At 61.0% G+C, this 57,151-nt stretch carries 51 protein-coding genes and 5 pseudogenes; 20 read left to right on the top strand and 36 right to left on the bottom strand.

The features are described from left to right. Positions 1-401: 401 nt before the first annotated feature. Positions 402-1,772 carry an MFS transporter gene (locus G3N99_RS02695; RefSeq protein ID WP_206121567.1) on the bottom strand — a complete coding sequence of 457 codons (1,371 nt, stop codon included), beginning with the start codon at positions 1,770-1,772 and terminating at the stop codon, positions 402-404. A 466-nt stretch (positions 1,773-2,238) separates the two neighbouring features. Then, positions 2,239-2,553, bottom strand: a complete 315-nt coding sequence (locus tag G3N99_RS02690) for a helicase (RefSeq protein WP_174932958.1) — start codon at positions 2,551-2,553, stop codon at positions 2,239-2,241. A 390-nt stretch (positions 2,554-2,943) separates the two neighbouring features. On the opposite strand from G3N99_RS02690, the gene G3N99_RS02685 reads away from it, so the two are divergent. Beyond that, on the top strand, positions 2,944-3,837 hold the full coding sequence (locus G3N99_RS02685) for a hypothetical protein (RefSeq protein ID WP_206121566.1): 894 nt from the start codon (positions 2,944-2,946) through the stop codon (positions 3,835-3,837). A gap of 145 nt (positions 3,838-3,982) precedes the next feature. Here the strand turns inward: G3N99_RS02685 and G3N99_RS02680 are convergent, their stop codons facing one another. Then, on the bottom strand, positions 3,983-4,372 hold the full coding sequence (locus G3N99_RS02680; protein ID WP_174932953.1) for a hypothetical protein: 390 nt from the start codon (positions 4,370-4,372) through the stop codon (positions 3,983-3,985). A gap of 824 nt (positions 4,373-5,196) precedes the next feature. On the opposite strand from G3N99_RS02680, the gene G3N99_RS41720 reads away from it, so the two are divergent. Beyond that, positions 5,197-5,412, top strand: coding sequence for a hypothetical protein (locus G3N99_RS41720; protein WP_241011433.1), 216 nt, complete (start codon positions 5,197-5,199; stop codon positions 5,410-5,412). 13 nt (positions 5,413-5,425) lie between these two features. Here G3N99_RS41720 and G3N99_RS42350 read toward each other — a convergent pair whose 3' ends face one another. Beyond that, positions 5,426-5,551, bottom strand: coding sequence for a hypothetical protein (locus tag G3N99_RS42350; protein WP_277396319.1), 126 nt, complete (start codon positions 5,549-5,551; stop codon positions 5,426-5,428). 153 nt (positions 5,552-5,704) lie between these two features. Here G3N99_RS42350 and rpoD point away from each other — a divergent pair, with 153 nt between their 5' ends. Further along, positions 5,705-7,732: an RNA polymerase sigma factor RpoD gene (gene rpoD, locus G3N99_RS02670; RefSeq protein WP_241011432.1), complete on the top strand. Its 2,028-nt coding sequence runs from the start codon at positions 5,705-5,707 to the stop codon at positions 7,730-7,732. 216 nt (positions 7,733-7,948) lie between these two features. Here the strand turns inward: rpoD and G3N99_RS02665 are convergent, their stop codons facing one another. The 4 genes and pseudogenes from G3N99_RS02665 to G3N99_RS02650 all read right to left on the bottom strand — a co-directional run. After that, positions 7,949-8,236, bottom strand: coding sequence for a PAAR domain-containing protein (locus G3N99_RS02665; protein WP_174932950.1), 288 nt, complete (start codon positions 8,234-8,236; stop codon positions 7,949-7,951). 13 nt (positions 8,237-8,249) lie between these two features. Then, on the bottom strand, positions 8,250-9,308 hold the full coding sequence (locus tag G3N99_RS02660) for a T6SS immunity protein Tli4 family protein (RefSeq protein ID WP_241011431.1): 1,059 nt from the start codon (positions 9,306-9,308) through the stop codon (positions 8,250-8,252). 2 nt (positions 9,309-9,310) lie between these two features. Then, positions 9,311-9,691, bottom strand: a complete 381-nt coding sequence (locus tag G3N99_RS02655) for a hypothetical protein (RefSeq protein ID WP_206121565.1) — start codon at positions 9,689-9,691, stop codon at positions 9,311-9,313. A gap of 410 nt (positions 9,692-10,101) precedes the next feature. Continuing rightward, positions 10,102-10,275 (bottom strand): annotated as a pseudogene (locus tag G3N99_RS02650) (IS256 family transposase); the annotation flags it as partial. Between G3N99_RS02650 and G3N99_RS02645 the strand changes: the two are divergent. From G3N99_RS02645 to G3N99_RS02635, 3 genes and pseudogenes are all read left to right on the top strand, one after another. Beyond that, positions 10,274-10,600: pseudogene (locus G3N99_RS02645) on the top strand (transposase domain-containing protein); the annotation flags it as partial. The pseudogenes G3N99_RS02650 and G3N99_RS02645 overlap by 2 nt on opposite strands. 260 nt (positions 10,601-10,860) lie before the next feature. Further along, positions 10,861-11,433 carry a hypothetical protein gene (locus G3N99_RS02640; RefSeq protein ID WP_206121564.1) on the top strand — a complete coding sequence of 191 codons (573 nt, stop codon included), beginning with the start codon at positions 10,861-10,863 and terminating at the stop codon, positions 11,431-11,433. 161 nt (positions 11,434-11,594) lie between these two features. Further along, on the top strand, positions 11,595-12,239 hold the full coding sequence (locus G3N99_RS02635; protein ID WP_174940509.1) for an NUDIX hydrolase: 645 nt from the start codon (positions 11,595-11,597) through the stop codon (positions 12,237-12,239). A gap of 167 nt (positions 12,240-12,406) precedes the next feature. Here the strand turns inward: G3N99_RS02635 and G3N99_RS02630 are convergent. Continuing rightward, positions 12,407-12,649 (bottom strand): annotated as a pseudogene (locus tag G3N99_RS02630) (transposase domain-containing protein); the annotation flags it as partial. Between the two features lie 22 nt (positions 12,650-12,671). Here G3N99_RS02630 and G3N99_RS02625 point away from each other — a divergent pair. Next, positions 12,672-12,872, top strand: a pseudogene (locus G3N99_RS02625) (transposase domain-containing protein); the annotation flags it as partial. 214 nt (positions 12,873-13,086) lie between these two features. Here G3N99_RS02625 and G3N99_RS02620 read toward each other — a convergent pair. Further along, positions 13,087-14,730 (bottom strand): DUF2334 domain-containing protein, encoded by a 1,644-nt coding sequence (locus G3N99_RS02620; protein ID WP_206121563.1) that lies wholly within the window; start codon positions 14,728-14,730, stop codon positions 13,087-13,089. A gap of 17 nt (positions 14,731-14,747) precedes the next feature. Then, positions 14,748-15,014 carry a hypothetical protein gene (locus G3N99_RS02615; RefSeq protein ID WP_174932940.1) on the bottom strand — a complete coding sequence of 89 codons (267 nt, stop codon included), beginning with the start codon at positions 15,012-15,014 and terminating at the stop codon, positions 14,748-14,750. 1,752 nt (positions 15,015-16,766) lie between these two features. Here G3N99_RS02615 and G3N99_RS02610 point away from each other — a divergent pair. Beyond that, on the top strand, positions 16,767-17,702 hold the full coding sequence (locus G3N99_RS02610) for a LysR family transcriptional regulator (RefSeq protein ID WP_174988319.1): 936 nt from the start codon (positions 16,767-16,769) through the stop codon (positions 17,700-17,702). Between the two features lie 56 nt (positions 17,703-17,758). Here G3N99_RS02610 and G3N99_RS02605 read toward each other — a convergent pair whose 3' ends face one another. From G3N99_RS02605 to G3N99_RS02595, 3 genes are all read right to left on the bottom strand, one after another. After that, complete coding sequence (locus G3N99_RS02605) at positions 17,759-18,037, bottom strand: hypothetical protein (RefSeq protein WP_206121562.1); 279 nt, start codon at positions 18,035-18,037, stop codon at positions 17,759-17,761. 129 nt (positions 18,038-18,166) lie between these two features. Beyond that, entirely contained in the window at positions 18,167-18,721 is a 555-nt protein-coding gene (locus G3N99_RS02600; protein WP_241011430.1) for a tetratricopeptide repeat protein, read from the bottom strand. 120 nt (positions 18,722-18,841) lie between these two features. Then, entirely contained in the window at positions 18,842-22,618 is a 3,777-nt protein-coding gene (locus tag G3N99_RS02595) for a tetratricopeptide repeat protein (RefSeq protein ID WP_206121561.1), read from the bottom strand. A gap of 310 nt (positions 22,619-22,928) precedes the next feature. Here G3N99_RS02595 and G3N99_RS02590 point away from each other — a divergent pair, with 310 nt between their 5' ends. Next, complete coding sequence (locus G3N99_RS02590) at positions 22,929-23,348, top strand: hypothetical protein (RefSeq protein ID WP_241011429.1); 420 nt, start codon at positions 22,929-22,931, stop codon at positions 23,346-23,348. A 131-nt stretch (positions 23,349-23,479) separates the two neighbouring features. Here the strand turns inward: G3N99_RS02590 and G3N99_RS02585 are convergent, their stop codons facing one another. The 3 genes from G3N99_RS02585 to G3N99_RS02575 form a co-directional block, all read right to left on the bottom strand. After that, positions 23,480-24,478 carry an ABC transporter substrate-binding protein gene (locus tag G3N99_RS02585; RefSeq protein WP_206121560.1) on the bottom strand — a complete coding sequence of 333 codons (999 nt, stop codon included), beginning with the start codon at positions 24,476-24,478 and terminating at the stop codon, positions 23,480-23,482. A gap of 46 nt (positions 24,479-24,524) precedes the next feature. Then, on the bottom strand, positions 24,525-24,869 hold the full coding sequence (locus G3N99_RS02580) for a DUF3088 domain-containing protein (protein WP_174932930.1): 345 nt from the start codon (positions 24,867-24,869) through the stop codon (positions 24,525-24,527). A gap of 122 nt (positions 24,870-24,991) precedes the next feature. Beyond that, entirely contained in the window at positions 24,992-25,357 is a 366-nt protein-coding gene (locus G3N99_RS02575; protein ID WP_174940525.1) for a hypothetical protein, read from the bottom strand. On the opposite strand from G3N99_RS02575, the gene G3N99_RS02570 reads away from it, so the two are divergent. Together G3N99_RS02570 and G3N99_RS02565 are read left to right on the top strand one after the other, a co-directional pair. Continuing rightward, the gene (locus G3N99_RS02570; protein WP_174940527.1) at positions 25,356-26,540 is read left to right on the top strand and encodes a porin; all 1,185 of its coding nucleotides are present in this window, start codon (positions 25,356-25,358) and stop codon (positions 26,538-26,540) included. The genes G3N99_RS02575 and G3N99_RS02570 overlap by 2 nt on opposite strands. Positions 26,541-26,953: 413 nt before the next feature. Further along, a complete protein-coding gene (locus tag G3N99_RS02565) occupies positions 26,954-28,141 on the top strand; it encodes an LLM class flavin-dependent oxidoreductase (RefSeq protein ID WP_174988333.1) in 1,188 nt (395 codons plus the stop codon). 65 nt (positions 28,142-28,206) lie between these two features. Here G3N99_RS02565 and G3N99_RS02560 read toward each other — a convergent pair whose 3' ends face one another. Then, positions 28,207-29,424 (bottom strand): acyl-CoA dehydrogenase family protein, encoded by a 1,218-nt coding sequence (locus tag G3N99_RS02560; protein WP_174988336.1) that lies wholly within the window; start codon positions 29,422-29,424, stop codon positions 28,207-28,209. A gap of 393 nt (positions 29,425-29,817) precedes the next feature. Further along, entirely contained in the window at positions 29,818-30,783 is a 966-nt protein-coding gene (locus G3N99_RS02555; protein ID WP_206121559.1) for an SDR family NAD(P)-dependent oxidoreductase, read from the bottom strand. A 139-nt stretch (positions 30,784-30,922) separates the two neighbouring features. On the opposite strand from G3N99_RS02555, the gene G3N99_RS02550 reads away from it, so the two are divergent. Next, positions 30,923-31,843, top strand: a complete 921-nt coding sequence (locus G3N99_RS02550) for an AraC family transcriptional regulator (RefSeq protein ID WP_206121558.1) — start codon at positions 30,923-30,925, stop codon at positions 31,841-31,843. Between the two features lie 359 nt (positions 31,844-32,202). Here the strand turns inward: G3N99_RS02550 and G3N99_RS02545 are convergent, their stop codons facing one another. Then, positions 32,203-33,141, bottom strand: a complete 939-nt coding sequence (locus G3N99_RS02545; RefSeq protein WP_206121557.1) for a response regulator — start codon at positions 33,139-33,141, stop codon at positions 32,203-32,205. 231 nt (positions 33,142-33,372) lie between these two features. On the opposite strand from G3N99_RS02545, the gene G3N99_RS02540 reads away from it, so the two are divergent. After that, complete coding sequence (locus tag G3N99_RS02540; RefSeq protein ID WP_174932914.1) at positions 33,373-33,846, top strand: thioesterase family protein; 474 nt, start codon at positions 33,373-33,375, stop codon at positions 33,844-33,846. Positions 33,847-33,859: 13 nt separating this feature from the next. Here G3N99_RS02540 and G3N99_RS02535 read toward each other — a convergent pair whose 3' ends face one another. The 3 genes from G3N99_RS02535 to G3N99_RS02525 form a co-directional block, all read right to left on the bottom strand. After that, positions 33,860-35,302: a sensor histidine kinase gene (locus G3N99_RS02535; protein ID WP_206121556.1), complete on the bottom strand. Its 1,443-nt coding sequence runs from the start codon at positions 35,300-35,302 to the stop codon at positions 33,860-33,862. A gap of 484 nt (positions 35,303-35,786) precedes the next feature. Further along, the gene (locus G3N99_RS02530; RefSeq protein ID WP_006489184.1) at positions 35,787-35,999 is read right to left on the bottom strand and encodes a twin transmembrane helix small protein; all 213 of its coding nucleotides are present in this window, start codon (positions 35,997-35,999) and stop codon (positions 35,787-35,789) included. After that, entirely contained in the window at positions 35,996-36,346 is a 351-nt protein-coding gene (locus G3N99_RS02525; protein WP_174988407.1) for a hypothetical protein, read from the bottom strand. Before G3N99_RS02525 ends, G3N99_RS02530 begins: the two co-directional genes overlap by 4 nt. 258 nt (positions 36,347-36,604) lie before the next feature. On the opposite strand from G3N99_RS02525, the gene G3N99_RS02520 reads away from it, so the two are divergent. Together G3N99_RS02520 and G3N99_RS02515 are read left to right on the top strand one after the other, a co-directional pair. Continuing rightward, positions 36,605-37,369, top strand: a complete 765-nt coding sequence (locus G3N99_RS02520; protein WP_174932910.1) for a YoaK family protein — start codon at positions 36,605-36,607, stop codon at positions 37,367-37,369. An 87-nt stretch (positions 37,370-37,456) separates the two neighbouring features. Continuing rightward, a complete protein-coding gene (locus G3N99_RS02515) occupies positions 37,457-37,642 on the top strand; it encodes a CopG family transcriptional regulator (RefSeq protein ID WP_174940540.1) in 186 nt (61 codons plus the stop codon). A gap of 33 nt (positions 37,643-37,675) precedes the next feature. Here G3N99_RS02515 and G3N99_RS02510 read toward each other — a convergent pair whose 3' ends face one another. Both G3N99_RS02510 and G3N99_RS02505 read right to left on the bottom strand, forming a co-directional pair. Continuing rightward, positions 37,676-38,524, bottom strand: coding sequence for a spermidine synthase (locus G3N99_RS02510; protein WP_206121555.1), 849 nt, complete (start codon positions 38,522-38,524; stop codon positions 37,676-37,678). A 43-nt stretch (positions 38,525-38,567) separates the two neighbouring features. Continuing rightward, positions 38,568-38,912 (bottom strand): zinc ribbon domain-containing protein YjdM, encoded by a 345-nt coding sequence (locus G3N99_RS02505; RefSeq protein WP_206121554.1) that lies wholly within the window; start codon positions 38,910-38,912, stop codon positions 38,568-38,570. A 128-nt stretch (positions 38,913-39,040) separates the two neighbouring features. Between G3N99_RS02505 and G3N99_RS41715 the strand changes: the two genes are divergently transcribed. From G3N99_RS41715 to G3N99_RS02490, 3 genes are all read left to right on the top strand, one after another. Further along, positions 39,041-39,538, top strand: coding sequence for an HPr family phosphocarrier protein (locus G3N99_RS41715; protein ID WP_241011427.1), 498 nt, complete (start codon positions 39,041-39,043; stop codon positions 39,536-39,538). Positions 39,539-39,601: 63 nt separating this feature from the next. Continuing rightward, entirely contained in the window at positions 39,602-39,823 is a 222-nt protein-coding gene (locus G3N99_RS02495) for a hypothetical protein (RefSeq protein ID WP_011349748.1), read from the top strand. Positions 39,824-39,962: 139 nt separating this feature from the next. Further along, entirely contained in the window at positions 39,963-40,505 is a 543-nt protein-coding gene (locus tag G3N99_RS02490; RefSeq protein ID WP_174932905.1) for a carboxymuconolactone decarboxylase family protein, read from the top strand. Between the two features lie 282 nt (positions 40,506-40,787). Here the strand turns inward: G3N99_RS02490 and G3N99_RS02485 are convergent, their stop codons facing one another. From G3N99_RS02485 to G3N99_RS02450, 8 genes and pseudogenes are all read right to left on the bottom strand, one after another. Further along, positions 40,788-41,789, bottom strand: coding sequence for an AraC family transcriptional regulator (locus tag G3N99_RS02485; RefSeq protein ID WP_206121553.1), 1,002 nt, complete (start codon positions 41,787-41,789; stop codon positions 40,788-40,790). Positions 41,790-42,157: 368 nt separating this feature from the next. Then, complete coding sequence (locus tag G3N99_RS02480) at positions 42,158-43,612, bottom strand: TolC family protein (protein WP_174988356.1); 1,455 nt, start codon at positions 43,610-43,612, stop codon at positions 42,158-42,160. After that, entirely contained in the window at positions 43,602-45,020 is a 1,419-nt protein-coding gene (locus tag G3N99_RS02475) for an HlyD family type I secretion periplasmic adaptor subunit (RefSeq protein WP_174988360.1), read from the bottom strand. The genes G3N99_RS02480 and G3N99_RS02475 overlap by 11 nt, the downstream gene beginning before the upstream one ends. 8 nt (positions 45,021-45,028) lie before the next feature. Continuing rightward, complete coding sequence (locus G3N99_RS02470; RefSeq protein ID WP_174988364.1) at positions 45,029-47,158, bottom strand: type I secretion system permease/ATPase; 2,130 nt, start codon at positions 47,156-47,158, stop codon at positions 45,029-45,031. Positions 47,159-47,228: 70 nt separating this feature from the next. Then, positions 47,229-49,907, bottom strand: coding sequence for an RHS repeat protein (locus tag G3N99_RS02465; RefSeq protein WP_206121552.1), 2,679 nt, complete (start codon positions 49,905-49,907; stop codon positions 47,229-47,231). A gap of 16 nt (positions 49,908-49,923) precedes the next feature. Beyond that, entirely contained in the window at positions 49,924-50,550 is a 627-nt protein-coding gene (locus G3N99_RS02460; protein WP_206121551.1) for a hypothetical protein, read from the bottom strand. Between the two features lie 589 nt (positions 50,551-51,139). Continuing rightward, positions 51,140-52,681 (bottom strand): annotated as a pseudogene (locus G3N99_RS02455) (integrase); the annotation flags it as partial. Next, the gene (locus G3N99_RS02450) at positions 52,681-53,124 is read right to left on the bottom strand and encodes a hypothetical protein (RefSeq protein ID WP_346778461.1); all 444 of its coding nucleotides are present in this window, start codon (positions 53,122-53,124) and stop codon (positions 52,681-52,683) included. The gene G3N99_RS02450 and the pseudogene G3N99_RS02455, both read right to left, overlap by 1 nt. Positions 53,125-53,820: 696 nt before the next feature. Between G3N99_RS02450 and G3N99_RS02445 the strand changes: the two genes are divergently transcribed. Continuing rightward, a complete protein-coding gene (locus G3N99_RS02445; protein ID WP_174932900.1) occupies positions 53,821-54,375 on the top strand; it encodes a GNAT family N-acetyltransferase in 555 nt (184 codons plus the stop codon). Between the two features lie 55 nt (positions 54,376-54,430). On the opposite strand, the gene G3N99_RS02440 is transcribed toward G3N99_RS02445, so the two are convergent. Together G3N99_RS02440 and G3N99_RS02435 are read right to left on the bottom strand one after the other, a co-directional pair. Further along, positions 54,431-54,685 (bottom strand): hypothetical protein, encoded by a 255-nt coding sequence (locus G3N99_RS02440; RefSeq protein WP_254603367.1) that lies wholly within the window; start codon positions 54,683-54,685, stop codon positions 54,431-54,433. Between the two features lie 53 nt (positions 54,686-54,738). After that, a complete protein-coding gene (locus G3N99_RS02435; RefSeq protein ID WP_241011425.1) occupies positions 54,739-55,071 on the bottom strand; it encodes a hypothetical protein in 333 nt (110 codons plus the stop codon). 635 nt (positions 55,072-55,706) lie between these two features. On the opposite strand from G3N99_RS02435, the gene G3N99_RS02430 reads away from it, so the two are divergent. After that, complete coding sequence (locus G3N99_RS02430) at positions 55,707-56,417, top strand: response regulator (protein ID WP_206121572.1); 711 nt, start codon at positions 55,707-55,709, stop codon at positions 56,415-56,417. 132 nt (positions 56,418-56,549) lie between these two features. Here the strand turns inward: G3N99_RS02430 and G3N99_RS02425 are convergent, their stop codons facing one another. After that, positions 56,550-57,032 carry a DUF1641 domain-containing protein gene (locus G3N99_RS02425; protein WP_174940544.1) on the bottom strand — a complete coding sequence of 161 codons (483 nt, stop codon included), beginning with the start codon at positions 57,030-57,032 and terminating at the stop codon, positions 56,550-56,552. Positions 57,033-57,151 lie beyond the last annotated feature (119 nt).

Below are 57,151 nucleotides of genomic sequence, written 5' to 3'. Positions count from 1 at the left end.
CGATTTTGATCCAGGTGAAACGCGCCCGCCGGACGGCGAGCGCAGGAGCACGAACGTTGCGGCACGTGTATCGCGCCACGTCGTCAGTCCTGCTCCGGACGGCGCGGCCCGGTGTTCTGCGGCCCCCGGCGCCGTCTCGCGGTGCGGCCGAGCGTGTCGGCCGCCGACGATACAGCGTCTTCAAGGGACGCCGAACCCGCATTGACCACGGCGCCAGAAGTGCACCCGGCCGGATCGTATTGAACGCCAATACGCTGACATACCGGCGCGGGCCGTAGCCGGTCACGCATGTCAGCCGCCCAAGAAACCTCGATGCGCCGGCAAGCAACGTCCGTCTCACGCCCTTGACACTATGAGATCGCGGCTGCGGTCGCCATCGCCAGCCTGAGCTGGCCGATTCGTCAAGTCACCGGCGGCGCGTGCCCGTGATCCCCGAACCCCCGGGCGTCATCGTATTCCCGCGAAATATCCTTGTTCGTATAGTCCCCGAGCTTCGATGCGGCGACCACGCTCAGCACCGCACACACCAGCACGTACGCCGCGATCGCATACCCCGAGTGGTAGTAGGCAAACAGCGCCGTTGCGATCAGCGGTGCCGGGCCACCGGCAATGACCGACGCGAGCTGATAACCCATCGACGCGCCGCTATACCGCAACCGCCCGGTGAACGACTCGGCAATCAATGCCGCCTGCGGCCCATACATCATTGAATGCGGGACCAGCGACAACACGATCGCCGCGAAGATCCATACCGGATTCCGGCTATCGACCATCGCGAAGTAGACGAATCCGAACACGCCGACGGCAGCCGCGCCGATCATGTACATCCGCCGCCGCCCGATCAGGTCCGACACGTGACCGAACAGCGGAATGGTGAAGAACTCGACCACGGATGCGACCAGCACGGCCGTCAGCAGCAGTTCGCGCGTGACGCCCAGCGCGGTGATCCCGTAAGTGAACACGAACGCCGTATAGATATAGAACGGCGCCTGTTCGGCCATCCGCGCGAACGCCGACAGCACGATATCCCTCGGCTGCTTGCGCAGCACTTCGAGCATCGGCGTCTTCTCGATGCGACGCTCGGCCAGCAGCTTCGCGAAGATCGGCGTCTCGAGAATATTCAGGCGGATATAGAGCCCGATCGCGACCAGCACGATGCTGAGGAAAAACGGCACGCGCCAGCCCCACGTCAGGAAAGCGCTGCCGGAAAACCAGCTCATGGCCAGCACGGCAAGGTTGGCGAGGAACAGTCCCGCTGGCACGCCGAACTGCGGCCACGACGCGACGAAGCCGCGATGCGCATTGGTGCGCGCCCATTCCATCGACATCAGGACCGAGCCGCCCCATTCACCGCCCACGCCGACGCCCTGGATGAAGCGCAAAACCGTGAGGATGACGGCGCCCCAGATGCCGATCGCGGCGTAGGTCGGAACGAAGGCCACCGCGAACGTGGCGAGCCCCATCAGCAAAAGGGTCACGATCAGTGTGGCCTTGCGTCCGATGCGGTCACCGTAATGGCCGAAGATCGCTGCGCCGACCGGCCGCGCGACAAAGCCGACGGCGTAGATCAGGAACGCCTGCAGCGTACCGACGAGTGGGTGGGATTGCGGGAAATACAGCTTTGCGAAGACCAGGCCGGTGACCGTGCTGTAGAGGAAGAAGTCATACCATTCGATCGTGGTGCCAATCGTGCTGGCGATGACGGCGCGGCGTAACTGGCGCCGGGCTTCCTCGTCGGAGAGGGGCGTGGCCGCGGATTGCATGGCAGCCATTTTGATATCTCCCGAAAAAGGGCGATAGAGAAATCAACCATACGCCCTGCGACAGGTTCCGGCAAGCGGCCAGCTACGAATGGCTCCCTCGGCGCCCAGGCCTTTCGTTCAGCCATCCTTAAATATCATAATATGATGCTTAACTATCCTTCACCGCGGCAACGATGAGGTTGGCGTGATGTTCGAACGGGACACACGCAGATGCGCCGAACAGTGGATATCGCGGAAAATTCGACGACCGCACCTGACGCCGTTACGGCCCGCGCTGCGCGACCGTCAGCGCACGACGTCGAACCGGCCGATCTGCATGCGCGACACGCGCGAGGGTGACAGCCGCAGATATTCAGGCAATCGTCGCTAGCGTGCGTGAAGCCATCGCAGTGCTGGAAAAGCAAGTCGAAAAACAAGGGCAAGCGGCTACGCGCTACGAGGTGAGTAGCGGTGGACCCACCAGGAGGGACAGCTTTTATGCGTCTTTCAGCCAGGGCATTTCCACGGGCGACACGACCAGTTGCCGGAATTCGCGCTTCAGATCGAAGATGAACCCGACCAGGATCATCGAGTCGGCGTAAGGAATCGGAAAGACATGCGGATTTTCCGGCGTACGCAGCGGGCGCTCGGGGCTGTCCGCCGTCGCCGCGGCGTTCTCGCGAACGCTTTCCAGCTCGTCGGCCATGGCTACGCCGCTGAGTTTCAGCACACGGCTGCGCAGGTCGCTGAAGGGCTCGATGCGCGGAGCGTCTTCGTGGTATTCGGGCACTTCGTAAACGAACCAGGACATTTTCGTCTCCTGTGAGAGGGGGCGCTATTCTAACGCTGCGCGAGGATCCACCGAAAATCGGCCATGTCGTGCGATGGCCGCGGTCGCTGCGAGGCAGGCAGCATGTGCCGTCAGGTCGTCACCGACGCACGTGGCAGCCCACCGCAACCTGTATAGAATGGCGCGGAATGTCCGCCGTCGCGGATCGACGGCACCTCCCCACGCACCGGCATGCGACTGATCGTCCCCTTGCGTTTTTCCCTCTGGAAACGGGCAGCCGTGCTGTTTGCCGCCGACGCGTTGCTGATGACCGTCGCGCTATGGATCACCGGCCGTATCGACAATGTCGGCACGATCGAGCTGCAGACCGGCAATTTCGCGCTGTTCGTCGCGCGTCTGCTCGCGATGCTGTTGTACGCATCGCTCGTGTGGGTGTGGATCATGCGACCCGCCCGCCACAATCTCGAGTACTTCCCAAGCGTCGACCATCGCGACCGCGTGCTGGGCGCGTGGTTCGTCCTGCTCCTGTGCGGCACGCTGTTCGCGCTGACGCTGCTTTGCTTCGACACGTCAACCGTCAATCGCATGAAGGAGCGCTCGAGCCAGACGCGCAGCGTGCTGGCGCGCGAGTTCGACTGGCAGGCGGAAAGCGGCGGAGGGAAGGGCATTCCGCGACACCGCTATACCGCGACCGGTCTCCTGTTTCCGGACGCTGCAAACCGGGGCATCGAGCGCGTGCGTCGCCCCGGCGGCCGGTTCGACGGCGGCACGACCTGTTTCGTCGAACACGTCGGCTGGCTCGGTTATGGCTGGATCAGCGGCGTGCAACCTTGCGATCGCCCGGTCGAACACATCCGGCTAGCCCGCTTGAACGACGTCGAGTTCGATCGCGGCGAGAAACGCGGATCGCAATGCGTCGATGATCCGGCGGCGCCGGCAAGCGAACCGACGCACGATCCGTCTCAATGCCCGCCCGTCGTCGACGAGGGCGGACAGTGGCGCGTGACGGCCGGCGAATCGGTCGTTCTGCCGCTGCCTTCTGATTACTGGATTGCCCCGAGGGTCGTGTCGGTGTCACCCGACGGAAACCGGATCCTGGTCGGCGATGTCGAACTTCCGAGCCAGCTTTTTCTATGGACGCGCCGGTCGGGAACGTGGGTCGCATTGCAGCTACCGGAGGCCCGCCGGCCGGCGCCATCGGATACCTACATGCTCACCGACGACGCGCGAACGATTCTGGATTGCCCACGCGGTTCGGCCGGTGACTGCGCGCGATGGGTCATCGCGCAGCGGGACAGTCAGTGACGCCGGCGACCGAACGGCCTTGTTTCAACGTTTACCCCTCCCGCCCGGATGACGTCTGCGGGAGGTATTTCAACCGCCTGTCAATGTCGTGGTCGATCGATGCGGCAGCGATGATTTGCCGCCGCCAACGTCATGACAAATCCGCTTAGCCCAGCGTGAATTTCAACGTGCCCAGGCTGCCGACTTCGACCACGCCATCGCTATTGACGAAGGAACGCGTACCTTCGGCAACGATGGTGTTGTTGGTCAAATAGGCGCCGTTCCAGCTATCGACAATGTTGTAGGGACGTTGGTCGGGGCGCTGGCTGCCGCCGAAGCTGATGTTGAAGGGCGCGACGCCGTCCTTGCCTTGGGCCTTGCTGTACACCCAGCCATAGTGTCCGACGTTGCCTTCGGAAGTGAACGCACCGATCGGGCTATAGTTGGTGGTATAGACGCCAGCGATCACGCCATTGGATGGATCGGCGGACGTGATTTTGAATGTGAAATTCTTGTCCGACGAGGTATAGGTGCCGGTGAGAGGTACGTTTGCCATGGCGATCTCCATTTTTTATGGATTTGAAGGATGCAGTCGAGCGCGTCGGTCGCGCACCTGCCAAAGCAATATAGGCGTCGAATACCGTGGATACACCCTGTAAAGCTTGACAGGGGTGAAAATCAAAGACGCATATTTTCTGGGTAAATATCCATACGGGTGAATGCCGGTAGCATTTGCAGCGCTTCACGGCGCCACAGGCGTTGCATACAGCTGTATAAAAGTCCGCGAAATTTCATATTCTCAATCGTGCCTTCCGTGTCATTTCGAGAGCCGGGAGGTCTTTGTTTGCTGCGATTGCGGGGAGGTTTGGGGGCGGTATGCCGTCGAGAGCGGCTTCTGATAGCCCCCTGTCCGTGAACGCATCCAGGGACGGCATATCGTCCAGCGAATTCTGCTTGCCGACCCCAATTGCTCGCGCGACGCCAATACATCTACGAAATTTTATGATTTCGCAAAGCTTATAAAATTTCTCGTCTTTAAGTTTTCACGAATAATTAGAAGATTTTTAAAATTAATTAAATTCTTCATTCGAATTCTGAACATTTGGCGCCGATGGATTGACATTGATTCAATCCGAAACGTTTACATATGGTAAATGTCATGCCGGATTCAGATATCCACTTTCCAGCTATTTCAAAATGTCCGAGTTTAAGGTTGATTTTGCTACTTCTGTTTCCGCGTTTTGACCGTTAGGCAGTGTCGAAGGTCGGTACTTGAACGGGCAGGGTGCTCGTGGTTGGTTCCCCCGCTTTTGCAGACCGACGGCCAGGTTTGTCTGCCGGCTTTGCGGTTTGCCGACGTCGCGCCAGATCCAGGATCACATGCTCGACATCGGCCTGCGTGATCTCGCGTTGCTTCTTCTTGCCCGGCTCGGCCTCGTTTCGACTGGTTCGCGTCGAGTCACCTCGATGCGTTCGAGACGGGGCTTTGCGTATTCGACTGTCATCGCGCTGCGCCTGAAGGGCTTGCGCGACCTGCAGCACATGACTCAAGCGCTTGTGCTCAACAATGGCACCTTGAGGCCTCGACGTAGCTGACGGTCGATTCGGTCTACATGAAGTGCAGCAGCATCGATCGGCTCGTCGCGTCCTCCACATAAACCGGCAGCGTACGGGCCGGCGCCCGTTCCTCGAACCACCGATGGTCGCTGCCGTCGATCTGGGGATGGAAATCCAAGGGCCTCCGATGTTGTGCTGCACAATATATTCCGGTATCATTCTTGCCCCCCACAAGCTGCGCATGCGGATTTCGGGCGAGGCGTCCCGGCCTCGACTATCTGTGCGTATCACGATTCCGTTCGCATCCCGGCAGGCAACCTATTCTGGCGTCATGCTCGCGACGATCGTCGGCTCATCTGCTGAGGAGCATGTATTGGCAATTTCTGATCGGAACGATTCCACATCCCTGGAAATCACGGCCACGGCAAAAGCCGGCCGCCGTGCAACGAAGGGAAAGGCCCAGACCCTGACACCGACGGACATCGCGTCGTTGGCGCGCCAGAATGAGGAGCGCCAGCGCCAGATGCGCGCGTTGATCGCGCTCGGTCGCGAGCGCGGCTATCTCACCCACGCGGACATCAACGATCACCTGCCCGACAACTTCGCCCAAACGGCGGCGATGGACACCATCGTCAGCACGTTCAGCGACATGGGCGTGGCGGTGTACGAACAAGCGCCGGACGCCGAAGCGCTCCTGCTCACCGAAGCTGCGCCGGCCGTGGCATCCGACGATCAGGCGGACGAGGAGGCGGAAGCTGCGTTATCGACTGTCGATTCCGAATTCGGCCGCACCACGGATCCGGTTCGGATGTACATGCGTGAGATGGGGGCCAGCGAACTGCTGACCCGCGCCGGTGAAATCGAGGTCGCGAAACGGATCGAAGACGGTCTGCAGGACATGATTCAGGCGATTGCCGCGTGTCCGTCGATCGTGTCCACGATTCTCGCCGATGTCGACCGCATCGTTGCCGGCGAATTGCGCATAGACGAACTGGTCGATGGCGTCAGTGTCGACACCGATGAAAGCGAAATGACGCCGGAGTCGCAGGAAGAGGAGGCGGAAGTACTCGCCGCCGATGATGATTCGGACGAAGACGACGTCGAAACGGACGCCGGGGATTCGGAGAAGGTGAACGCTGCACGCCTCGAAGAACTCACGAAGGAAAGTCTCGTGATTTTCGCGCGCGTGCGTGCACTGTTCGAGCAGTTGCCGGATGTGCCTGTCACTGGCGAAGCCCGTTCCGCAGCCGCCGCGCAAGTGCGCACGGCGATCCAGCGCGAACTCGCGCCGATCCGCTTTACCGCCAAGACCATCGACCGCCTTTGCGACATCGTGCATGGGCAAGTGACTGAGGTTCGCGCGATCGAGCGCAGTATTCTGGCGATTGCCGTCGACCGTTGCGGCATGCCGCGCGACGCGTTTGTCGAGTCGTTCCCGGGCCACGAGACCGACCTCGAATGGACGAGCCGCACGGCGGCGACCTCGCAGCAGTTTGGCGCGGCGCTCGAGCGACATCAACCGGCGATTCAGGCGGCGCAGCAGAAACTCGTCGACATCGAGTCCCGGGTCTCGTTGCCGCTCCAGCAGCTCAAGCAGATCAACCGCCAGATGAGTGCCGCGGAACTGAAAATGCGGCAGGCCAAGCGCGAGATGATCGAGGCGAACCTTCGCCTTGTCATTTCAATCGCCAAGAAATACGTGAACCGCGGCATGCAGTTCCTGGATTTGATCCAGGAGGGCAATATCGGCCTGATGAAGGCCGTGGACAAGTTCGAATACCGGCGCGGCTGGAAGTTCTCGACCTACGCGACCTGGTGGGTCCGGCAGGCTGTCACGCGTGCGCTCGCCGATCAGGCGCGGACCATTCGCGTGCCGGTCCACATGATTGAGACGATCAACAAGCTGAACCGGATATCGCGCGAGATCTTGCAACAGACAGGGCAGGAAGCGCATCCCGCAGCGCTGGCAAAGCGCATGGAGATGTCCGAGGAGAAAGTGCGCAGCATCCTCAAGATCGCCAAGCAACCTGTCTCGCTCGAAACCCCGGTAGGCGACGACGCCGATGCAACGCTCGGCGACATGATCGAGGATGTCTCGGCGAGCTCACCGGCCGAGGCGGCGATTCACGCGAACATGCGCGCGGCGATCGACGAGGCACTCAGCGGGTTGTCGCCGCGCGAGGCCAAGGTTCTGCGGATGCGATTCGGGCTCGACACAAACTCCGATCACACGCTTGAAGAGGTTGGCAAGCAGTTCGACGTGACTCGCGAGCGAATCCGGCAGATCGAGAGCAAGGCGATGCGCAAGTTGATGCATCCCAGCCGTGCAGACAAGCTCAAGCCCTTTCTTGAGCGCTGAGACAAGCCGGGCGTGGTATCCGTTCGACGCCCGGCTCCAGACTTGACGCGATCAGGTGTCGGCCTGATCGTTGTCCTGACCGGGCGTATTCGCTGTAGGGAAAACTTACAGCGGCTTGATGCTGGCGGCCGCATGTGCTCGCTTGGCGACGGACAACCGAACCTCCCGAGACCCAGAGGACTGCTACGAAGGCCATAGTCGCAGTCCTCGCGCCGACTACGCTTCCGTGTATGAGGTCGACTGCGACGCAATGAGTTTCGGTGGCGGCACGCACTTGCAGATGCACAGGTCATCGCTTAGGGCCGCCTCGCGCCCATCAGGTCCAGTCATCGAGTGGCGTGGACCATCGCATTTGATTACCCCGACTGAGCCACAAGCGGGGCACATGACCGGATCGTTTTCGTAGGCCTGCTCTCGACCATTCAGGAGGTCGCCAGAGTCTCCCCCCTGTACGATACCGCCCGCAGTCGTGGTATCCCCCTTGACGATATCGAAGCGTTTCATGGTTGAGCCTTGATCACTTCGGACCGCGATAGCGGAAGCTCGCAAGCACCGAATCCCATGCTTGCATTGCCTCCGCCTGGTTGACGGGAGACGTTGCCTCTGAGGCAGGCGTGCCATCGTCAGGCGCTGCACCGAAAAGCAGTTGCACGTTCAGGTTTGGTTTCGACGGATCACCGGGTACGCCCGGCGAATACAGGTAGAAATGATAGGCTTGGATGCCATCGCCTTGGATATGCACCGCGACCTCTGCTGCTTTCATTCCGGCGACTTCGCGCGTCCCTTTGCGCAGTACATCCATATTTCCCGCGTATTGTCTGAGAGTGGCATCGTTTTTCGATAGGCTATCCAGGGGCGAGTTTTTCCTATCTCCCTCGACAGATTCCCGCAAAGTCACAACAAGGTTCGATGGCCGCCCCTGGACCAGGCGTGCGGCGATCGAAGCGTCGAACCCGGGCATCGGCTTTCCGCCGATCGCTCCGCCTCGGAAACAGAACGCGCCATCGGAAGGAACATCCCAATCCGATCTCGGTTTGATGTTCCGCAAAATCTCGGAGACATTCGAAATTGCCGACTGATCATACGTCGCGCCAAATCGGTTCTTCAAGGCGAAGAGCGTGCCGTTCGACTCCGCATAGCCCTCAACGTCATAGACGAGATCCTCGGGCTTGTCGTCGTAGCGACCGTAGACAAAGAGCCGTGAAGCGGCGCTCGGCTCGACGGTTTGATGGAGCCACGGTGTATTCGTCTGGGCGAAGGACTTGTGCGGATCTTCACGCATCAAAGTACGTAACTCCTGTTCCCGCTTGCTGACGCGGCTCACGAACTCAGACTCGCTGACGTTCGGGACGGGCTCAATGGTATAGCCCATGTACTTGTAGTCCTGGACGTACACGTCGGTCGCGTGAGGAAGATCAACCGCGAATCGACCAATACACCAAGGGCGAGCGTCGGTCATAACCGGCTGCGACATAGAGGACTCCGATGGTTTCTGCTGTGTACAGGCGATCGCGCCAAGCGCTGCAATCGCCAACGGAAGAATGTTCCGATGAACTTGACGAATCAAATTTCCCATGCTCAGGTTTGTATCGATTTCACGATCTTCACTACACTGTATAAGGTTGCCCATCGAGCCCAAGGGTGGGTGAAACAGCCTTGATGATCGAAACCACGTTGATCGAAGGCGACTTGCACACCCTCTGCGATACCACCTGGTACGCCCGGCTTGAGGCCACGGGCGACTGCTTCACCCGACCATGACGGGACAGTCCCATCGCCAGGAATGAAGCCGTGCTCTTTGGCATCCCGGTCGTTTTCAGTCTTCTTCATCGCGGTCAAGGTCACTGGCTGCCCCTTCACTGAGATTCGAATCGTACCAACACCGTCGTCACTCAAGAGCTTTGCGTTGATCACATCTGACTCGGTGACACCCTGGGGAAAATCGCCTACCCAGATCACGTTGCCAAACGTCTGAAGCTTGTAGGCGTTTTCGGTACGCTCGACTCTCTTGGGGCTCCCGCATGCTCATGGTGATCAGTCCAGATTGGCCCACGATGCGCTCCGGCAGCTCGAACTGCCGCAGCATGCGCCGAAACCTTCGAGCTACGACATTTCAACTTTGCCCAGATGCGACATTACTACTTTGCTCCTACACCAAAAATGTTGATCATACGCATTATGTAAAGTAGTAGAAGCGCCGTAAAACAATCGCGTCCGCAATTCCTGGTTGAAAGTTCTCCACCTCTCTTGGGTATGGGCTATTTGCAACATCTGCCGAGTGCAGCGCTGTACGAGCTCGTCCCGTCTGAATATGCCGTGTCCGTTCTCCGCCCGCCTTGTCTTGCGCTGGCTATCGACTGGAGCTAGCGCTACACGGACGGTCGAACGAATCGATCCTCGCAAAAGATAGCGACCTGATTCACAGCCGCCTTCCAGTCATGAGCCGCACGTCCTCAATCGGAAGTGATGTTGCGCAGTACCAGCCAACTGAGCTTCGCGGCTGTCTCGTCGGTCCGGAAGTGCCCTCGGGCCGCGATGATCCTGCTCGGCAAGGGTCTGACCTATCTGCGCTCGCAGTGGCCGACACTCATCCGCTACGTCGAAAATGGCGACTGGCCCATCTCGAATAACCCGTGCGAAAACGCGATCCAGCCGTTCTGTGTCGGGCGTCGTGGATGGTTGTTCAGCGATACGGTCGATGGTGTGAACGCGAGTGCCAATCTGTACTCGCTCGTCGAGACCTGCAAGGCCAACGGCATCGACCCGTATCGCTATCTCACCTGGCTGTTCCAACGCCTCCCGCTGGCGACCACCGTTGACGACTACGACGCGCTGCTACCCTGGAAAATGCCGGCCGACCTGCGCTGATCCACTTCCTTACCGCAGCTCAAGCGCTCCACCGATTTACTCTGAGGGACGTCGTTCGTGGATCGCAGTTTGGATCGCCGCATGCAACTCACTTATTACGTGTAATTGAGTGTAATCGATCTTCCGCGCGCGAGCTGCTATCTTTTTTTGTGCGCGAGCTTTCTTATTTTGCGCTTTGAATTCAAGCGAATTTGAGTTTTTTGCCAAAATCATGATGGCTAGACCGCATTCGTTGTCAAATTGAAAACCGGAGAATTAAAATGTCAAATTACGTACAATATGGCACCAATATCCGAATTAGCAATCTTTACGGAGGAGAAGGTAGTCCCAGCTATCTCGGCATCAATACCAAACAGACTACGAATATAACCAACGCCCTGGACCCCATTGGAACGTACAAGTCATTTAACGATTATGTAAATGAAACGCAATGGACAATAGGGCTGGTGGAATCATCTGGTGACGGTAACTCCGTTTATAGTGGCGATACGATTACCCTGGTAAATGCCAGTGATGGTGGTAATTTGGCATTATTCAACAGCTATCCTCCGAGCGATTCCGGCTACCCCGTGGCAACAACCACTGATACGGACGATCCTCTGGTTACTATCAACTGGAGCATCATTATTACCACCAAAAAAAGCGGCAAAGATGTCGGCTTAAATTACGAGGACAACATGATTTTGGTGGCTAATTTTAATACTTTGGCAGGCGTTCTGGACACCAATGGCGCGGGTAATAATAAGCCCTTCCAATATTTGGTCACGGGTTCGCGTCTCGCCAATCGTGACGGCGGCAGCGGCACATGGAAGGTACTCACAGTGCAGGGCTGAGCTTAAATTTCGTGAACCTCAATTGTTGGGGACACTGATGGCGGGCGTAGCTCGCCATCGGCAGAGCGGAAATAGATCGGTCAAATCTCGCAACATCGATTGTTCGGCAGCCGAATCAATGCCGAACGGCATCGTGCGTAAAATCAAATTGCGGAGGCATCATGGCTTCTGTTTATGCCGTCTTATACGATAAGAGCGGTACGTTTCTAATGGCTAAAAAACAGATAAAGTCATACTATACCCAAGCCGACGGGGGGAAGGTCAATGCGCTTGGGTGGACGATAAAAAGCGGCCCTGGAGAATATGCATTGCCTGGAGGCAAGTTGGAGGAATCTAATATCGAGGACGGTGCTAGGCGCGAGTTCCTGGAGGAAACTGGATTCAATTTGCCGCTCAGCCCCGATAATAATCCGCCGAAAACAGTGAAATTCAATGTGAAGGGTGAGGTGTTGCCGCCCAGTGCAACGAGCTTTGCTTTTTCGGCAGTATATTTTTGCGCAAGCGAAGAAGGCGTGGAAAATACGTGGAGCAATATATCAGAAATCGCCTTACCTAATTCCAGGGATATTGCCGGGGCGATTATGCGCAGGGATATTGAAACGTATTCAGAAATAACTTTATATGCACGGAAGCATGGCATAAAAGAGTGGCCGGCTGATAACGAGCTGAAATGGGTTTGGCGTTGGAGTTTTTCCAATAAAAATGACTGGGCCAAGATAGAATCAATGAAGAACGATGATAATGTAGGTTGGTATTACTGCATTTTGGAGTATTTGTGTTTTCACATTCTCAATCGCAAGGCGTGAGGTTTTTGGGTGAATATTACTTTCGTGATTTAAATGCAGATACAAGGGATTTGTGCGGATGTTCACGCCAAATGTCGCGAAATAACTCTCGTCGGTGGGATCGAGTTATGGCACTGCGCGCGGCATTGACGATCCTTACGTGCAACCATTCATTTCGTCGTTGAGATTCAATTCGCGGTGACCTGCTCCCCGCGTTTGGTCCGGTGACAGTGTAGAGTCCGTTCCAGAGTGTTCCAGGACAGGAGCGCCGCGTAGTCGTCGGCAGTATTCGCCAGAGGCAACTTCTGGAACAACGTGATCAGGTAACGATAGGGATCGATGACGTTGGCCTTGGCCGTCTCGACCAGCGAGTAGAGATTCGCACTCGCCTGCGCACCAGCAACCGTATCGGCGAACAGCCAGCCCCGGCGCTTATGGAAAGGCTTTCCTAAGCGTCGCGGCTGGCTGTTCTCGGACACCGTCGACGGCGCGAACGCGAGCGCCAACCTGTACTCTCTCGTCGAAACCTGCAAGGCCGGCGGTATCGATCCGTATCGCTATCTCACCTGGCTGTTCCAGCGTCTCCCGCTGGCGAAGACCGTCGACGACTGCACCGCGCTGCTTCCGTGGAAAATGCCGGCCAATCTCCGCTGACCCGCACCGCTACCACACCTCACGCGTTCTGCCACCTTCCGCTGACGGGCGTCGTTCGTGGATCGCTTACAGTTGATGCTCTCGACGGCGTTCGTCGTGGATACAGGTGTCGACCTCGCAAAATGAGGTCGACACCTATGCTCCTCGCTCAGAACATCATTGGATGGACGCCAATACTGCACCGCTTACGGTCAACTCCGGGTGAACATCAACACTACTTGGCGTCGTACGCAGCAACCCACTGGAAGCCGAGACCGGTTATCCCGCTCACGAGGCTCTGCAAATCCTGCAGGCCGGGCGTGCCGAGATCGGGCTCAAGCCAGAATGGATGGAAGAAGAAGGATGCGAAACCATCCCGGACCGTCAGTGCGTACTGCGCATTGGTATAGAGATCCTGCCACGTGTATGCCAGACACGAGGACGGATCAATGTTGCATATGTTGTATTCGATGTTCCCGAGGTTCTCGGGCAGCACCCGTTGCCCGTAATAGTCGCTATTGATGATATACGGGAAGAACTGACCGACCGAAAAGTCGTGATTCGGTGCGGTCGAATTCAGGTTCGGCTGATCTGACGTGTAGTAGACGGCCCGCTGGTAGGTTGTCTTGAATAGCGGCGGAACGGCCTTGATGGAAAGGGGCGAAGACTGGTAGTGCGGCGCCTCCCACGCAAAGGGAACGTATCCATTCGACGAAAATTCCTGCAGGCCGGCGCTCAGACGAGCCGAAGCCCACTGTGTCGAATCTTCGTCCACGGGGCGGTTCTGCGTGGCAAGCCAGAACTCGTAGTCATTGCCGCTCACCGCGTTGACAATATTCGGCGTTGAATTGTACTGATGCGTGTAGCCGTGCATCAGGACCTTGCCGCCGCGGGCCAGCGCGTAATTGAGGGATTGCTTCAGACCAGTCGCCTGGGCGAGGTGTACCGTCAGCGGCACGCCGTTGTTATAGGCGCCAAGCGGGTCTTCGTACCGCGGAATGGTCGCGATAGAAAACGGTATGCGCTTTGAATACATGTAGTCGGTCAGCGTCTTCATCGACGACGTGGTCGTGAACGCGTTGACGTCTTCAAGACGCACCATCGCGCGATGCAGCACCGGCTGGTTGGTCCCGAGAATGTCATGCAGCAGATCACAAATCACCAGGTAGCGGTCGCGTGGCCCGATGTACGAGAACGGCACGTCGGCGAAGTACCAGAAATTGCCCGCGCGCATGACGTACGGCGCCTGCGCACCTGTCTGACTGTTCTTGATGGTGACAAGGACATTGGCCTTTGTCGCATCGGACACCGCAGTGACGCCAATGTCCGGATCCGCGCTAACCACGCCGGTGCTGGCGTTGAACGCATAGTACTTGACCATGCTCATGTTCTTGTAAAGCACCGTGTCGAAGAAGTTCGGGTTCGGGTTGCTGCTCGTTGGCGTGTTGGCCAGTCCACTTATCCCGGTGAAAGTGAATCCATAGCGGGCCGTGAAGTTGTACGAGGGATCCCATGCGACTTCCCACAGGTTGTTCTTGAACCACACCACCGTCTTTGACGTCTTGACGACGTCAGCGAGAAAAGCGGACGGAATCGTGTTGTTGTAATAGTCCCCGAGATAGAAAGTCGCCTGATACTTTTCGACAGTTCCGGCCGTATAGCTGTCGACGGGCGCAAGCGTGACATTGGTGTTGAAATGGCCAAGCAGGTTGCGCAGCATGATCGCGTACGCCAGACCGAGCTTCGAGTACGCGTCGTTTGGTGGGGCATCATAGAGCACCAGGACTTTCGCCGTGGTGGTCTGCGCGAACATGGGCGACGGCATCTGGGCAAAGGCGAACCCGAGTACCAGCACCCACGCGAGAATGAGCTTCTTCATGGTGATCTCCTGCGCGCCTAGTCGCGCTGAAAGTTGCCGTTGCTCAGGCGATGTTTGCCTTCCTTGAAGTTCGGTCCCCTGCCATGCTCGCGCTCGGCATGGCGTTTCCCCTCCTCCGGCACGCCGGGCATAATCTCGGTCGCTACAACCGTGCGTGGTGGAGGCGTAACGCGCGCGTGCGGGACGGAAGCACTCGGGATTCCGGCGCTCCAGACGGTGCCCGTCAATGCAATCACGGACGAAATCGCGGCACACGCCGCAGTAACCTTGAGCGAGGCTTTCATTGGAGAACTCCTTTCACTGACCTCTGACTAAGAACCGGGGTGTGCGATTGGGAAAGACGCCTCGTGTGCACCTTGAGTGTCAGGCAGGCGCGCACCGCAGCGGTATGCGTGCCTGATACAACCTCATACGAATAGCTCCACGCATCGTCGCTCGCCTGACGAATGAACCGTCCGTGTCATCGGTCACATCGGCCCGAGTGTGAAGACCACCGCTACACCTCGAAACAGCCGACCACTGAGACGGATGTCGAAAGTGCAGCCGCAGGCTCGCTGATCGCTACGTCGGTCACGCATGCATTAACGGTGCCAGTCTCCGTTCCACCGAAGCGGCCCGGTAACAATGCAAACGGGAGAGCGTTGAAAGATATGAAAACGTTACGTCGACGAAACGTAAGGTGACGGTGCGCGGTGGCACCTGCTCCAAGGTTCATCAGTGCCAGCAGCGAAACGAGGGAATTCATCGACACCTGGCGTTCGTTACGCTGACAGGTGAAGTGAAAAATGATATGGATCACGAATTTTCAGCCAAGATTCGACTGCGTGCCCGAACGTTTCGAGCCTGAGACGTCGTGCTGCTGGACAACAACGCCTTGTCTAGCTGGCTTCGGCCACCTTGTCAGACTCCAATCGACAAGCGCTCGATAGAGGGCGAACTGATTCGAAAGGACAGGAATTTCGTCGAAGAATGATGTCGGATGATTAAAGCCGATCTTCTGGTTATCGTCGATCGAGTATCGGGATGGCTTTCATCCGAACAAACCAATGCAGGTCAGCCACGCTCCTTGCCCTCGACAAAACGTCTCGTCGCAAGCGTCGCGTTGTTTCAGCGGACTCAACCGAATATGTCTCAGGTACTGCCCAGACGTGTCGGTGACCGACCGTATGAACGGCGGTCGCGCATCCACTCGAGCCGCTCGACAGCCTCGGCAAAAACTCCCACGGGCGTCACACGCAGTTGATCGTCGTACCAGACGATCGGCGCTGCGACGAGCTCGTCCGTTTGCGGATCCAGTCCCCCTTCCCTGCCCGCCATGCCCGGGTCAAGCAGCAGGACAACTGCCAGTTGAAGTCGACGTTGTCGCGACACCGTCAGGCGGCGACATGCCTTAATTTCGAAGTACGGAAATGATGCACGTTAACCCTTGATCCGAATGGGGCGATCGCGGAGTATTCGTTCGCTGCAAAACAACCTGCAGCATACCCGCGAAGGCTGAATTCCCCTCGCATACGCAGGTCGGGTCGTCATTGCCGATCTGGAACGATGCCCTGGAAGAACGGTTGTCGATGGCACGTTGCGGCCGCCGTTTTGTCCACGCCCCGATGTGTGCTCGACCTTGCCGTCGCGCCGGCCAGCTTGATGCTCCAGTCGCATCTCGACATGCGCCGGCAATGGCTTCCGCTGGAACCCTGCGAATCCGCCGATCACAACTTCTGGCAGTGGTGTACCGCGCCTTCATGACAGCCGCCGCCGGACCCTTCGCTATGTGCCACCGCATCGCTGATCCGTTGGAGCCCATCGCGCCGTTCGAGATATCGTTCCGCCGGCGCTCGATCCCGAACGTCATCGGTCGAGTTCCAGATGATCATCGAACAACGATTGAGTGAGTCACTTGTAGAGGAATGCGTAATATTTGGCGGCGGATTCAATGACGACAATCCGATTGCATTTTTGGGCGCACGTGTCTGCGCCAGCGGGACTGATGTCGGTACCACCCGGATGCCCCAGCACGTCCAGTCGACTATAAGGGAAACGTGGATATTCTGCAGAACATGAAGATATTTGTGCGCGTCGCGGAGGCTGGTAGCTTCACGGGCGCGGCGTCGCACATGAAAGCGTCGACGTCATCCGTGTCGCGCTCGATCGGTGCGCTCGAAACGCATCTGCGTGCACGCCTCTTTAATCGTTCGACTCGTCATGTCGCGCTGACGGAAGTCGGTGAGCGCTATCTGCGGCGTTGCGAGCAGCTACTCGCATCGATCGACGAAGCAGAGGCCGAGGCGGCCGACGCGCAGGCGCGGCCGTCAGGTCGCCTGCGCGTTCACAGCCCGACGAGCTTTGGCCAGACATACATCGTGCCGGCCATCGTGGCGTTCCGGAAACAGTATCCGGCGGTGACGGTCGATCTCACGTTGTCGCAGCAGGTGCCGGACATGATCGACGAAGGTTACGACGTGTCGCTGCAGCTGAGCGCAACCATGCTCCCCAATTCGGCACTGATTTCACGCCCTCTCGGGGAGATGCACAGCGTGTTGTGCGCGTCTCCGTCGTACCTGGTGCAAAGCGGTACGCCGCGCGAAGTTGCCGACCTGGTCGGGCATCAGTGTGTGCCGATCGTGTCGTCGTTGTTTCCACCCGATGCGTGGCTATTCGATGGACCGCACGGCGACGAGAAGTTCCATCTGCCGCCAGCATCATTCCTGGTCAACGGCGCCGAACCTCTCGCGATCGCATTGCGCCACGGTGCGGGTATTGGTGCGGTCCCGATGTCGACGGCGTTGCCGGAGCTGCGCCGCGGCGCGCTTGTGCGCGTCCTGCCCGACTTTACGCTGCAGCCGCTGACCGTGCATGTGTTATATGCGTCGCGACAATACCTTGACGCGAAGATCAAGACCTTCGTCGAAGCACTGCGTGCGCAGATTCCGCGCGCGCTGGAATCAGACAAGGCAATGCTCGCAGCGCTTAGATGATGGCGATGAAAGTGCGCAAGATCTCCTGACCGGCGACGAGTCGTCCGCTATGTGCATCAATTGCTTGGCGGGGCCGCGGCACCCCCGCGCCGATCCGGATGCCGATCGTATGAACGGCCTTCGCGCATCCGTTCAAGATGCTCGACAGCCTCGGCAAAAACGCCCACGGGCGTCACGCGCAGCCGATCGTCGTACCGGGCGATCGGCGCCGCGACGAGCTCGTCCGTCTGCCGATCCAGTCCCCCTTCCCTGCCCGCCATGCCCTGGTCAAGCGAGGCGTTGACGCCGTACAGGCCCTCGGGACGCTGATCCTGCTTGTGTGTGTAACGCAGCATGCTCGAGCACTCAACCGGTTTTCTACACTGCCGGACGTTTGCCATTCATCGCCCGAATTGCTTCTCGATAGCGCGAAATCGAACGTCTCGAAGTGAATTGATTTCGGATGCTTGCGATTTCGAAGCCGGTCATGCCGCATTCATCCACACCAAAGAATCACAGGGGGGCTGGTATCTTTCCAGAATGGCGCGCGCGATGTGCACGGCACCTTCGTGATCCTCAATGAATCGATGGCGCGCTCGCAACGCGATGGTCAGATCGCCGAATTCAGCCGCCTTCAAACCGTACCGGCGTGACGTCTCGAAGTCGAGCATCTGGAAACTCGCGTCGGCAAGCATCAGATGCAACTCGGCATTGGACGGAAACGCAGCCAGTCCATCTTTCAAGCTGGCGATCGCGGTGGCGGGATCGTTCAGGTGATTGAAGCAGAGAAGCGCCGCCCTTTCGCGCCACGGAACGGTCGACTCGGGTGTCGCGGCAATGGCGCGGTCGCAAGCCTCGAGCGCTTTGCCTGCTTGGCCCTGACGCAACAGTGCGTCCAGATAGGGTTTTAGAACGACGTCGCGACGAGGATATTTTTCAAACAGGGCCTGGAAAAGATCGGCCGCCCGGTCGAACTGTCCGGCAGCCTCCGCCTCGCGCACCTGTGCCGCGACGCCATTGAAGTCCTCATCAAACGACATCCCATTCCCCGATCGTATGTGATGCACTGAGACAGTACCCATCTGTCCATCATCTTTGTTGCACGTTATCCAGCAGCTTCTTTTTCCCCGATATCCGTCGCGCCGGCGTCTTTGGCGTTGTCAATCCGCGACCGCCAGATCGATGGTGTCCGGCGGCAAACCGCTGGCATATCGCTGCAATACGAGGCGGTAAGCCTGCTCCAGATGCCGCACGAATCGACGCGTGTCGAAAAGCGGTGACTGGTCCCTCGCCTCGCGCAGCTTTTGCCTGATTGCGCCGAGCCTGCCGGGCGAGCGTGCAAGATCCACTGCGATGGCCTCATACGCATCGATATCCGGCGCAATCAACTCCGGCAAGCCAACCGCCGCCAGAAGACTCGCGCCATAGCGGCTGGCAAACGTATCGCCTGGAACCGTCAAGACCGGCAACCCGGACCAAAGCGCGCAGCTTGCGGTGGCCCCGGCGTTGAATGGAACGGTATCGAGGAAGAGATCGGCGCACGCTTGTCGCGCGAAGTGGTCCGCCAGCGGCACGCGTGGCGCAAAGACGATCCGTCCGGGATCGAGCCCGCGCGACGCGGCTTCGCGTCGCAAATTGCCTCGTGCGATTTCGCTGTTTCGACAGTGGAGCCACAGCACGCTGCCCTCGACAGCCTTGAGTATGTTGACCCAACGTTCGAACATGAACGGCAGCAGCTTCACGGGGTCGTTGAAGCAGCTATAGACGAATCCGTGCTCCGGCAACCCGTAGGCCGAACGATCCAGCAGCCTGCCGGGCGGCTCGCGGTGTCGATCGTTGGGCTGAAACGAGTCAGGCAGGTAGATGACCTTTTCTGAATAAAAGGGCTGGTGCGTGCGCGGAATCACGACCTCGTCGGCGAGGATGTAGTCGATATAGTCAGCACCGGTACTGGCGGGATATCCCAGGTAGGCGATCTGCACCGGCGCGATGCGCGTCGCGAACACCATCGGCCGCGCGCCCATCGTGTGTCCGTTCAAATCGATGGCGATATCCAGCGTCTCGTTCAGCGCGGTGGCGACGATCTCGTCGGACGTCATGCCGTCGACATCGTGGAAGCGATCGAACACCGCTCGCGCCCGCCTCTGCGCCGGATCATTCGGGTCGTCGAAGAACGAGAATGCATGGATCTCGAACTGCTCGCGGTCGTGCAGCTCGAACACGTCAGCCATCAGCTCCATCATCGGGTGCGTGCGGAAGTCCGATGAGAAATAGCCGATGCGGATCTTTCCGCGCGGCATGCCTGCCGACCGAAAGGCCGAAGGCGTTGCGGGCCTCGGGATGCGGTGGGCGACGTAGATTCGGGCCGCATCCAATTGCTGCTGCGGATCGGCACATACGGCCAGGTAGCGAAACGGCTCGATGGTCGGGCGCCCGTCGGCCACACGAGATGCGATGCGCTCCCGCAACCCGTCGAGACCGTCCCAGTCGAACGTGCGCAGCTGCGCGGTCAACAACGCGCCCAGTACCCAGGGCTCGTCCGGGTTGACCGCAACCGCGCGTTTGTAACGCTGAGCTGCCTCGTCGTAACGCGCCAATCGGTCGAGCATGACGGCACTGTTGTTGAGCGCCCGCGCATCGTGCGGATTCAGCGCCAGGATGCGTTCGCTCGTCTCCAGCGCCGCGTCATTGCACACGAGTCCTGCCAACGCGGCGGTACGATTGTGCAGCAGTTCGATCCGGTCGGGATGGAATGCGAGCCCTCGGTCGCAGCATTCGAGACACAACTGAAATTGTTGCTTCAGCAACAATGCGTACGCCCGGGTACATAGCGCGCTCAACTGCGCAGGATCGAGTTGCAACGCCAGATCGGTCTGTTCGAGTGCCTCGTCCACCCGGCCGAGGCCGTTGAGCGACTGCGCCCGATAGCCCAGCAGGTACGCTCGCACAAACGGATCCGTTTCCGTCGAGAGCGCTGCATCATAAAAGGCGACGGCCTCCGCCAGACGGCGCTGTGGAAACAACTGCAGGCCCGCCGAGAACCGCCGATCCAGGTCTTCCTGAGATACCGCCGTTACGCGCAATGCCTCCCGTTCGGCACAAAGATGCTCCAGGGCACCCGCAACGCGCTCGACGACATCGCTCCACCGCCCCGGCTCCGATTGGCGAAACAGCCGCGCCCGCGGATACCACGGCGAATCGTCCCGATCCGCCAACCAGCGCCAGCAGCCGTCGAAGCGCGACAGGATCCAGACCGGCTTGCCCAATGCCCCTGCCACATGCGCCACCGACGTATCGACGGTAATCACGAGATCCAGATGGGCGATGATCGCCGCCGTGTCCGCGAAGTCGCGCACGTGCTCCATCGGATCGACAGGTCGAAGCGACGGCGGAATCGCGTCGATCTGCCGGCGGGTCGTTTCGCCCTTCTGCAAGCTCACGAAACTCACGCCCGGAATCTGCAGCAGGGGCAGATACGCGCTGGCCGGAAGCGAGCGGCGGCGGTCCGTCGCGTGTGCCTGCGCCTGGTCGGGGCGCGGATCGCCTGCCCAGACCAGCCCGACCTTCAAGCCGGCCGCCGGCACGCTGCTCCGCCAGCGCTCGACGAGCGGTGCAGGAACGTGCAGATAGGGCACCGTCGCGGGTATCGTGTCGAGCGTCGTTCCGCAGTGCAACGGCAGGCTCATGATCGGGATCGCGTAATCGTGCGCCGGAAGCGCCGCCGCCTCGTCAAGCCCGACACAATGATCCACGCCGTCGACCGTCGCGATCAGGCTCGTCAACGCGGCCGGACACACCACCGTCAGCGTCGACAATCCGCGTTGCTTGAGCAGCGGCAGATAGCGCGCAAACTGCACGACATCGCCGAACCCCTGCTCGGGCCAGACGACCAGCGATTTTCCGTCGAGTGGTTCGCCCTGCCAGAGCGGCGCCGGCAAGCTTGCCAGCACGCGATACGCCGAAGTGTCGCCCCAGTGCGAGGAAGGCTGAAAGCGCGCTTCGTAGTGGCGCCATCCTTCTTCGTACTGCCCCATCGCCAGCAACACCAGGCTCAGGTTGAACAGGGTTGGCGCGCGATCGTGATCGAGCGTCAGCGCGTGTCTCAAGGCGGCTGCGGCCTCGTCCAGCCGGCCGGCGTCATGCAGCAGACGGCCCAGGTTGCTCCATACCTCCGCGAACGACGGATCGTGCGCAAGCACCTCGCGGTAACACGCCTCGGCTTCACCGTACCGCTGCTGTTCGAACAGCACGTTGCCGAGATTGCCTCGCGCTTCACGAGCGTCGGGTTGCAGCGACACCGCACGCCGAAAACACGTCTCGGCCTCCGGCAATCGTCCGCGCTTGTGAAGCAACGTGCCGAGAAGGTTGTGCGTCGCTACGCCGTTCGGCTCGTACGAGAGCGATTCCCGATAATGCCGCTCCGCTTCGTCGAGTTGCCCGAGTGCCTGGAGCAGCGTCGCCAGATCGGCATGAATCACGGCGTCGCCCGGACGGGCGATCACGGCATCGCGCAACGTGCGTTCGGCTTCGGCGTGACGGCCCATGAGCTGCAGGAGCAGGCCGAGCCTGCGCAGCACCGGACCATGGCCGGGACTGGATGCCAGGACGCGCCGGTAACAGGCTTCCGCTTCGGCGAAGCGTTGTCCGTCGTGAAGCAACAGGCCGAGATTGAAACAGGCGTCCACGTTACCGGCATGAATCTCGAGGGCCCGCCGGTAGCAATGTTCCGCCTCACCGGCATTCCCTTCCGCTTCGAGCAGGATGCCGAGATTGTTCAGCGCCTCGGTGTGATCGGGGTAAAGCGAAATCGCCGTCCGGTAATGCCGTGCGGCATCCGCCGCCTGCCCGGCGTGATGCGCGGCGACGCCGGCTGAAAATTCCGCGTTTGCCGCGCCGACGCGTGGTGCGTCACTGCCCGTAACGTTGTATTCGCTCATGTTCGACTGGAGGGGTGACGCTTCGCCATTGCCATCGGTTCATTCCACCCGTGCCCTGCTCCGGAACAAGCCCGGTCGATCCGGAAACCGGCCAGGGTCATATTTCGTGCCGGAACGGCAATGCGCTGCAGCCATGTCGGTCGCGCAGCCTCTACTCGCGCCAACAACGACCAGGTGCCCGATTTTTATCACGGCGCGATATCCCGATGCAGCATAAAAATGCGCTCCAACCCGGGACATTTGTTAAATAGCTTGAATGACCGTCAACGGGCCAATGATTTGCCGTACTATCCGGCCGTCATCCTGGCTCATGTCGAACGCGGTCGACCGACCGTGGGCAACGGCCATGGTTTTTTATCTTCGGGAGCTCGAGCCGGGCGCCGATTTCATTCGAACGCTAGGACCGATCATGTTTCAGTCCCCCGGAGATTCATTCGTCAACGGTTCGTTGCTGGGCCTGTGCGTCGAGGTTCCGCTTGCCGCGATCGTTTCGCTGGCGATGCATGGCGTCGACTGGAACGGACAGCGCATCGCGATGCTCATCGCCACGCCGGTCCTGCTCGCGTGTATCGCCCTGCTGACCCGCCCGGTGGCATTCAGCACGGTATGGAAGCACAAACGCTCGCCGTTCGTGCTCGACGACAATGTGCGCGCATCGATTTACGGCCGGCTCTGCGGAATTGCGATCGGCGTCGTGTTCGGCATCATGGTCGCGACGACGTTCGCCTGATCCGGTCACACAAGACCTTTCGACGAGGCCCACGCCGCGCGTGAAGCCTCGCTCACGCAGGGAACACCGCGCTTCCAACATGCGCGTGAACGCGGCCCTCTCTCACATGGGGATCTTCTCATTGCCCCCGATCACGTCGCCTCGACCAGCGCGTTGAACGACGTATCCCAGAGCGGCGCGACCCTGGCCGGCCCATCCAGCACACCGATCCGCGCGAACACATCCGCGACCTGCTGATGCTGCGCCACCACGTCGGGGGTCACCGGCAGCAGCGCGTAGTCTTCGCTGCGCTGGTCGAACATCGCGACGAGGTCGGCGACCGGCACGCGCGTCTCGCGGTTCTGCACGAGCGCATAGTCGCGGAAATGCCCGTTCGCCCACGCATACGCGCGCCGGAATCGCAGCAGCAGATCGCCCGTCGCCGCGCGACGGCGCACATCGTCGAGCGTGCGCGGGTTCGCATAGACCGGAAAGTTGCCCGACAGATAGCCCTTCCCCGTCTTCAGCACGCGCGCACCGTAGCGATTGCGCGCGAGCTGGCCGTTGTAGCCGTAGATCGCCCACGCGTCGATGTCGCCGCGATCGTAGGCAGACAAGCCATCGGTCGGCGACAGGTTGATCGGCTGGATGTCGTCGAAGCTCAGGCCCGCCTCCGCGAGCTGGCGATACAGGAAGTAGTGCGACGTCGTCGCACGCACGTACCCGACGCGCTTGCCCTTCAGGTCCGCGATGCTGCGGATCGGCGTGTCCTTGCGCGCAAGCGTGACCTGGTTGTTCAGGTCTTCGCGCACGCGGGTGATAAGCCGCACGTTGGCCTTCTGGCGCGCGGCGAACACGGCCGGAATTTCGCTGCCCGAGCCGATGTCGAGCGCATCCGCGTTGAGCGCCTCGATGTGCAGCACGCCGTTGTTCAGCTCGCGCCAGTCGATCCGGTACGGTGTGTCGGCCAGCCCGGCTGCCAGCAACAGCGCGCGCCAGCCGCCCTTGTAGGTCGCGACGCGCAATGTGGTGCCGGCGAGATCGGCGTTGACGTCCGGCGCCGCGAATGCAGCCTTCGCGGCCCATGGCGCCGCCACGACCGCGGCGCCGGCAAGCAGCAAACGGCGGCGCGCCGCCGAGATTGACGACATCGGGTGCCCCTGTCGGTCGATCAAACGGGAAGTGAACGCCGCCGCGTCAATGCAGCACCGGAAATCCGTGGCGCTCGGCCAGCAGTTCGAGGATGCGGCGCGCGTCGGTGACGAAGCGTACGTCGCCGAGCGTCTGTGCGTCGTCCGGCGCCGGCTGGTCACGGCCAAGCACGAGAACCGGCAGCCCCTGGTGCGCATCGTCGAGCGCGTCGATCACCGCGTGCCGCGGCCGCTCGAAGCCGATGCGTTTCACGTCGATTCGACCCGCACGATCGGGCGCGCTCGCCAGCAGCCCCTCGATCGACAGTCCATGCGGACAGACGAAGCGCTGGCCCGGATGCTTCGGATCGACAAAGCCCGGCTCCAGCAGAAACAGCACATCGCGACTCATGACTAACGGCTCCCGTGTTCGTTGTTCAGCCGGGGCGAACGCGCGCTTGCACGCCCTTCTGCTCCCGGAGCATGCCGGCCCAAGGCCGGATGCCCGACTCTACCGTCCTGCGCCGCACGGCCCTACCAACGTTTTGCGGAATCGATATGCGGGCGCACGTAGCGCATCGGCCGCTCGTCGCACAGCAGGCGTTGCGTAAAAACATCGCGCGCCGGGCCGCCTGTATTGCGCACATCGAACGATTTCATCGATCGATATGACGGCGCCCGCACGTATCCGGCGCGCGACGTTCGCCGTTCGCGCGATGCGGTCGCCGCAGCATGGGTCGCGGACGCGATCGCGGCGCACATGCCGGGCTTGCGGCAACACACATTGCAAATCGGCCGCGCAGCGATTTGCATACCACGGATCGACCGTTCGTCGGCACGATCGTCGTCAATAGCATCGTGATCCTCACTGAGGTACCCATAAAAACAGAGGATAGTCATGATCAAAAAAACGGTAGTCCTGGGTTTGGTTTCGATCGGTTCGGTCAGCGCGCATGCGCAGAGTTCGGTCACGTTGTACGGCGTCGTCGATGCCGGCTTCGCTTATACGAACAACCAGGGTGGCGGGAGCAACATCCAGCAGACGAGCGGCAAGCTGAGCGGCAGCCGCTGGGGCCTGAAAGGCGTGGAAGATCTCGGCGGCGGCCTGCAGGCGGTCTTCACGCTCGAAAGCGGGTTCCGGCCGAGCGACGGCGGGCTCGGCCAGGGCGGCCGCCTGTTCGGCCGCTCGGCGTACGTCGGCCTCGCGAGCAAGGGGCTCGGCACGCTGACCTTCGGCCGCCAGTACGAGCCGATCACCGACCTCGTCGCGCAGTACTCGGGGTCCGGCTTCTGGTCGCCGGCCACGCACGTGGGCGACAACGACAACATGAACCAGAGCTTCCGGCTGAACAACGCGGTGAAGTTCCGCAGTGACACGATCGCCGGCTTCACGGCCGACCTGCTCTATGCGTTCAGCAACCAGGCCAACGGTGGCGCAGGCACCGGGTTCTCGAACAACAACGCATGGGGCGCGTCGGCAAACTACGTGAACGGCCCGTTGTCGGTAGGCGCCGGCTACGTGCGCATCAATCATCCGAATTCGACGTCGAATACGAGCGGCGCGGTGGGCGGTGCGACCTCCACCACCGGCAACGACTACAGCGGCGGATTCTTCTACGGGCTGAACGGCGGCGTGCTCAAGCAGCAGATCGGCGTGGTGGGCGCGAACTACGCGCTCGGCCGCGCGACGCTCGGCTTCGCGTGGAGCCACACGCAACTCGACTATCTCGACGGCTCGTCGCGCAAGTTCAACAACTATGACGTGAACGCGCGTTACCAGATCACGCCGGCGGCCACGCTGATCGGCGTCTACACGTTCACCGACGGGCGCGCGAGCGGCCTGCCGGGCACCGGCGGCCAGACGCTGAAGCCGCGCTGGCATCAGTTCACGCTCGGTTTCGACTATGCGTTGTCGAAGCGCACCGATCTCTACCTGTCCGGCATCTACCAGCTCGCGGCCGGCGATCCGAGCACGGCAACCGCGGGCGGCTATCGCTCGATCGCGGCGATCTCGAACATCGGCAGCGCGTCGTCGACGAATCGGCAGGTCGCGTTCGTCAGCGGGCTGCGCGTGAAGTTCTGACGGCACGCGCATCGGGCGCGGCGCAGCGTGGTGCGATAAGCAAAGCGGGAATCGTTGTTTGTCGCGCCGGGCCCGGTTGCCGAGAATGGGCGTTTCCCTCGCGTGCGATATGCGTTCGACCGTGACCGACTCCCGTGTCCCTTCCCGCGCGCCGCGCAGCAGCCGGCGCGCGGCTTTGCACCAGCGCGGCAGCGGTTGGGCACGCACCGCATGATGTCGCCTGCCGGCGGCACGTTCGCGAGCCAGCCGCTCGACCCACGCTATCTACCCTCCGTGCGGCTGCGGACACGCCTGGCAGGCGCGCCGTTGCTGTCGCCGCCCTGCGGCGCACCGGGGTCGCTCGAACACGATGCGATCCACTGCAGCGCCCGGCGTCATCGTGCAGTGCGCGCCCAACCCGCAAGGAAACCATCATGAGCGACACCGCCCTCGCCACTCCGGTCACACCATCACCGTTCGTCGACGTTCGCTCACCGGCGGATTTCCCCGACAGCCCGGTGTCGCGCGTCCTCGCGCAACCGCTGATGCTCGGGCTGTTCCTGCCGATCCAGGCCGGCGGCTGGAGCGCATCGACGCTGCCGCGCACGACGGACTGGACGTTCGACTACAACGCCGACCTGGTTGCGCGCGCGGAGGCACTCGGCTTCGATCTCGTGTTCGCGCTGTCGCAGTGGCTGCCGAAAGGCGGCTACGGTGGGGTGTTCGACGGCCACGCGCTCGACTCGTTCATGACACTGGCCGCACTGACCGCGCGCACCGAACGGATCATCCTCGTCGCGACGAGCCACGTGCTCTACGGGCCATGGCATCCGCTGCATTTCGCGAAATTCACCGCGACGCTCGATCACATCTCGCGCGGGCGCTGGGGCATCAACGTCGTGACCGGCCATCGCGCAGTCGAGCACGAGATGTTCGGCTGGAACCGGATCGAACACGACCGGCGCTATGAAATGGCCGCCGAGTTCGTCGATGCGGTCCAGCAGTTGTGGGCGCAACCCGACAATTTCAGCTACACGCCCGAACTGTCGAGCTGGCGGCTGGGCGGCGCATTCGTGACACCCAAGCCCCGCTATGGCCGCCCGCTGCTGATCAACGCGACAGGCTCCGATGCGGGCATCGACTTCGCCGCACGCTATTCGGACATCGTGTTCGTCACCAGCCCGGCCGGCACGGACGCCGAACAGGCGATCGAAGCGCTGCCCGCGCATACCGCACGTGTGAAGGCAGCCGCCGCGGCGCGCGGCCGGGCGATCCGCACGCTGCTCAACCCGCTCGTGATCTGCCGCGAGACAGCGGCCGAAGCGCGTGCGTACCGCGACGCGATCGTCGCGCACGCGGACGAAGGCAGCTTCCACCGTTTCGACAGCGACGCACATGCGTGGCGAGGCGGCTTCGAACAGCGCTCGCAGGCTGCCTCGCGCGCGATCGGCGGCAATATCTCGATCACTGGCTCGCCGGAAGAAGTCGCAGATACGATCGTGCGGTTGCATCGCGCGGGCGTCGACGGCATCCAGTTGAGCTTCTACGACTTCAAGCCCGATCTCGACTTCTTCGGCGAGCACGTGCTGCCGCTGCTGCGCGACGCCGGTCTGCGGCGCTGATGCGAGGCAGTGAATGCGTCGTCGCGCGTCGTAACGCTCCTACCCGCCGGACCGGCGCGGCTGCGTCAGAACACGCGGCCTTCGGTCAGGTGCGTCGTCACACCGTTCAGCTCGTAGTCGCCGATCACGCGCGCCTTGTGCAGCAGCGGGTTGTGGCTGAAGATCGTGCGCAGGTTGCGCCAGTGCCGGTCGAGGTTGTGTTCGCGCGCCGTCGCCGACGCGCCGCCGACTTCGAACAGCCGCTCCGCCGCATGCAGCGCAAGCTTGCTGACGATGAGCTGCGTGCGTGCCGTTGCGAGCGCGCTGTCGAGCACAAGGGCATGCGCATCGGCGTCGCCGGCTTCGATCGCGTCGGCGGAACGGTCGAGCGCGCGTGCGTTTTCGCGCACGAGCCCGTCGATCGCGTGACTGTGCGCGGACAGCTCGCCGACGACCTGCTGGATGAAATGATCGTCGCGCGCGGTCGGCGCCGGGCTGTGCAGCACCGGGCGGCCGTGCGCGAGCACGTAGCGGCGCGCATCGGCAAGCACGTTGCGCACGATGCCCGCGCCTGTCGCGACGAGATGCAGCTGCCGCAGCGCACCGCAATGGCGGCCGACGAGCGTCGAACCGTCGCGCGCGGCCACTTCATCCGCGAACACCTGCACGTCGTTCAGCAACAGGCTGCCGCTCGCGGTCATGCGCTGGCCCATGCCGTCCCAGTCGTCGAGCACCTGCACGCCGTCCCGCGCGACGGGAATGATCACGGCGACTGCATCGCCCTGCTCGTTCTCCACGTTGATGCGCGCGAAATCGGCAAACGCGGTGCCGGTCGAATAGTATTTGCGGCCCGTCACGCGATAGTGGTCACCGTCCCGGCGCAGCACGGTGGTGTTCTCGCCGGGACGCGACGTGCCGCGCTCGGTCGATGCGCCGCCGAAGATCGCGCCGGCCAGCGCCCGCTCGAGCTGTACGTCGTTGAACGGCGTGCGCGGCGACAGCCGCAGCGTCTCGATCTGGTCGTAGTGGATCCGCAGCGCGTGCGCGAGATTCGAATCGGCGGCGGCCAGCGTCGCGATCGTGTCGAACAGATCGACCAGCGTGCCGCCGAGGCCGCCTCGCTCGACCGGAATCCGCAGCACGCCCAGTGCCGAGCGACGAAAGATCGCGAAACCCTCGAATGGCAGTTCGCGACGCGCCTCGCGTCGCGCGGCATCCTGCCCGATCGCATTCGCGAGATCGGGCAGCGCGGCAAGCGCGTCGCGCAACGCGTCGCGCGGATCGACGGCATCACGGGCAGTCATTCGGCAAGTCCTTGTTCGAGAAGATCGGGCGCTGCATCGTGCGATTGCGGCATGTGCGAATCGCTGCCTGCGCAGCCTCGCAAAGTATAGGGACGCACGCGTAGCGCGTGAAAAACCGATTTCAGCTTTTGTTATGCGTATGCAGGGAATGGTCGCGCACCGTCGCACCCTTGCAGAATGCCTCGGCGCTGCACGGCCGCGCGTGTCCAACATGAACCCGGTCGATCGCCGCCGTCACGATGCGGGCGGCAACCTCCGCCCCCCGGTGAATCCTGATTCGGGTCAAGCCCGATCGCGCGGCCCCCGGGATAAGCGGCCGCGCGGGGATCCCGCACCGGCCGTATGACCCTGTTGCTGCCACTGGCCGTGCATTCCGCCATGAGCGCTCAAACGTCAACGCCGCGCCGCAAAGGCATCGATCCCGGTCAACTCCGCGGACCACGCCCACAGACGCGCCGCCTCCTCCGGATCGATCGCATGCGGCCGCACGCCCGATTCCTCGTCTCCCTGCGTGACAACCGCGATGTCGCAATCCTCGCAATAGACACCACCGATCCCGGCAAGGCGCGGCGACGTTGCCGCCCAGACCTGGGTTGCCGCACCCTGGGCCGGCGTCTTGAAGGTCGGATCGATTGGCTCGCCGTGCTCGTCCACCCAGCCCTGCGCCATCATCTCTTCGCGCGTCAGATGGCGCTGCAGCGGTGTCGCGATCTTGCCCGGATGCAACGAATAGGCGCGCACGCCAAACGGGGCGCCGAGCGCATCGAGTTGCACGGCGAACAGCGCGTTGGCGGTCTTCGACTGCCCGTACGCCAGCCATTTGTCGTAGCCGTGCGCGAACTGGACGTCATCCCATCGAATCGGCGACAGCCGGTGCCCGAGCGACGACACCGCAACCACGCGGGCGCCGTCGCCCTGCGCGAGCATGGGCCACAGTCCGTTGACGAGCGCGTAATGGCCAAGATGATTGACGGCCATCTGCGCTTCCCGGCCATCACCGACACGCGTCTCCGGGCACGCCATGACGCCCGCGCTGTTGATGACGATGTCCACGCCGCGGCGCGCGTCGACGAACCGCGCGGCGAATGCCGCCACGCTCGCGAGATCGGCGAGGTCGAGCGCCGCGATCTCCACACCGGCGATGCCACGCGTTGCTTCGCGTGCGGCATCGGCACTCCGTGCGCCGACGATGACGGTCGCGCCAGCCTGCGCCAGCGCGCGCGTCGTTTCCAGGCCGAGACCCGAATGACCGCCCGTGACGATCGCGGTCTTGCCGTGAAGGTCGAGATCGACCAGTACGTCGCTTGCCGTCGATGCGGCGCCGAATCCGGAATGAAGGGGGTGTTGCCTGCTCGTCATTGAAGGCTCCTGGAACGATGCGTGAAGCACGCGCCCGCCTGTCGGCCGCGTCACTGCACGAAGTCATTCTCCGACGATGCTCCCGGACTGTGAATGCAATAGAATCCGGTTTTTCGTCGAGATCGTCCGGAGCTTGAGCGTGGATCCGCTATCGGAAGTGCTGTCGCTGCTGGAAACGCGCGACTCGTATTTCACCGGCCTGAGAGCAGGCGGCGAGTGGGCGGTGGCCATTCCGCCGCCCGAGGGAATCAAGTTCAATGCGGTTGTCGAAGGAAGTTGCTGGCTGACCGTCGATGGCGCCGGGCCGCCGATCCAGCTGCGCGCGGGAGACTGCTTCCTGCTCGCATCGCCGCGGGCATTTTCGCTGGCGAGCGATCCATCGGTTCCGCCAGTGCCTGCCGCCGACGTGTACCGGAACGTCGAACGCGGTATCGCGCACCATGGCGAACCGGTGAATTGCTTCCTGATCGGCGGCCGCTTCTCGTACGAGGAAGGCATGCCGCTGCTGCTGGGCAGCCTGCCGCCGGTGGTCATCGTAAGCGGCGACTCCGAGCAGGCGGCGGTCTTGCGCTGGGCGCTGCAGCGGCTCGCACATGAATTCGGCAAGCCATCGCCGGGGGCGTCGTTGATGGTTCGACATCTCGGTCACATGATGCTGGTCGAGATCCTGCGTCGTTACGTGGATGACGGCGCGAACAGCGATGTCGGCTGGCTTGCCGGGTTCGCGGACGCCCGGGTGAGCACGGCACTCGTCGCCATTCATGCGCAGCCTGCGCGACGCTGGACGGTCGACGAACTCGCGACCTGCTGCCACGTATCGCGTTCGACGTTCGCACTGCATTTCAAGCGGCGGCTGGGATTCGGGCCGCTCGAATATGTGCTGCGCTGGCGCGTGCAGCTCGCAATGCGGGAGCTACGACGCTCGAACGCGTCGATCTCGGCGATCGCGCAGAGGCTGGGCTACGACTCGGATAGCGCGTTCGGACATGCGTTCAAGCGCATCGCGGGTTGCTCTCCCCGCGCGTATCGCCATGACTTCGCGAGCGAGTCGGGTGATTAGCGGGCCGTTGAAAACCCTGTCGGTCGGATACATGTCCGATCCAGCGTTTCACGCCGAACAGTCTGAAATTTATGGATCGTTTGTCGCAGCGGCTTGCGTGAAGCGTAACGACAACATCAGATCGAGAATCGATCGATATTGGGAGCGCGAGCAGACCGTTGGTCAACGGTCTGCTCGGAACGGATGTGCCGTCTAATGGAAAAATGGGCGGCCCTCGGAATAAGGTGCAATTAGAACAAAATCCCGTGCCGCCGATAACTGTCAACATTGACAGGGATTATTTCAATTCGAATGGCTACCGAGTCGACGACAGCACCGCCTCGCCGATCCTTTTCGTTTGAAAATGGGCGGATGATCGCTTACGCATGACGCCATTTTGCCCATGTGGGCAACTCGCGCTCGGTGGCCGGATCATCCAGACGGATCCAGCTATAAGACGTGCCGGGCCATTCCGGAACGGGTAGCGGGGCCGCGCAGCGAATGTCAGCGGGGCCCGGCCGATAGGCCTGGGATGGCCAGAATAGCGGCATGATGCGGCGCGCTTCCATGCCTTGGCGCAATTCGGCCGGCCCGCCCGCGTCGGACACGATATCGCAGTGGAACGACCAGTCCTCTTCGCTCCAGGCGAGAAATACACTTGGCGCGCCGGCGGCATCGAACATCAGCACCGCGTCCTGATTGGGGCGCCAGTAGTATTCGACGATGCCTTCCCGCGCGGCCACCTCATCGATCAGTTTGACGATCCGTGGATCCCGGTAGGTCGCCCCCGCTTCATGCAGGCTGATGTGCCCGCGAGCCGCGCAGCACTTGCGTTTCGCGTTGTCCAGCGCGGTTGCCAGCTTGCGCGCCATCTCGACGTCGGTTTTCTTCAGATAGCAATCGATCAGCCCCGCGTTGAACGCGGCCACCGCCTCGCGCTCGTCGGCGATGCCGGTGAGCAGGATTTTCGTGCAGTTCGCGTTGCGGATGGAGGTCAGAAACTGGATGCCGTCGACCTCTGGCATCGAATAGTCCACGACCACCGCGCCCACCGCCTCGAACCGGGCGGGATCGGCCAGCGCATCCTCGCCGATCGCATTCCCGCCGGTTTTCTCCGCACCGAAATAGTCCGCAGCCATGGGGGGCGTCTCCGCATCACGCGACGACACGAAGTCGAGCGCCGCCTGGGGATGCGAAAAAAAGCGGTTCAGGCGTTCGTCCGGAAATGCGCCCCGCAGCGCCTGCAGGAAATCCGGATTGTCGTCGACGAATACCACGGACACGGGATAAAGCACCGGCTGCCTAACGAAGGGTTGCATACGAATCTCGATAAATCAGCAGAAAAAGATGCGGTACGGGAGACGCTTTACCGCGAATGACGATCGCGGCAATTATCCGGCGAAAGTGGGACGCACATCAACTGCTCGTCATTTGCCAATTCGCCATGTTTCAAACGCGCCGCTCATCAGATTTGCACGGGGAGAATCGGGCCATTCCTTCTCGTTGAAGGAATGCGCAGCTACCGCCAGTAGCGATTCAAGGAGTTATCCATGTTGACGCGAGACGCGATTCTTCACGTCCTTTCCAACGAAACGGCACATCAGTCCGAGAAAACCTTCCACCACGTGGTCGACATTTACCTCAAGGATTCCAATGCCTTCATGAACACCTATTTTGCACGCTACTTCGAATGGCAGGGCGTGTGCCGTGAACGCTGGTTTCACGAATGCATCCACAACAACCTGCTGGCAGCCGGCGGGGCGTTCGTGACGAAGCGCGCGCATCAGGAATACGTCCAGGAAACGTTTCCGTTCCAGCGTGTCGATTGCTTTCTCAATACGTTCGAGGTTCGGCAATGTTCGGCCTATCTGCTGTTTCGCTTCTACGTTGACGGACGACCGGTGTCGCTGGGGTATCAGCAAATCGTGTTTGCTGGTTCCGACAAGCGGATTCGCCGGTTTCCGCCGGGCATCATCGAGCGGGTCAAGGCGTATGAACTGATCCTGCCGTCCACCGCGAACTGAATGTGAGACCGACTTACCCGATGCGATAGCGCCGGGGAAGCGCCGGCGGATCGCGCAATGTGTCATCCGCCGGCGAACCGGGCTCCGGCAGCCGAATCGTGAACGTGGTCCGGACGCCGGGGACGGATTCACACGTGATGGTGCCACCGAGCGCTTCACATACGCGGCGGCAAAAACTCAAGCCCATGCCGGCGCCGCGACCGTGCGACTTGGTTGAGAAAAAGGCGTCGAAGATTTGAGGGAGCACATCGGGGGCGATGCCAGGGCCCGAATCGCTGAAACGCACCACGCAGTAACCGTTGCTGCGATGAGCGTCGATCTCGATCTGCCCACTGCCGCTTGCGTGGATCGCGTACAGCGCGTTTTTCAGCAAATTGAAGATGACGAAGATCACGAGCGAGTCGGATCCGAAAAACCGGATGTCCGTATCGATCGCGTCGACCGATACACGGTCTCGCTCACCCGGACGGAACGGAAAGCGATCCACCGCGGCGTCGACACAGGCCCGTATCGAATAGGCCGCGAAGCTGTGGCGATCGAGCCGGTCCAGCGTAAAGGACGCCAGGGACATCTCGACCACCGTACTCGTGGTGTCGACCTGGCGCCGGATCGACGACGCGAGCGTCGGTAGCCGCTCCAGCTGTCCGGGATACAACCCGTCGGCGCACAACCGGTGCTCCACCGCCAGCCGATACCCGCGCAGCAGCACCGGCAGGACGTTGCGCAGCTCGTCCGCGTGCAGGCCGATCGCCGCCAGCGGCGTGGCCACTTCGTGCGCGACCGTCGCCGCCAGGAGATAGGGGCCCATCAGGCCGTAGCGGACGATCGACGTCGCGAGCATCCCGAGGCTGATCGCGATGAACAGCACGCCCACCGGATAGAACTCGACGCCGTAGTTCACCGCATAGTCGGTCGCCGCGAGCGAGTAGAGGCCCAGGCTGACGAGACATTGAGTGAGCAACTGCCGGACGTCTCGCGCTAGCCCCTGCCGCCTTGCCTCGATCAGGAGCCAAGCGCTGCGGCCGACCAGTAATACCGTCTGCACGACGTGCACCGGATGCAGCGGGCCCGCCTTGGGATACGGGCCAAAGAAATGCAGGCGGAATCCATCGACGACCGCATTGCTCGTGACCAGCAGCACGGCCAGCACGACGCAGAGTCCGTAGGAGGCGAATATGATCGGCCGCTCGTCCTGACGCGACACGACCTCCGTCACGAAATGATAGAAGGTCGTCGGCAGAAAAAGGATGAACAGATAGCCGGCCTTGACCAACACGTTGGCGACGTCAGCATCGGTCGTCTGGAACAGGAAGGCCCACGTTCCCTGCCAGACGAAGGTCGTCGCGCACATCAGGGCGAACGGGACGGATATCCGCGTGAGACCCTTGGTGGCCAGCACGTAGAGGCCAAACCCGAGAAACAACGCAGATACAAACGCGGGCAAGATCGAGTACATATGCGTGAATCCACCATGTTCACTGGTCGCGCACCACTGAACTGCCTTGGCCGGTGCCATTTGCGAGAGTAGCACGCCGCGGCAGCCGGGCGAGCGCGGCGGGTTTGTCCACGGCGCCTCCGCGCATCAGAATGGTTGATCGCGCGGGCGCCGGGTAGCGTAGGCCAAAACAAACTCGTCGCCGTTTGCGAAGCAAGGTTGTCACTTCGCCGGCCCACATTGGCCGGAAGGTGCGAAATCCCCGTGAATTCATGAGGTTGCACGTCGCGAGCTCACGTTGTCACTGGCCGTGGTCTTGCGAAGACCCGTGTCAACTCCCCTGCGGTGGTTGCAGCGTTGGCAGCCTCTGTCGCGCGTTGTACGAAACCTGATTTCTGATCACACATCCACGACATCAGGATAAGTATTCTTATCACAATAGCTCGATCATTGAACCAAACTCGCGTTTTCGCGAATGCCCCGCATGCAACGGGGCGTCCGTCGTTCAGCGCCCGATCGGCAACCCGGTCGGCTCGATCCAGCCCAGCTTGTAAGCGATCAGCAGCGACAGGAACAGCGTGACCGACAGCCCGACGCGTGCCGCGAGCGACCACGCCATCCGCTTGGACTTGCCGCGATCGTGATTCATGAAATACAGCGCGAAGATCAGGCTCGCGATGATCATCGCGAATGCCACGGAAACCAGCAGAGTTTTCATTGGTGATGCCCTTGAAGATCGGAATCGGCCTGAATCAGTTCGGCCAGTTTTTGCCGCTCGTCGGCGAGCCCGCCGACGCCCGACGCCGGCCAGTCCAGCGCGACGCCATTGCCCAGCGAATCGCGCACGAGCGCCTGGTAGCGCCGGTCGTTGATCCGGCCGTGGTCCATCGTTTCCGAGATCTTGCGCCGGAACGGCAGCGGGAAACTCGCGTACGCGCGCGACAGCGCCGCATATTGTCTCGCATCGATCTCTTTCGACGATGGTATGACAGTCCAGATCACCACAGCCACGATGGCCGTGAACGGGATCGCCGTGTAGCGAAGAATGAACTTGATCGGGGTCATGAAACGGTGGGCAGAAGGGATCGCGAAGGCGCGCGGCGCGGCCATGCGGCAGCGAAACCGCAGTCCGGCCGCGTCGGACGACATTGTACTGAAAGCCCTATTCGGCTAACAGCGTATGATAATGGCATTATCATGTTCGTCACATGATTCGACTGACCCGGCACCTGTGCGCAGGCGGCGTGCCCGCCCTGCCGCCCGGTGCCGGTCTTCACGTCCGCGCCCGCGATCCGCGGCGATTGAGCGAAGCCCCGAGCCCCTATGCCAGCGCAGTACTTTCGAAACCTGACGGGAAAACACCGCAGCGCGACCGCGAACCGTCAGCTCGGGTTTTCGCTGGCGTTCGTCGCCGGCGCGGCGAATGCGGGCGGCTTCCTCGCGGTCAAGCAATACACGTCGCACATGAGCGGCATCGTGTCGGCGATCGCCGACCAGACGGCGCTCGGCGACGTGCGGCTCGTGCTGGCCGGCATCAGCTCGCTGGGGTCGTTCCTGATCGGCGCCAGTTGCTCGGCGATCCTCGTCAACTGGGGCCGCCGCCGCGGCCTGCACAGCCAGTTCATGCTGCCGCTGCTGGTCGAGGCCGCACTGCTGCTCCTGTTCGGGCTGCTCGGCAGCCACCTCGCGCTGTGGGAAACCTTCTTCGTGCCGGTGACCGTGACGCTGCTGTGCTTCATCATGGGGTTGCAGAACGCGACGATCACGAAGCTGTCGGGCGCGGAGATCCGCACGACGCACATGACCGGCATCGTGACCGACCTCGGCATCGAGCTCGGGAAGCTGTTCTACTGGAACCGGTCGGCGGTCGACGTCGACGCGCATGCGGTGGTCGCCAACCGCTCGAAACTGCGGATTCACGCGACGATGCTCACGTCGTTCTTCATCGGCGGCCTGGCCGGCGCGATCGGCTTCAAGCATGTCGGCTACGTATCGACCGTGCCGCTTGCCGCGGTGCTCGTCACGCTCGCGATCGTGCCGGTGATCGACGACCTGCTCGCGCTGCTCCGCAGCAGGAGCAGGCGCTGATCGCGCACCAGGCGCGTATTTTCGGCGGTGGCGCCGAAGATGGATCGATTATAATTTGATTAACATACCGACCACCCTCGCCCCGCAATGGAAACGAAAACCGCCCGCCTGACCGTCCTGATCGACCCCGCGAAAAAGGAAGCCTTCGAGATGCTCTGCTCGGAGCAGGATCTCACGCCTTCGCAAGTCGTGCGGCAACTGATCCGCGAGTATCTCGACCGCCACGGCGTGACGTACAAGACCAAGAGCGCGCTCGGCAAGCGCGTGAAGTAAGCGCGGCCGTACAGGCCGCGCCGGCTGCGGCGCCTACGTGGCGGTTACGCCGCCGATTTCCCATCGCCCGTGCGGCTGCGCACGCATCACCAGCCGTTGCGGGTCGACACCCTCCCCGGCCTTCATTCGCCTCGCCGTGGCCGCCAGCTTGAGCTCGCCGGCCCGTGCACACGCGAGTGCGCGTTCGAGCAGGACACGCAGCGACGGCAGCCGGTTGCCGCCCTTCCATGCGAACGCGATGAAGTTGTTGTCGTCGCCGCACGGCACCAGCGTATATGACGCACCGAACACCGAGCGCAACTGCTCGAGATGCGCCGGCAGCGCCGGATCGTCGTCCATGAAGTTGATTGCCAGCACCCCGGTTTCGCTCAGGCGCTCGTGGCATGCAGCGAGGAATGCGGCGCCCGCACAGCGGCCCCGCATGCCGTCGGCGACGAACGCGTCGCGCAGGATCACGTCCGTCCTGACATCCGCCCTTTCCAGATGATCCGCGCCGTCGGCGCATACCACCCTGAACCGGCCGTCATCCGCGGGAATCCTGAAAACGTCTCGCAGCGCGATCACGTCCGGGTTGATCTCGACCGCGTCGATCGCCGCGCCGGGCAAGTGCCGGTAGCAGTACTTCGCCAGCGACCCGCCGCCCAGCCCGAGCATGCAGATGTGCGCGGGCTCGGGCTGCAGCAGCAGAAAGCCCATCATCACGCGCGTATAGCCGAGCTCGAGCCGGCCCGGATCCCGAAGCGACATGAAGCTCTGCGTGCCGAAATGGTCGAAGTGCAGCGAAAGCGCGTGCTGCGTCGCCAGCACGAACGGCCGGCCGTCGTTCAGCGGCGTCGCCAGGAACCTGACGAACGCGTCGTAGGAAATTCGATCCTCGGCCATGAACGGGCAGTCGATTGCAAACGGTCGATTGGAGCGTGCGCGCTCAGACTTTCTTCAGATAGCAGGCCTTCAGCATGAAGCCGCCCATGTCGGTCTTGCAGTCGACCTCGTGATCGCCGCCGACGAGCCGGATGCTCTTGACCTTGGTGCCCATCTTAAGCGTGATCGACGAGCCCTTCACGCGCAAATCCTTGATCAGCACGACCGAGTCGCCATCCGACAGCACGTTGCCGTTCACGTCCTTGACGACATCGCCCGCCGGTTCGTCGCCCGTTTCGGCGCCGGCGCCGGCCGACCATTCATGGCCGCAGTCCGCGCATACGGTCAGCGTGCCGTCCGGGTAAGTGTTTTCCATCGCGCATTGCGGGCAGGCGGGGGCGGCGTTCATTGCAGCTTCCATTCAGGGGGAGTTGGGTCGTCGATAAAAATGCCGGGCGCGCTGGCAGCGTCGCCCGGCCGGCCTGCAGGCGCCCGCCGACGGGTCGGCGGGCCGCCTTCGGCGCACACGACATTATAATGCAATACACATATATTGAACGCTGTATTATAATCAGCGTTTTCGCGCCGTTCGCCGGACTTGCGGCCCGTTTCAACGAGAATGCCGACACATCCACGCAGGATGGCATACCCCGGCTACGCTGCCGGCTTCTCCGGGGCGTGCGGGAAAGCGCGTTTCACGTGTGCCTGGCGCACCGCCGGCCCGGCGCCGCACACCGATTCCGACGTTCCGTCCAGAGGCTTTCCGACATCGTGGCAACCGTTGTGTACGTTGAAATCGGCCCCGCGTGGAACCGCAACCGCGGCTACGCCGCACGAGAAGCCGCCGCCAACGCGGCGCGCGGTTTCGAAAGCGACATCCTGCTGATCGCGAACGGAATCAGCAGCGATGCGAAGGACAGCGCCGCCATCGTGGCGCTGCAGGTGCACGGCGGCACGTCCGCGCAAGTGCTGGCCACCGGCCCCGACGAGGAGGCCGCACTGCAGGCGCTGCTGCCCGTGCTCCAGGCGCACTGACCCGCGCGCCAATCGATGTCACGGCATCCCGCCCACCCCGAATCCCCTTTACATGAGGAAGCGATGAGCGACAACTTCACGTCCCACACCCCGAACCTGTCGGCCTCCGCCATCTGGGCACTCGAGCGCCTCGCCGATGTCCGCTACGGGCGCGACGCGCCGGCGCTCGGCTGGTCGATCGCGCGTGAGCTCGTCAGCGCGGGCTTCGTCAGCCATTCCGCACACGGCCGCTCCGGCGCGTCGATCACGGCCGAAGGGCGGACTTTCCTGAAAAGCCGGAAGTAGATCGCCAGCGGCGGCGCGTCAGCTTGATCCTTTTGAGCATCACATTGGCGATTTTGCGTCTTATGAGGATCGTTCTGCGCTTCTAAAGTGGAGTCACCCCGAACGAACGGGCGTCAACTTTCCGATCCAGGAGCCAGTCATGAGCCGCATCGCCATCCCCGCCATCGAAACCGCCACCGGCGCAACCGCCGACGTGTACGCGCAAGTCCGCAAGGTCGCCGGCGGCACCGTCCCCAACCTGTTCGCCGCCGTCGGCCATCTCGCGCCGAACGCGCTCGCGGCTGTGCTCAACGCCGAAGGCGTGCTCGCCGGCGGCACGCTGAGCAAGCAGGATCTCGAAACGATCAAGCTACTCGTCAGCGCCGACACCGGGTGTGACTACTGCGTCGCCGCGCACAACCTGCTCGGCAAGATGACGGGCCTGTCGGCCGACGCGTTGCGCGCGATCCGTTCGAGCGAGCCGAACACCGGCGACGCGAAGCGCGACGCGCTGATCCGCTTCGTGCTGAACCTGCAACGGACGAGCGGCACGATCACCGACGACGAATTCGCGGCGATCCGCGAAGCCGGCTACACGGACACGCAACTCGCAGAAATCTCGCTCGCGATCGCGCTGACGATCTTCACCAACACGTTCAACCGTATCAACGACACGGTCGTCGATTTCCCGCCTGTGAAGTAAAGCCCGCGGCAATGCCGGTATGCGGGACGGCATGCGGTCCCGCTGCCGGCTGCCGTCCGTGTTTCGAGCGCGCCCGTCGCCGGCCTCGTTGCCGCGACGGGCGTTCCTCGTCGATCACGGCCGCAGACCCGCTCGGGAGGCGCGGGGCGAAATGCGCTGGCGGCTGCCGCGCTGTTGATCGCGTTGGACAATCGTCGCGATGGGGCCGGCATCGAACCGCGCATCGACCTCGGGCTGATCAATATGTATTGCATGGAACCGGCGCGGGCGCCGTCTTCGCACCTACTCCACGTCGCCGGCCTCGCCGTCATCCGATGCGGTTGCGTCGCGCGGGCCGCCGAGCGATTGGCGCCGCCAGTCACCGGGTGTCATGCCCGCCCAGCGTGTGAACACGCGGCGAAACGCGGCCACCGACTGATACCCGACGTCGGCCGACACGGCCTCCGCGCTGGCCGATGGCTGGCGCAGCGCATTCGCGGCGAGGCTCATCCGGATGTCCGTCAGCAGGTCCGCGGCCGAGTGCCCGAGTTTCGACTGGAAATGACGCATGAAGGTCGCGCGCGACATGCTGCACAGTGCGGCGAGTTCGGGCAGCGTCCATGGCTTCGCCGGATCGTCGAGCATCGCGACGATCGCGGGTGCGAGGCGTGGCTGGCCGGCCAGCGCCAGCAAGCCGGTCGGCGCCTGCCCCGATTCGCTGATCGCGCGTAGCGCGAGCGCGAACAGCGCCGCCGACAGCGCGTTCAGGATCGCGAGGCCGCCGAGCTGCTGCTCGAGCGATTCCGCGCGCATCAATTCGACGAGGGCGGTCAGCCGCTCGGTGGCGGCCAGCGCGTCCGGCGTACGGCTGTCCGTTGCCGCGCGCACGACGAGATCGGCCGGCAGGTGGCGCCGGATCAGCCGGTCGTGCGGCGGCGCGACCACGAAGCGCCCGCACAGCATGTCCAGCCGCTCACCGGTGCCCGCGTTCTCGCCGATGAAGACGTGCCCGCCGGGCCGCTTGACCGCCGGCACCGGCGGCAGCCCACTGCCGTCGTGCAGCACGTGCGGGGAGCCGTGCGGCAACAGCACGAGATCGCCGCCGCCGAGTTCTCGCAGCGTACCGTCGTCGGGATTCTCGAGGATCGCGCGGCCGCGCAGCACCGCGTGATACGGGATCTCGCACGCAGGCGATCGCTCATACGCAATCGCCCACGGCGCGCCGAACGCGCAGCGGATTTCGAGCTTCCCGGTGACCGTGACGAGCGCCATGAAGCGGCTCAGCCAGTCGGATTCGAGCGTCATGTCGAGTGGTGGAGACACATCGGAAGTGCGGCGCGCATCGTAGACAAAAATAAAGTCGTCACCGTTTGCGAAGTAAAGATGTCAACTGGTCGGACGACAATGATGACGGGAGGCGAAACCGTAGTGAATTCAGTCGGTTACGCATTGCGCATTAAAATTGTCACTGGCCGCCGCATTGCGAAGCCCGCTGTCAACTGCTCATCGACTATGTCTGCGTGGGCAGTCGCGGTCCCACACGTTGCACAGGCCGTGAGTTTCGGTTCACAATCGTGCCGTCGTGATAAGAAGGATTATCTCGCCACTTGCAGTCAAAATGCGCTTCGCCTGTCCTAACGCTGTAGTTCAACCATGAAGTTGACGCTTGTTTTCTATCGGAGCGTACGTTCACTGAGACTCCACATCCCCAAACGGCCCAGTTTTGATGCGAGTTGAAGGCGAGCCGATCGCCAATCCGTCAGCGCCTGAATCCGCTGCCTCTTCGCGTTCGCTAGCGCAGATTGTGCATTGAGCAGTTCAAGCATGCTGCCCACGCCGATCTGATACCGGCGCTGCGCTGCTTCGAATGAATGCTGGGCCAGCCCGAGCAATCTCGCACTGTTATCGAGATTCTTCGTCGCGCCTTGCAACGACTGGTAGCCGTTCCACACGTCCAGCCCCGCTTGCTGCCGCGCCTCGGCCAGGAGATCGATCTGCAATTCCGTCTGCGCATCTGCTTGCCGCACCTGATAGGTCCGAGCAAACCCTTCGAAGATTGGAATCGTCACCTGAAACCCGAGATACCATTCCCGATGCGTTGCCGGAAACACGGGGAAGCCGAGCTGCAAGCTCGTCGGCTGGTTGTTGAAGTTGTACTGAGCCACCAGGTTCAGGCGCGGCAGCCCTTCGGCCCGCGTCTGCGCCGCCTTGGCTCGTGCCGCGGCCACTTGCGCCACGGCCGCCGTGACGCCCGGATAGTGCTGCCGCGCATCCTCGATCAGCGCTACCACCGAGTCGCCAAATTCGTGATCGGGTTTCACGCCGTCGCCGACATCTGGCAGCGAGATCGGCGTCGCAGGATCAAGGTTCATGTCGGAGGCGAGTGTGCCAACGGCACTTGCCCAGTCGGCCTCGGCTTTTGTGCGACTCACGACGGCTTCCGCAAAGGCGGTTTGCGCCTGCAACTGATCGCTGATCGCGGCGACGCCCCGATCAGTACGCGCGGTCGCCGCGTCAGCACTGGTCTTGGCGGTATGTTCAACCTCGCGGGCCGCCGCGAGCGTCCCTTGCGCAGCCTGCGCCGCATAAAAATCCTTGGCGACGGTGCCGAATACCGTTTGCAGTACGGCAAGCTGGTTGGCTTGCGCGGCTGCCAGCAGTTCGTTCGCATTGCGCAGCGCCGCAGAGCGGCCGCCGAAGTCGTACAACACCCAGCTGAGCGATACGCTCGCGTTTTGCAGGTTTTTCCCGTAGTTCGAGTCGTACTGCGGATAGCCCGTGACGTGATTGCGCGCGACGTCGCGCGTACCCTGCCAACTACCGTTGATCGTCGGCAGGAATCCGGCTCGTCCAACGCCGACCCCAGCCGCCTGAATCTTGACGTTGGCCCATGCTTGCCGGGTCTTGGGGTGGTTGCACAGCGCCCGTTCAACTGCGTCCTGTAGTCTCAACGGCGTTGGCAGCGCGCCGAACGTGCATACTCCGTCGCTGCCGCCCAGCAGGTCGACTGCGGGTGTTGCCGGCACGGCGCTGTTCGTTAGTAATGGATCGAATGCCCATGTCGCGGTCGCGATTGATAAACCAGCGACGAATGCGCCGGCGACCGCTGTTCTTTGCTTAACGCTCACGCAAACTCTCCTGGCCAGTCTGAATCACCGGGTCTAGGAAGTAATGCGCGACGCTGCGCTTACCGGTCTTGATCTCGGCCGATACCGCCATCCCCGGCGTCAGGTTGATCCACGTGTCGTTCGCACGTATCCGGTTCGTTGTGAGACGAATCCTGATCGGGAACGTCAGCCCGCGCTTACGATCAGACACTGCGTCGTTAGAGACGGTTTCTACGGTGCCACGCAGGAAACCGTAGCGCGTGTACGGGAACGCTTCGACCTTGACCACGGCGGGCTGCCCCGCCTTTACGAAGCCAATGTCCTTGTTCTCGATATTCGCCTCAACCTCAAGCGTGTCGTCCGGCACGATATCCATCACGGGCGACGCTGCGGTCGCGACACCGCCCAGCGTATGAATCTTGAGTTGCTGCACGGTACCGGCAACGGGCGCCGTCAGGCTCAGCAGCTTCTGCCGCGTATCCGCCTTCGTTTCATCGTTGCGGCTCTGTGTGAGTTGTTGATTCGCTTTGTCCAGCGCATCGAGTTGTTGGCGACGGTACTGGGACGTGAGTGCTGCGATCTCGGCGCGCTGCTGCGCAATCGCCGCAACTAGTTCCTGCGCATGACTTCGTTGCGCTGCCAGTTCGTGTTCCTGGTTCAGCGCAGTCTGCTCCTTGTCCAGATAGTCGGTGCGCGCGACGTATTTCTCGTTCACCAGCGACGCGTAGTCGTTTGCCTGCCGGCGGGCCAACGGGGCGGTCGCGTCAAGCTTCGCGATCTGCTGCCGCGTGGTGCCAAGCTCAGCCTCGCGCTTCATCAGTTCGGCTTGCGCGCTGTTCAGTTTGTCGCGGTATTCGAAGTAGATGCCGTCGGCGAAGTGCTGTGCCGCGAGTTGCTGTTCGTCGCTCGCGTCTTCGACTTTCGCCAGTATCGGTGACGTTCCCTTGGTTTGCACCTGCAGTAGCGCACGGCTGCGTTCGACCGTCAGTGCGGCATCGAGTCGGCTCTGATGGGCCTTGTCGGCGTCGGCTGCCGCCTGGGTGGTGTCGAGTTCCATGAGAAGTTGCCCGGCCTGCACGCGCTGCCCATCACGCACTAAAATGCGCCGCACCACACCAGTGAGTGCGGGCTGGATCGTCTTGACCTGCTGCTTTGGGATCAGCTTGCCGGGTGCGACGGCGACGATGTCGAGCTTGCCAATCAGTGCGATCAGCACGATCAAGACGGCCAATGCGACGATGATGCGCATTGTCCACATCGGCAACGGATGAACGGGTGTCTCGGCCAGTTCGAGGTGTGCCGGCAGGAAGGCCCGTTCGTGTGCGAGGCGTGGCTTCGTATCGTTCTCGAGCCGCACCCGCCATGCCTCGCGGAAAACGGTTGCATACCGACCCATCAGCGCAGTAAGCGCCTGAATTTTCGTGATCATGGGTAATCTCAGGCGTTTTGCAGCGAGACAAGATGCGCGTAATAACCGCGCAGTTCGAGGAGCGACTCGTGCGTACCCTTCTCGACGATGCGCCCTTTGTCCATCGCGATGATGTGGTTTGCATGACGCACCGAGCTCAGCCGGTGCGCGATGATGATGACAGTCCGTCCGTCGCACATCGCCCTCATATTGTTCTGGATGATGTGTTCAGTTTCGAAGTCGAGTGCGCTGGTTGCCTCGTCGAAAATCAGGATACGGGGGTTCGTCACCAAGGCGCGTGCGATTGCGATGCGCTGGCGCTGACCGCCCGATAGGTTCGCGCCTTGCTCGCCGACGATTGTGTCGTAGCCCTCGGGCAGTTCCGAAATGAAGTCGTGAGCGCCGGCGAGCTGGGCCGCACGTATCACGATATCGAGCGAGGCAGCCGGGTCGGTCACTGCAATGTTTTCGCGAATCGAGCGGTTGAAGAGACGGTTCTCCTGCAGCACGACGCCGATCTGCCGGCGCAGCCACGCCGGTTCGGCGAGCGCCAAATCAATGCCGTCGATACGCACACGTCCGTGTTCGGGTAGATACAGGCGCTGCAGCAACTTCGTGAGCGTGCTCTTGCCCGAACCCGATCGGCCGACGATACCGATCACCTCGCCGGCCGCGATGTCGAGCGACACGTCGTCGAGAATCGTCGGTCCATCCGGGCGATAACGAAAGCGGATCGACTGGAAGCTGATGTTGCCGCGGACCGCCGGCAGCGTCTGCCGGCTTTGCGCCAGCTCGGTTCGCGTGTTCAGGATGTCGCCGAGCCGGCTCATTGAAATGCCGACCTGCTGAAAATCTTGCCAGAGCTGCGCCAGACGCAATACAGGCGTGGCCACGTGCTGGGACATCATGTTGAACGCAACAAGCTGCCCGACTGACAGTTTGCCCTCGATTACGAAGCGGGCACCCAGATACAACGTAATCAACGACACGAGTTTGCCGACCAACTGGATCAACTGCTGGCCCACGTTACCGAGCGCCGTGACCCTGAAACCCGCTGCGACATAACCTGCCAGCTGGTTGTCCCAGCGGCGTGTGAACTGCGGCTCGATCGCCATCGACTTGACTGTTTCGACGCCGGACACGGTTTCGACCAGGAACGATTGGTTGTCCGCCGTGCGAGCAAATTTCTCGTCAAGCCGCTTGCGCAGGATTGGCGTGATCAGCATGGAGATCGCCGCATAGACCGGTAGTGACACAACCACGACCAGCGTCAGCCAGACGCTGTACACGCACATCACGCCCAAAAAGATGATCGAGAAGAACAGGTCGATGACGGCGGTTAGCGCCTGTCCGGTAAGAAAGCTGCGGATATTCTCGAGTTCACGCACGCGGGCGACCGTGTCGCCGACGCGGCGCACGCCGAAATAAGCCAGCGGAAGCGCCAGCAGATGGCGGAACAACCGCGCACCGAGCTCGACGTCGATGCGACTCGCGGTGTGGGCGAATACGTAGTTGCGCACCCCCGACAGCAGAATCTCGAACAAGCCGCTGACCAACAGCGCGACGCATACGACGTTCAAGGTGTCGAATGCACGGTTGACCAGCACTTTGTCCATTACCACCTGGAACATCAGCGGCGAGACAAGCGCAAAGATTTGCAATGCCGCCGACACCAGCAGTACTTCCAGCAAGATCCGTCGGTACTTGACGACGGCGGGGACAAACCACGAGAAATCGAAATGTGCGAGTCCGCCAGCAAGCGAAGCCCGAGAAGTAATCAGGAGCGCCTGCCCACCTGTCCGCACCATCACGTCAGATTGCGCAATAATCTCTGGTCCGGCACCACCAGCTTCGACAATCAACGCCTTCTCTCCGTCACATGACGCCAACACGAAGTGTCGCCCGGATTCATCGAGCATCAATGCAGGTTTGGGAGTCTCCACCAATCGCTCTGGAGACACGCGAACACGCCGAACCTTGAGACCGAGTGAACGCCCGGCAATCTGTAAATCTCCCGCTTCGAGTTGCTCGCCTTGCATTGCAGCTGCGTGGCGAAGCTGTTCGGGATTTGCCGCAATACCGTGATATTGGGCAATTACAACTAATGCGACCAACCCAGGGTCATTCACCCGCGCCAATTCGGGCACTGCTTCGTTCATCTCAACCCCATACCGACATGTAAAATGCCACCCACATCTGCGATGTGGGTGGCCGGCTAAACGCTAATCGTCAACGCATATTGGCAACAAGTACGGTTTGCGGGCTAGCTTGCCCGTCAAGTGGCAAACTCGACGCCCCAGATACCGGCGGTGAAAATGCCGCCATGGCATGCACAAGTGCCTCAGCGTTGGGAATCGAATTAGTGGGAGAAACAGCTAATATAGTAGGCGCCGTGGAAACGCCACTATCTGTCGCAAAACTCTGCTTAAATGCATTCGCCCCGCTGCCAGGAATAACCGAAATCGGCGGACTAAACGTAATGCCTCTTGGCGAAACGCCATATGGTAACTGAATACTAAAATCCGGCTTTTCACTTCCGGCAGGATAATGCGTCCACTCAACTGGGTAGCCTGGATTGATCGGTACGGAAACCCATCCCCCACCTCCACCGCCCGGCGGAATATATAATCCGGCTGGGAGTCCGGGTACTCCAGCCTCCGTACTGCCCCCTGGCTTCCCTGGGATCGTTCCGCCAGCAATTGCAACTTTCGTAAAATCAAAATTCGGATACTCCGCCGCTGCAGGCAATGAGTATATCGCACCACTCGTTGCCTGCACCATGAACAATTCGCCTTTGATTTTCAAAACATCAACAAAACCAAGGGATGGGTGATAGAATTGCTCAGTAAATTTATCGCCATTCCAAGTGCGATTGTGCTTCTCGCCGTTTGTGCCAATCCAATGCTCCTCAACCAAAGGGGAATTGGGGTCACTCGAAGAACGAGTTGCTTCATACCATTTTCCATCAGCTAGATCAATCCGGACATGAAGACGTTGCTTATCATCAATGCTCGAGCCGACGGTCGACTGAAGATTGCCAGCCGCATCAAATTGACGTTGGGTCGATAAACGTCCCTGAGCATCGTAGCTCGATTCGGTACGTCCGCCGTCAGATCTAGCTTCGGTAATAGTCGCCAGTCGGTGACTAGGATTGTTTAGCAAAGTCCCGCTGTTATCGTAAGTGCTTCTTAGAACCAGTCGGCCGCTCGCGTCGTATTTTTCATAGCTGTCCGGCTGTCCCAGATATGGATTTCTTACGGTAATCTCCTTTGAACCATCAGCATTAAAGTGGGTTGTGGTCGTAGGTTGAAGATATCCGGGAAGAACCGACTCTTCCACCACCCGGCCATTCTGATCGTAGGTCCTTCTTACCGAAGTTGCAACATTGTTGGAGATATCTCCGACGGGGGTGCCTGACCAATCCCAAGAAAGTGATCCATTTGAATCGAAATTCCTTGACGCAACGATGAATAAATTAGGATTTATATCCTCGCTCCTGGACATGACTCCGGTATCGTAGAAATATTCTTTTCTAGAAATATATCCACCGGCATTCCAGTACCAAATCTCTTTCGAATTTCCATTCTCATAATAAAATGAGTCCCGGGAAACTGTACGCCCGTCAGGAAAATACGCCTTCAATTCCTGGCGGTTCCCGTTCAAATAAAATGATTCGAAGGTAACTACGCGCCCGTCCGTAAAGCCACGCTGACGCTGTGTCATCTGTCCAGTTTGAGGGTCAAAATTTGCCCACTCATTCGAACCATCTGGATAGGCGCGCGCATATCCTTTGGGACGCCCATTGGAATCATAGGAATTAATCCCTACAGGCGCCACGCTTTCTTCATAGATAGGTTCAAATATGCCATTGGCGTTGTATATCCAGGTCGAATGGACAGTTTTAATGCCTTCTTTCGTATAATTCTGAGTGAAAACCTTACGACCGGTTGCTGTGTCGTAACCTGTAACAGAATAATTTCCATCCGCATCGTAGATTGTTTCCTCTTTTTTCGCGCCAGATGAGTCAATGTAGCTCGAAGAGTGAATCTTAGCTCCAGAGAAAATGATATCCCTGGAATCTCCGCCAGATAGAATAATTTTTATTGACCGAGGCGATGCGTCGCTGTAGGTGAATATTATTTTATTCGCATCTATAGCTTGAGCGCCTTGCAATCCAGAATCAACATCCCGGGGATTGGTTGGATTAAAATTGTTATAGAGCTCATTCGGGTGAGAACTGTAATATTCGAAAAAATCGATGAGCCCCAGCTTACTCGGCAGAGCAGGGAATGTGCCGGCTATGTTTAATGCGCCCGCCTTGAGCTTTTCAAAAAGATTTTCAATGGGGACATCATTATTCGACGTATGCACCGCGTCCAAGGTTTTTTGTATCAATCCGTTTGCATTATCTACACCGTCCCCATTCAACAATATCTTTATTCCGGTTTTGGCGAAGATTTGTTGCTGCACAATATAATTGTTTGCCTGGGACTCCGCCTCAGTTATTGTCCCAACCGCGCCCGCCATTAGTCGATAATTCGGATCGCCAGGATTGAGGTTTGATGCAACGCCGTTAAATAAATTTCGATTGCTGGTGTAATTTACGTAATGCCCTAATTCGTAACTCAAGCCGCCAACGAATTTGATCGCCTCGCTTCCGATAATGTTTGACCCCATATCGATTCGCAACCCGCCGTTGATGCCGTTCGATGTCCGCATCCCTTCCGGATGTCCGTCAAAACGCGCCATTGGAGATGCTTTTTTATCGTCGATGTCTTTTTGGTATTGAAGCAATTGATTTACAAGAAGTGGGCTTGAATTAATTAAATCGAGCTCCTCTTTGGTTGGAGATTGCACGTCACCCCAAAGCGTCTCGAAACCAGTAATTCTTGCATCAAAATCGGACATGATCAATGACCCTCATTTATTCTTGGGAAAAATGCGCTGAACGCACACAAATCGGACCTGCATATGTGGAAATCAATTCGACAGCGATGCCTCTTTGACCGCCACTTGTACCTCTGGCATTAAATCCACCCCTTGCATTTTCGAAGCGGAATTCTTTTAAAGCACTTTTTACGTCCGCCTCGGATATGCAAATTTTGTTTACATCAAACACAGCAGAAGCATATGTCTTCACGATACGGTCACCCGCGAACTCCCTTACATAATTGAATTCACAGGGTGGTTTTCCGATATATCGCCGGTCAAAATAATCAGGGAATTTTTCATAGTAAAAGCGCTGAACAATTTTATTGCTGATTTTCGGCGGGTAATCCAGTCCGCAGACAGACAACCCTCCCTTCCCTTCAATTTTTTGCCCGCCGCTCATAATTACGCCAAGCTTCCGTGAGAAGTACTCGACATCCGAGAGATCGTTGTGAGTAACGACGTCGCGAATGCCGCTTAGAACTTCACTTGAACTTATTGACGAGTTTTCGTTCGAGCCTGCACATCCGACAATCGGTGCAATCAAGAGTATCGCTAACAAGAATAATTTCATTAATATCCATTCCGAATGAGGTACTGCATTTTTATCGTCGAGCCGCATCTTTCTCTGCGGACTCAGCCGGACATGCAACTTCGATAATTTTTCGATCCCCATTGAAGGATCGGTAGGTTGTCACACATGCTTGCTTACCGACTTGTTCGCCAAACTAAGTGAGGCACCAATGTTTTTCAAGATGGCGTCTTCCATACATCTCAAATTGGATGCTTGTCGCCACAAGCGACGAGCATTGAATTCTTGTCATCTGATGTTCTCGGTTGCAATGCATTGATGCACCAAGAAAATTGGCCGAAAGTGGCGCAAATTTTGTCAATATGAATATTAGTCTAACAACTCTAAACCGATATATCGCACATCACCGTGAGGCTGAGCAACCATGCCACTTAAGGCACAAGATGATGCATACGCGTGCATTACATACTATTACTTAGCTGTAGGGAAGTGCCTGCACTGTTCGGAAATATTGATCTCGCATTCCGTCGTATTCGGCGGTAATTCATCGACTATCATTGGAGCAAAAGTTCAGCGGTTAGCAGCATCGCCCTGTGAGGGTGAATTACAGCCCGTCGCACCATGCCGCATTGGTCGGCGCTGCTGGGCCGGCGCTATATAGCCAGGGGATGATGAGATCGATCAGTCCGGTGCTGCAGGCCAGAACCGGATTCGTATAGCGGACGCCGTGAAGGTTGATATGCGGACGGGCCCCTTGATCGAGATAGGCGTGCACACGACAGCGCTTCGCCGATTGCATCAGGCAAAGCGTGCGGCGCCGGGGCTCCGGCAACCAGTTCACGAGCGTGTGCTTGCCGCGAATGAAGTATTCCATCGCCTCGAGTGGCGTGATGTTATTCAATCCCGCATGCGGCGTGCCGTTGTAACTCGCAAGCGCATATTCGACCAGCTCCTCCAGTTCGTCGAACGATACGAACAGGCGCAGATTTCCCTTCGGGTCCGACAACGCGCGCCGCAGGTCACGCGGATGGCTTCCGGTGTAGCCCGGCAAGCGCGACGACAACCGACTGGCGATCGTGCCGAAAAAGCGCTCGATGTAGGGGCGTTCGTCCGGGCTGTGTTTCGGTCCTGCAGCGACCTAGCAGCCGACAAATTCACATAGCGCCGCCAGCGTCTCGATCGCGAGATTCGCCTTCGCGTTATCGAGTTTGATGGTTTCCCACGTCACGTAGGCTAGTTCCGGCAAACGCTGGGATGGGCACCCATCCATGGGACCGTAGCCGAGCTCGAGAATCGTGAAGTCTCGGGTCCGATGCGGCTCGAGCGCCGCCTCGACGGTCTTGATGACGTCGTAGCGGCTATACTCTCGCGCCAGCACGAGACGATACCCGAGCACCGCGCGCGTACACACGTCGATGATGACGAGCAACCAGACGCGCTCGATCTCGAATTCATGCGTGAAGCCCAGCGGATCGTGCATCACGACCTTGAGCCGGATATCGAGCCGGTGGCCGTCGAATTCGACGATTTGAAACGGACGCGTCGCGGCCGGAACGGCGAAGTCATTGTCGCGCGGCAGGCCTTTCAGGTGCGTCGTACCGGCGGCCCGCGCGGCCGTACCGAAGCCGCGCAGCAATTCCGCTTTCACGCGGGCTGAGAGCGATCGGACCGCGTGGCTGGCCGTATTGAACGGATAGTCCGCAGCCACGAGACCACACTGCCGACATTGCTGCAGAAAGCCCGCGTGCAGCCCCTGCAGGCCGCGCAAGCGCGTCCGCAGTTCGCCCCCGGTCCGAATCTCCAGCAGCGCCACGCGATGTTGCTTGATCTGCAACTGCAGCCACGCTGCGAGTGTCGGGGAGCGCTCGAGCAGTTGCGACAGCGCGCCGACGGCGCCGCGGCTGCCACGCTCGCCGCTCAATATGACAGGACTGATGCGAACGTAATCGGCCACGCGCGTGTGCGCGAGCAGCGCACGAAAGCCATAAATGCGTCCGTCCGGATGGGCGGCCAGCGCACGTTCGAGTAGGCGATAGAGTTGGCGACGGTCGACACCCGTAGTCCGTTCGATTTCCTTGATTGTCGCGCCACACGCGTACTGCTCGATCGCCTTCGTACGCGCCTGGACGGATTTGCGCGCGGCGGAGTCGAACTCGGTCCACGCGAGGGTCGGCCACATCGTCGGATCCAGTGCCTGGAATTCGGACTTGCGGCGTGTCATCATGCCGCTCCGATCGAGGTGAAACGAGTCAGCAGCGATAGCGGTTCGGTACGCAGATCGACTGCGCTGATGTGTCCGGCGTGCAGGAGCCCAAACACGGCCGCACGGACCAGCACCGGATCGCCGACGGTGAACTCCCGCTCGATCTCCAACAGCGTATGCGGTACCGTCACGAAAGTTTCGACGGCGCGCTGGAGCGAAGACGGGACGAGGCCACGCGACGCGACCAGACAGGGCAGCATGTGCCGCCAGTTGTCGATCCAGATGTGCGCGGCCGCAAGGTCGGTTGACGTCACCGGACGGATGGAGGCCGCGTTCGGCTCGCCCTCCAGCGGTGAAGCGTGCGGAATCTCGGAGACTGAGTCTGACAGGAGAACGAACTCTTGCCGGCCGTCAAAGTCGACCCAGAAATCGACGAGCCGGCGCGCTTCGCCGATCTGCACGTAGCCCGACGCTCACAAAATGTCCGGACGGTGGGATCCGTCTCGATGAGCAGCCACAGTTCGGGCGCGCCGCGTTGGAACAGCGTCAGTCGGCGATTGAGTTTGAGGCTGAAAGCGTCCAGCCGAGGTGCGCCGCGTGGTCGCGACATCGTCACCGGCCGCATCGCGTGCCGGGAATCGTCCATAAGATCAGGGCCTTACGGTCGGGCTTCGAAGTCTACGACGCGAATTGACAAATTTAATCCGGACATATGCGAATTGACGAGTTTATTTTGGCGATACTTTCAATAATGTCGTCAACTCAGATGCCGAATGCCTTACCCGGTGGGGATTCTGGAGTGACAGAATTAATTTGCTCTACGCGCATCGCGTGAAATTCCGATTATCGCGCGGGAAGTCGATCTCATCGCGCTCGCTTCCTGTTCGGCGCCTGATGCAACGGCGTCGCTTCCGACCGCCTGCCGCGTCACCAGTGCGGATAAGGGTTTTGCTATCATTCCGGCTCTCCGTCTTGCCGAAATGGACATGCCCGCTCGCAGAGTGCCGCCATCGCCTGCCGTCAATCGCACGCCGCCGCTCGCCGAGAAACATCGCCGCCCGCTCTGCCTGCGGGTGCGTGAACGGGACCCAACCCGCGCGGCATCGACGTGCTGACGGCCAGGCCGTCCCATGCCCCCCTCCTTTCCGGAAACCCCGATGCCAGTCATTTCGTCCCCGCCCGTTCTCGACACACCGCGTCTCATCCTCGAAGGCCATCCGCTCGGCGACTTCGACGCGCTCGCCACGATGTGGGCCGAGCCGAAGGTCGTCGAACACATCTTCAACGGCGAGCCGTCCGCGCCGCGCGACTCGTGGATGCGCATGCTCGCGTATCGCGGGCTGTGGCCGCTGCTCGGCTATGGTTACTGGGCGATTCGCGAGAAGGCATCGGGCCGCTATGTCGGCGATCTCGGCTTCGCCGATTTCCACCGGCTCATCGAGCCGTCGATTCGCGACGTGCCGGAAGCCGGCTGGGCACTTGCGACGTGGGCGCACGGCAAGGGTTACGCGACCGAGGCGCTTTCGGCTGCGCTCGCATGGCTCGACGGGCAACAACGGTTCGAGCGCAGCGTGTGCCTGATCGCGCCGACCAACGTCGCGTCGATCCGCGTGGCCGAAAAGGCGGGTTATGGGGAGCCGGTGCAGATCCGGTTCAACGACACCGACTCATTGCTGTTTTCGCGCGCGAGCCGACAGGCTGTGGTCGAGTGACAGGTTATCGCCGGCGTGCCGCATCAACTTGCGGGCGCCGGTGCGCCCTCGCTGTTCATTCCACCGCCAGCTCATAAAGGCTCGTAAAGAGCCCGTTGTCCATCGGCCAGCAGTTGCCGCAATCATCGAGCAAGATCCAGTCACCCGACTTCACCGAACGCCAGCCTTCCGGCGTGGCGACCGCCCGGCCGCCTTCATGGGTCTCCACCCGATCATGGTCGCCATCGACGAACCACCGTGTTGCATCGACATAACTGACGCGTTTTCGAAATCGCATACCGCCACCGAAACGTTGAGAACTGGCAGGCACTTCCAAAGACGTGTCCGCGTATTGAGCATGGGTGTCGCGAGGGACCGTGATACTCACGAGAGCCACGAAGAGGATCGGGAAGTCATCGCATCGGCCCCGAGCGACAGCTGCCGTGCCGCCAGCCGCGTGTCGTGCAGCGCCTTCCGGCCCTCGGCGACGAGGGCTTCCAGCGTTTCCCGTGCGGCGGTGGAGATCCGGATATCGATCTCCCGCATCTTCCCGATGGCCGCGTGAACCTCGTCGGGTTGATCGGGCACCAGCGTCATCAGGAACGTCGAACGTGTTTCGGCGGCCCGGACGGCCTCGCTCCAGTCGGCGCGGGCGACCGCGACTTCGATCGCGTTCGTGAGTGAATCGAGATTCCGGATGATTTGAAGTGGCGTCATTTCGCATTCCTATCAGAACATCGTACCGGCCGCACGTTGGCGCCTGGCAGGCCAGGGCAACGTCGACACCGATCTGCACGCGTTGAGCACCGTGCCGTGGCTTGTCGCATGGTCGCGACCCAGGGAGCAACTGCACGCCATCGGCCCCGCCTTCGCATGTGCATTCTCGTCGGCAACCCACCGGAAGCCGGCGTGGATCACGCTCGCCACTGAATTTCCACAATTGTAAGGAGCCGGACCCCACTCCTTTGGTAATATTTTGTAATGATATGTCGAGCAATCTTTACCGGAATGCGGCTCGGGCGGGTGTCCGTTGCACGCACAATTTTTCCGCAAACGTTTTCGCGCAAACGACACCTTGTCCGGCATCGCTGCCAGCCATGCATCGGACATCATGCCGAGCCTTCTCCCCCGAGCATCGTCCCGTTCCACGACGACACGATTCCACACTTTCGTCCGTTCGCTGCGCTGCACGGCGGGAATGGATTGGCGTACCGGCGGGTGGGCCGAACGATTCAGATTTCGCCACATTCCACCGGAATGTTTCGCAGTATCATGCGCGTCTTTTCGGCTCCCTCATGTTCGGACTGGGCCTGAGCGCTCGCCACTTTCCCGTCTCATCCCCTCGTTTAGCGATGCCCATCCGAATCCTGCTCGTCGAAGACGACGTCCAACTGTCCGCGCTGATCGCAGACTATCTGCGCATGCATCAGTACGAGGTGGACACACTGGTCGACGGCACCGACGCCGTGTCCACGATCGTCGCGTGTCGTCCCGACCTGGTGCTTCTCGACATCAACCTGCCGGGTAAGGACGGCTTCGAGATTTGCCGCGAGGCACGCATGCGATACGACGGCATCGTCATCATGATGACGGCCCGCGACGAACAGTTCGACGAGTTGCTCGGCCTGGAATTCGGCGCGGACGACTTTCTCCACAAGCCGATCGAGCCACGCATCCTGCTCGCGCGGATCAAGGCCCACCTTCGACGGATACGCATGCGCCCGGACGATGCCGCACCGGCATCGCCTCATCGTTTCGAGTTCGGCAAGTTTTCGATCGACCGGGCGGATCGCAAGGTTCGCCTTCCCGACGGTAGCGCGCCTCGCCTGACGTCGACCGAATTCGACCTGCTGTGGGCGCTCGTCTGCCAAGCCGGCGAGGTGGTCAGCCGGGAAGACCTGACGCAGTTGCTACGCGGCATCGAGTTCGACGGCTTCGACCGCTCGATCGACGGCCGCATCTCGAAGCTGCGCCGCAAGCTGCGAGATGACCTGACGGAACCGAAGCGAATCAAGACGATCCGCGGCAAGGGCTATCAGTTCAGCAAGCACGCCTGGGATTGATGCGGCATGCGCGGCGACGCGCTGCATCGCGGGTGACCTGTCGTGGCACACAACGTCACGCGTTGATCGGCTGCCCACCCGCCCCTGCGACCGCGACCATTCGGGTTCATGCAGGTCGACAACCGGACACCGTCACGTACCCGTCGTCTTCTCGCCGAGCGCGGTAACGGGCGTCTCCGGATCGCGCGCAAGCCCTTGCGCGAACACCTTCAACCCTTCGAGCAACGGCGTCAACGCGTCCCACAGCGCTTCGTCGTGCAGCAACCGGTACGCGCCACGCACGCCGGGTGCGACGTGCTCGTGCTGCGCCGGCTGCCACGCGCCGACGTGGTGCAGCGCGTCGGCGGCCGCGAACACGGCCTTGCCGAACTGCTCCGGCGGAATGCGCGACAGCGCCATCAATAGCACCGCGAGATTCTGCATGCCGCTCTGCATGCCCGGCTTGTCGAGCGCATCGACGAACGTGTCGGCGAGCCGCGCGTTCGCGCTGACGACCTCGGTCGCCAGATGCAGGAATCCATGCCGGTGCAGGCTGCCGAGCAAATGTTCGAGCGCGTCGTGCGCGCTGGGCTCCGCGTGCGGAGGCGTCGTGTCGGGGGACTGACGTTCGGTCATCGGCTTTCTCCGGTTGGGACGCCACGTGGCTGCCGCGACGGCGGCCACGCGCGCCGGTTGCGTCTCGCTCGTCTGACACCGTGTGCCCGCCAGCCGCGGCCGCCCTGCGCGGCGACGGG

This window comes from Burkholderia sp. Ac-20392, assembly GCF_017104585.1.
In the GTDB taxonomy this organism is placed as follows: domain Bacteria; phylum Pseudomonadota; class Gammaproteobacteria; order Burkholderiales; family Burkholderiaceae; genus Burkholderia; species Burkholderia lata.
This window is presented reverse-complemented; position numbering and strand designations above follow the sequence as displayed.

Bases quoted from the DNA above. Each gene is read 5' to 3' on its own strand.
- G3N99_RS02695 (WP_206121567.1), bottom strand. From the start codon at position 1,772: ATGGCTGCCATGCAATCCGCGGCCACGCCCCTCTCCGACGAGGAAGCC.
- G3N99_RS02690 (WP_174932958.1), bottom strand. From the start codon at position 2,553: ATGTCCTGGTTCGTTTACGAAGTGCCCGAATACCACGAAGACGCTCCG.
- G3N99_RS02680 (WP_174932953.1), bottom strand. From the start codon at position 4,372: ATGGCAAACGTACCTCTCACCGGCACCTATACCTCGTCGGACAAGAAT.
- G3N99_RS41720 (WP_241011433.1), top strand. From the start codon at position 5,197: ATGCTCGACATCGGCCTGCGTGATCTCGCGTTGCTTCTTCTTGCCCGG.
- rpoD (WP_241011432.1), top strand. From the start codon at position 5,705: ATGCTCGCGACGATCGTCGGCTCATCTGCTGAGGAGCATGTATTGGCA.
- G3N99_RS02665 (WP_174932950.1), bottom strand. From the start codon at position 8,236: ATGAAACGCTTCGATATCGTCAAGGGGGATACCACGACTGCGGGCGGT.
- G3N99_RS02660 (WP_241011431.1), bottom strand. From the start codon at position 9,308: ATGGGAAATTTGATTCGTCAAGTTCATCGGAACATTCTTCCGTTGGCG.
- G3N99_RS02640 (WP_206121564.1), top strand. From the start codon at position 10,861: ATGTCAAATTACGTACAATATGGCACCAATATCCGAATTAGCAATCTT.
- G3N99_RS02635 (WP_174940509.1), top strand. From the start codon at position 11,595: ATGGCTTCTGTTTATGCCGTCTTATACGATAAGAGCGGTACGTTTCTA.
- G3N99_RS02620 (WP_206121563.1), bottom strand. From the start codon at position 14,730: ATGAAGAAGCTCATTCTCGCGTGGGTGCTGGTACTCGGGTTCGCCTTT.
- G3N99_RS02615 (WP_174932940.1), bottom strand. From the start codon at position 15,014: ATGAAAGCCTCGCTCAAGGTTACTGCGGCGTGTGCCGCGATTTCGTCC.
- G3N99_RS02605 (WP_206121562.1), bottom strand. From the start codon at position 18,037: ATGCTGCGTTACACACACAAGCAGGATCAGCGTCCCGAGGGCCTGTAC.
- G3N99_RS02600 (WP_241011430.1), bottom strand. From the start codon at position 18,721: ATGTCGTTTGATGAGGACTTCAATGGCGTCGCGGCACAGGTGCGCGAG.
- G3N99_RS02595 (WP_206121561.1), bottom strand. From the start codon at position 22,618: ATGAGCGAATACAACGTTACGGGCAGTGACGCACCACGCGTCGGCGCG.
- G3N99_RS02590 (WP_241011429.1), top strand. From the start codon at position 22,929: ATGTCGAACGCGGTCGACCGACCGTGGGCAACGGCCATGGTTTTTTAT.
- G3N99_RS02585 (WP_206121560.1), bottom strand. From the start codon at position 24,478: ATGTCGTCAATCTCGGCGGCGCGCCGCCGTTTGCTGCTTGCCGGCGCC.
- G3N99_RS02580 (WP_174932930.1), bottom strand. From the start codon at position 24,869: ATGAGTCGCGATGTGCTGTTTCTGCTGGAGCCGGGCTTTGTCGATCCG.
- G3N99_RS02570 (WP_174940527.1), top strand. From the start codon at position 25,356: ATGATCAAAAAAACGGTAGTCCTGGGTTTGGTTTCGATCGGTTCGGTC.
- G3N99_RS02575 (WP_174940525.1), bottom strand. From the start codon at position 25,357: ATGACTATCCTCTGTTTTTATGGGTACCTCAGTGAGGATCACGATGCT.
- G3N99_RS02565 (WP_174988333.1), top strand. From the start codon at position 26,954: ATGAGCGACACCGCCCTCGCCACTCCGGTCACACCATCACCGTTCGTC.
- G3N99_RS02560 (WP_174988336.1), bottom strand. From the start codon at position 29,424: ATGACTGCCCGTGATGCCGTCGATCCGCGCGACGCGTTGCGCGACGCG.
- G3N99_RS02555 (WP_206121559.1), bottom strand. From the start codon at position 30,783: ATGACGAGCAGGCAACACCCCCTTCATTCCGGATTCGGCGCCGCATCG.
- G3N99_RS02545 (WP_206121557.1), bottom strand. From the start codon at position 33,141: ATGCAACCCTTCGTTAGGCAGCCGGTGCTTTATCCCGTGTCCGTGGTA.
- G3N99_RS02540 (WP_174932914.1), top strand. From the start codon at position 33,373: ATGTTGACGCGAGACGCGATTCTTCACGTCCTTTCCAACGAAACGGCA.
- G3N99_RS02535 (WP_206121556.1), bottom strand. From the start codon at position 35,302: ATGTACTCGATCTTGCCCGCGTTTGTATCTGCGTTGTTTCTCGGGTTT.
- G3N99_RS02530 (WP_006489184.1), bottom strand. From the start codon at position 35,999: ATGAAAACTCTGCTGGTTTCCGTGGCATTCGCGATGATCATCGCGAGC.
- G3N99_RS02525 (WP_174988407.1), bottom strand. From the start codon at position 36,346: ATGACCCCGATCAAGTTCATTCTTCGCTACACGGCGATCCCGTTCACG.
- G3N99_RS02520 (WP_174932910.1), top strand. From the start codon at position 36,605: ATGCCAGCGCAGTACTTTCGAAACCTGACGGGAAAACACCGCAGCGCG.
- G3N99_RS02515 (WP_174940540.1), top strand. From the start codon at position 37,457: ATGGAAACGAAAACCGCCCGCCTGACCGTCCTGATCGACCCCGCGAAA.
- G3N99_RS02510 (WP_206121555.1), bottom strand. From the start codon at position 38,524: ATGGCCGAGGATCGAATTTCCTACGACGCGTTCGTCAGGTTCCTGGCG.
- G3N99_RS02505 (WP_206121554.1), bottom strand. From the start codon at position 38,912: ATGAACGCCGCCCCCGCCTGCCCGCAATGCGCGATGGAAAACACTTAC.
- G3N99_RS41715 (WP_241011427.1), top strand. From the start codon at position 39,041: ATGCAATACACATATATTGAACGCTGTATTATAATCAGCGTTTTCGCG.
- G3N99_RS02495 (WP_011349748.1), top strand. From the start codon at position 39,602: ATGAGCGACAACTTCACGTCCCACACCCCGAACCTGTCGGCCTCCGCC.
- G3N99_RS02490 (WP_174932905.1), top strand. From the start codon at position 39,963: ATGAGCCGCATCGCCATCCCCGCCATCGAAACCGCCACCGGCGCAACC.
- G3N99_RS02485 (WP_206121553.1), bottom strand. From the start codon at position 41,789: ATGACGCTCGAATCCGACTGGCTGAGCCGCTTCATGGCGCTCGTCACG.
- G3N99_RS02475 (WP_174988360.1), bottom strand. From the start codon at position 45,020: ATGATCACGAAAATTCAGGCGCTTACTGCGCTGATGGGTCGGTATGCA.
- G3N99_RS02470 (WP_174988364.1), bottom strand. From the start codon at position 47,158: ATGAACGAAGCAGTGCCCGAATTGGCGCGGGTGAATGACCCTGGGTTG.
- G3N99_RS02465 (WP_206121552.1), bottom strand. From the start codon at position 49,907: ATGTCCGATTTTGATGCAAGAATTACTGGTTTCGAGACGCTTTGGGGT.
- G3N99_RS02460 (WP_206121551.1), bottom strand. From the start codon at position 50,550: ATGCGGCTCGACGATAAAAATGCAGTACCTCATTCGGAATGGATATTA.
- G3N99_RS02445 (WP_174932900.1), top strand. From the start codon at position 53,821: ATGCCAGTCATTTCGTCCCCGCCCGTTCTCGACACACCGCGTCTCATC.
- G3N99_RS02435 (WP_241011425.1), bottom strand. From the start codon at position 55,071: ATGACGCCACTTCAAATCATCCGGAATCTCGATTCACTCACGAACGCG.
- G3N99_RS02430 (WP_206121572.1), top strand. From the start codon at position 55,707: ATGCCCATCCGAATCCTGCTCGTCGAAGACGACGTCCAACTGTCCGCG.
- G3N99_RS02425 (WP_174940544.1), bottom strand. From the start codon at position 57,032: ATGACCGAACGTCAGTCCCCCGACACGACGCCTCCGCACGCGGAGCCC.